General features: G+C 36.6%; 46 protein-coding genes (2 of these 46 only partly in view). 28 read left to right on the forward strand and 18 right to left on the reverse strand.

The genetic code is table 11. The features are described 5' to 3' along the window. Both GQR44_RS03420 and GQR44_RS03425 read left to right on the forward strand, forming a co-directional pair. Positions 1–832, forward strand: partial view of a sensor domain-containing diguanylate cyclase gene (locus GQR44_RS03420; protein ID WP_166369276.1) — the 3' portion only. The gene continues 350 nt to the left of window position 1, outside the view; only the last 832 of its 1,182 coding nucleotides appear in the window; its start codon lies beyond the left edge, outside the window; it ends in the stop codon at positions 830–832. A gap of 192 nt (positions 833–1,024) precedes the next feature. Further along, positions 1,025–1,624: a DVUA0089 family protein gene (locus GQR44_RS03425; protein ID WP_166369278.1), complete on the forward strand. Its 600-nt coding sequence runs from the start codon at positions 1,025–1,027 to the stop codon at positions 1,622–1,624. 107 nt (positions 1,625–1,731) lie between these two features. Here the strand turns inward: GQR44_RS03425 and GQR44_RS03430 are convergent, their stop codons facing one another. The 3 genes from GQR44_RS03430 to GQR44_RS03440 form a co-directional block, all read right to left on the reverse strand. After that, positions 1,732–2,487 (reverse strand): SDR family NAD(P)-dependent oxidoreductase, encoded by a 756-nt coding sequence (locus tag GQR44_RS03430; protein ID WP_166369280.1) that lies wholly within the window; start codon positions 2,485–2,487, stop codon positions 1,732–1,734. Between the two features lie 613 nt (positions 2,488–3,100). Beyond that, positions 3,101–4,108 (reverse strand): putative metalloprotease CJM1_0395 family protein, encoded by a 1,008-nt coding sequence (locus tag GQR44_RS03435; protein WP_166369282.1) that lies wholly within the window; start codon positions 4,106–4,108, stop codon positions 3,101–3,103. 175 nt (positions 4,109–4,283) lie between these two features. Continuing rightward, positions 4,284–4,556: a hypothetical protein gene (locus GQR44_RS03440; protein WP_166369284.1), complete on the reverse strand. Its 273-nt coding sequence runs from the start codon at positions 4,554–4,556 to the stop codon at positions 4,284–4,286. Positions 4,557–4,869: 313 nt separating this feature from the next. Here GQR44_RS03440 and GQR44_RS03445 point away from each other — a divergent pair, with 313 nt between their 5' ends. Beyond that, a complete protein-coding gene (locus GQR44_RS03445; protein ID WP_166369286.1) occupies positions 4,870–5,418 on the forward strand; it encodes an NUDIX domain-containing protein in 549 nt (182 codons plus the stop codon). A 136-nt stretch (positions 5,419–5,554) separates the two neighbouring features. Here GQR44_RS03445 and GQR44_RS03450 read toward each other — a convergent pair whose 3' ends face one another. Together GQR44_RS03450 and GQR44_RS03455 are read right to left on the reverse strand one after the other, a co-directional pair. After that, entirely contained in the window at positions 5,555–7,573 is a 2,019-nt protein-coding gene (locus tag GQR44_RS03450; protein WP_166369288.1) for a diguanylate cyclase, read from the reverse strand. Between the two features lie 217 nt (positions 7,574–7,790). Then, positions 7,791–8,435 (reverse strand): DUF2913 family protein, encoded by a 645-nt coding sequence (locus tag GQR44_RS03455; protein ID WP_166369290.1) that lies wholly within the window; start codon positions 8,433–8,435, stop codon positions 7,791–7,793. 301 nt (positions 8,436–8,736) lie between these two features. On the opposite strand from GQR44_RS03455, the gene GQR44_RS03460 reads away from it, so the two are divergent. The 12 genes from GQR44_RS03460 (at position 8,737) to putP (ending at position 25,144) form a co-directional block, all read left to right on the forward strand. Next, positions 8,737–9,666: a patatin-like phospholipase family protein gene (locus GQR44_RS03460; protein ID WP_166369292.1), complete on the forward strand. Its 930-nt coding sequence runs from the start codon at positions 8,737–8,739 to the stop codon at positions 9,664–9,666. A gap of 46 nt (positions 9,667–9,712) precedes the next feature. After that, on the forward strand, positions 9,713–10,255 hold the full coding sequence (locus GQR44_RS03465) for a DUF1415 domain-containing protein (protein WP_166369294.1): 543 nt from the start codon (positions 9,713–9,715) through the stop codon (positions 10,253–10,255). 268 nt (positions 10,256–10,523) lie between these two features. Beyond that, positions 10,524–14,375 (forward strand): ATP-binding protein, encoded by a 3,852-nt coding sequence (locus GQR44_RS03470; protein ID WP_166369296.1) that lies wholly within the window; start codon positions 10,524–10,526, stop codon positions 14,373–14,375. Further along, positions 14,368–14,991 (forward strand): hypothetical protein, encoded by a 624-nt coding sequence (locus tag GQR44_RS03475; RefSeq protein WP_166369298.1) that lies wholly within the window; start codon positions 14,368–14,370, stop codon positions 14,989–14,991. Before GQR44_RS03470 ends, GQR44_RS03475 begins: the two co-directional genes overlap by 8 nt. Next, a complete protein-coding gene (locus GQR44_RS03480) occupies positions 14,991–16,235 on the forward strand; it encodes a hypothetical protein (protein ID WP_166369300.1) in 1,245 nt (414 codons plus the stop codon). Before GQR44_RS03475 ends, GQR44_RS03480 begins: the two co-directional genes overlap by 1 nt. Positions 16,236–16,255: 20 nt before the next feature. Continuing rightward, complete coding sequence (locus GQR44_RS03485; RefSeq protein WP_166369302.1) at positions 16,256–17,140, forward strand: hypothetical protein; 885 nt, start codon at positions 16,256–16,258, stop codon at positions 17,138–17,140. A 178-nt stretch (positions 17,141–17,318) separates the two neighbouring features. Next, complete coding sequence (locus GQR44_RS03490; RefSeq protein ID WP_166369304.1) at positions 17,319–17,798, forward strand: peptidylprolyl isomerase; 480 nt, start codon at positions 17,319–17,321, stop codon at positions 17,796–17,798. Between the two features lie 176 nt (positions 17,799–17,974). Further along, positions 17,975–18,205 carry a glutaredoxin family protein gene (locus GQR44_RS03495; protein ID WP_166369306.1) on the forward strand — a complete coding sequence of 77 codons (231 nt, stop codon included), beginning with the start codon at positions 17,975–17,977 and terminating at the stop codon, positions 18,203–18,205. A 306-nt stretch (positions 18,206–18,511) separates the two neighbouring features. After that, the gene (locus tag GQR44_RS03500) at positions 18,512–19,276 is read left to right on the forward strand and encodes a helix-turn-helix domain-containing protein (RefSeq protein ID WP_166369308.1); all 765 of its coding nucleotides are present in this window, start codon (positions 18,512–18,514) and stop codon (positions 19,274–19,276) included. Positions 19,277–19,757: 481 nt separating this feature from the next. Continuing rightward, positions 19,758–22,892 (forward strand): bifunctional proline dehydrogenase/L-glutamate gamma-semialdehyde dehydrogenase PutA, encoded by a 3,135-nt coding sequence (gene putA, locus GQR44_RS03505; RefSeq protein WP_166369310.1) that lies wholly within the window; start codon positions 19,758–19,760, stop codon positions 22,890–22,892. A gap of 11 nt (positions 22,893–22,903) precedes the next feature. Beyond that, positions 22,904–23,617 carry a hypothetical protein gene (locus tag GQR44_RS03510; protein ID WP_166369312.1) on the forward strand — a complete coding sequence of 238 codons (714 nt, stop codon included), beginning with the start codon at positions 22,904–22,906 and terminating at the stop codon, positions 23,615–23,617. 30 nt (positions 23,618–23,647) lie between these two features. Continuing rightward, on the forward strand, positions 23,648–25,144 hold the full coding sequence (putP, locus tag GQR44_RS03515; RefSeq protein WP_166369314.1) for a sodium/proline symporter PutP: 1,497 nt from the start codon (positions 23,648–23,650) through the stop codon (positions 25,142–25,144). 333 nt (positions 25,145–25,477) lie between these two features. Here the strand turns inward: putP and GQR44_RS03520 are convergent, their stop codons facing one another. From GQR44_RS03520 to GQR44_RS03540, 5 genes are all read right to left on the reverse strand, one after another. Next, entirely contained in the window at positions 25,478–26,200 is a 723-nt protein-coding gene (locus GQR44_RS03520) for a YebC/PmpR family DNA-binding transcriptional regulator (RefSeq protein WP_166369316.1), read from the reverse strand. A gap of 189 nt (positions 26,201–26,389) precedes the next feature. Continuing rightward, positions 26,390–28,093: a FapA family protein gene (locus GQR44_RS03525; protein WP_166369318.1), complete on the reverse strand. Its 1,704-nt coding sequence runs from the start codon at positions 28,091–28,093 to the stop codon at positions 26,390–26,392. A 175-nt stretch (positions 28,094–28,268) separates the two neighbouring features. Continuing rightward, the gene (locus GQR44_RS03530) at positions 28,269–29,900 is read right to left on the reverse strand and encodes a protein adenylyltransferase SelO (protein WP_166369320.1); all 1,632 of its coding nucleotides are present in this window, start codon (positions 29,898–29,900) and stop codon (positions 28,269–28,271) included. Between the two features lie 136 nt (positions 29,901–30,036). Then, on the reverse strand, positions 30,037–30,387 hold the full coding sequence (locus GQR44_RS03535) for a RidA family protein (RefSeq protein WP_166369323.1): 351 nt from the start codon (positions 30,385–30,387) through the stop codon (positions 30,037–30,039). Between the two features lie 470 nt (positions 30,388–30,857). Beyond that, complete coding sequence (locus GQR44_RS03540; protein ID WP_166369325.1) at positions 30,858–31,634, reverse strand: 2OG-Fe(II) oxygenase; 777 nt, start codon at positions 31,632–31,634, stop codon at positions 30,858–30,860. A gap of 255 nt (positions 31,635–31,889) precedes the next feature. Here GQR44_RS03540 and GQR44_RS03545 point away from each other — a divergent pair, with 255 nt between their 5' ends. Continuing rightward, positions 31,890–32,594, forward strand: coding sequence for a LysR family transcriptional regulator (locus GQR44_RS03545; protein ID WP_166369327.1), 705 nt, complete (start codon positions 31,890–31,892; stop codon positions 32,592–32,594). Between the two features lie 293 nt (positions 32,595–32,887). On the opposite strand, the gene sbmA is transcribed toward GQR44_RS03545, so the two are convergent. Then, positions 32,888–34,123 (reverse strand): peptide antibiotic transporter SbmA, encoded by a 1,236-nt coding sequence (gene sbmA / locus GQR44_RS03550; RefSeq protein WP_166369329.1) that lies wholly within the window; start codon positions 34,121–34,123, stop codon positions 32,888–32,890. A 293-nt stretch (positions 34,124–34,416) separates the two neighbouring features. Here sbmA and GQR44_RS19715 point away from each other — a divergent pair, with 293 nt between their 5' ends. From GQR44_RS19715 to GQR44_RS03565, 4 genes are all read left to right on the forward strand, one after another. Then, the gene (locus GQR44_RS19715; RefSeq protein ID WP_240923543.1) at positions 34,417–34,656 is read left to right on the forward strand and encodes a hypothetical protein; all 240 of its coding nucleotides are present in this window, start codon (positions 34,417–34,419) and stop codon (positions 34,654–34,656) included. A gap of 33 nt (positions 34,657–34,689) precedes the next feature. Continuing rightward, positions 34,690–35,022, forward strand: coding sequence for an amidohydrolase family protein (locus GQR44_RS19720; protein ID WP_277344345.1), 333 nt, complete (start codon positions 34,690–34,692; stop codon positions 35,020–35,022). Positions 35,023–35,377: 355 nt separating this feature from the next. Beyond that, positions 35,378–36,394, forward strand: coding sequence for a GTP-binding protein (locus GQR44_RS03560; protein ID WP_166369331.1), 1,017 nt, complete (start codon positions 35,378–35,380; stop codon positions 36,392–36,394). 313 nt (positions 36,395–36,707) lie between these two features. After that, positions 36,708–37,232, forward strand: coding sequence for a M48 family metallopeptidase (locus tag GQR44_RS03565; protein WP_166369333.1), 525 nt, complete (start codon positions 36,708–36,710; stop codon positions 37,230–37,232). 104 nt (positions 37,233–37,336) lie between these two features. Here GQR44_RS03565 and oleD read toward each other — a convergent pair whose 3' ends face one another. The 5 genes from oleD to mnmC all read right to left on the reverse strand — a co-directional run bounded on the left by oleD (position 37,337) and on the right by mnmC (position 44,369). After that, on the reverse strand, positions 37,337–38,410 hold the full coding sequence (gene oleD / locus GQR44_RS03570; protein WP_166369335.1) for a 2-alkyl-3-oxoalkanoate reductase: 1,074 nt from the start codon (positions 38,408–38,410) through the stop codon (positions 37,337–37,339). A 48-nt stretch (positions 38,411–38,458) separates the two neighbouring features. Continuing rightward, positions 38,459–40,156, reverse strand: coding sequence for an olefin beta-lactone synthetase (gene oleC, locus GQR44_RS03575; protein WP_166369337.1), 1,698 nt, complete (start codon positions 40,154–40,156; stop codon positions 38,459–38,461). Continuing rightward, a complete protein-coding gene (locus GQR44_RS03580; RefSeq protein WP_166369339.1) occupies positions 40,157–41,038 on the reverse strand; it encodes an alpha/beta fold hydrolase in 882 nt (293 codons plus the stop codon). It lies immediately after the preceding gene. 1 nt (position 41,039) lies between these two features. Continuing rightward, complete coding sequence (locus GQR44_RS03585) at positions 41,040–42,089, reverse strand: 3-oxoacyl-ACP synthase III (RefSeq protein ID WP_166369341.1); 1,050 nt, start codon at positions 42,087–42,089, stop codon at positions 41,040–41,042. 153 nt (positions 42,090–42,242) lie between these two features. Then, positions 42,243–44,369, reverse strand: a complete 2,127-nt coding sequence (mnmC, locus tag GQR44_RS03590; RefSeq protein ID WP_166369343.1) for an FAD-dependent 5-carboxymethylaminomethyl-2-thiouridine(34) oxidoreductase MnmC — start codon at positions 44,367–44,369, stop codon at positions 42,243–42,245. Positions 44,370–44,482: 113 nt separating this feature from the next. On the opposite strand from mnmC, the gene fabB reads away from it, so the two are divergent. From fabB to GQR44_RS03625, 7 genes are all read left to right on the forward strand, one after another. After that, positions 44,483–45,697, forward strand: coding sequence for a beta-ketoacyl-ACP synthase I (fabB, locus tag GQR44_RS03595; RefSeq protein WP_166369345.1), 1,215 nt, complete (start codon positions 44,483–44,485; stop codon positions 45,695–45,697). Positions 45,698–45,954: 257 nt separating this feature from the next. Further along, a complete protein-coding gene (locus GQR44_RS03600) occupies positions 45,955–47,094 on the forward strand; it encodes a 4-phosphoerythronate dehydrogenase (RefSeq protein ID WP_166369347.1) in 1,140 nt (379 codons plus the stop codon). A gap of 9 nt (positions 47,095–47,103) precedes the next feature. Then, positions 47,104–48,117 (forward strand): aspartate-semialdehyde dehydrogenase, encoded by a 1,014-nt coding sequence (locus tag GQR44_RS03605; RefSeq protein WP_166369349.1) that lies wholly within the window; start codon positions 47,104–47,106, stop codon positions 48,115–48,117. Between the two features lie 132 nt (positions 48,118–48,249). Next, a complete protein-coding gene (locus GQR44_RS03610) occupies positions 48,250–50,988 on the forward strand; it encodes a FimV/HubP family polar landmark protein (RefSeq protein WP_166369351.1) in 2,739 nt (912 codons plus the stop codon). A gap of 164 nt (positions 50,989–51,152) precedes the next feature. Continuing rightward, positions 51,153–52,172 carry a beta-N-acetylhexosaminidase gene (gene nagZ / locus GQR44_RS03615; RefSeq protein ID WP_166369353.1) on the forward strand — a complete coding sequence of 340 codons (1,020 nt, stop codon included), beginning with the start codon at positions 51,153–51,155 and terminating at the stop codon, positions 52,170–52,172. Positions 52,173–52,435: 263 nt separating this feature from the next. Beyond that, positions 52,436–52,975, forward strand: a complete 540-nt coding sequence (gene ycfP / locus GQR44_RS03620; protein WP_166369355.1) for an alpha/beta hydrolase YcfP — start codon at positions 52,436–52,438, stop codon at positions 52,973–52,975. Positions 52,976–53,263: 288 nt separating this feature from the next. After that, complete coding sequence (locus GQR44_RS03625; RefSeq protein ID WP_205962951.1) at positions 53,264–54,550, forward strand: NAD(P)/FAD-dependent oxidoreductase; 1,287 nt, start codon at positions 53,264–53,266, stop codon at positions 54,548–54,550. Between the two features lie 111 nt (positions 54,551–54,661). Here GQR44_RS03625 and GQR44_RS03630 read toward each other — a convergent pair whose 3' ends face one another. After that, positions 54,662–55,123: a DUF2919 domain-containing protein gene (locus GQR44_RS03630; RefSeq protein ID WP_166369357.1), complete on the reverse strand. Its 462-nt coding sequence runs from the start codon at positions 55,121–55,123 to the stop codon at positions 54,662–54,664. 66 nt (positions 55,124–55,189) lie between these two features. Here GQR44_RS03630 and GQR44_RS03635 point away from each other — a divergent pair, with 66 nt between their 5' ends. Further along, entirely contained in the window at positions 55,190–56,155 is a 966-nt protein-coding gene (locus GQR44_RS03635) for a Gfo/Idh/MocA family oxidoreductase (protein ID WP_166369359.1), read from the forward strand. A gap of 99 nt (positions 56,156–56,254) precedes the next feature. Here the strand turns inward: GQR44_RS03635 and sppA are convergent, their stop codons facing one another. Then, positions 56,255–57,671: the 3' portion of a signal peptide peptidase SppA gene (gene sppA, locus GQR44_RS03640; protein WP_166369361.1), read on the reverse strand. Its footprint extends 446 nt past the window's final position; only the last 1,417 of its 1,863 coding nucleotides appear in the window; the start codon falls outside the window, past its right edge — the gene reads right to left on this strand; the stop codon is at positions 56,255–56,257.

Raw genomic sequence — 57,671 nt, forward strand, 5'->3', positions numbered from 1 at the left:
AATTACACATCAAACTGATTCATATTGTATCGATTATCGCTGCCGAAAATCCGATGGTAGTTACCTTTGGATCACAGATAGATCTAAAGCGGTTGAATACAACCCAGATGGATCCGTTGCTAGAATTATCGGGGCGCATCAAGATATTCATCAACAAAAAAAAGCACAACTTTCACTATTTAAACAAAATCAACAGTTAGAGTTAGGCAACACTACACTCGAGAAATTAATATCTATCAAAACAGAGCAATTAGAAGCAAAAAACAAACAGCTTGAAGAAAAAATCCTTGAAATAGAGCGCTTAGCTAATACCGATTCTTTAACTAACATTGCAAACCGTAAAAAATTCGAGGAAGCATTAAACAGCGAAATCTCGCGCGCGAACAGATATGAACACGCACTAAGCTTTGTCATTTTTGATATTGACCATTTTAAACTCATTAATGATTCATTTGGCCACAAAATTGGAGATCAGGTGTTACAAAATATGGCTTCAGTAGTGGTAAATAATATTAGAGATATAGATGTTTTTGCACGATGGGGCGGTGAGGAGTTTGTTTTAATATTACCTTGTATAACCATTGAAGCAGCATTAAATTTCAGCGAAAGACTTCGTCAATTAATTAGCCAGACAGAATTATCAAAGGGCGTCTATATAACCTGTAGCTTTGGTGTTAGCGAATATCATAATACAGACACGGTTGAAGACTTGTTTCATCGTGCGGATCAAGCACTTTATAGCGTTAAAAATAATGGCCGTAATAGTGTGCAATGCGAAAAAATAAATGCTGATCCTATCAGCACAAGCAACTGCACAACTAATCAATTATGATATTAAAAACATAATTTATGATTTAATCGCTAAAATAGTTAACCTACTGTTTTTTTATGTTTATTTCTTGTCATAAAATAATATTTTTCTTTTATCTTGGAGTGAATAGCCATTATTAGGTATTTGCTTTATGATATCAAAATTAAATTTGTATATTAGATATAACAGTTAATTTTAATGAAGGAAAATGCAATGAAAAAATTAATAATAGGTAGTCTATTTTATTTAATACTGCCTAATATTGCATATGCAGGGCTGATAACCGAGACTGGTACTGTGAAATATGGTGAAGTAGATTGGTATGATTTTTCTACCTTCGAGACAGGAAAGGTATCTTTATCTGCAGTAGAAACTAATAAAAATAATCATTGGTGGAATAGCAAATACAACAAATATAACCAATTCGATAGCTCTTTATATTTGTTTAAAGACGATGGGTATTTAAGTTGGGACGACCTTATTAAATACGATGATAATAGTGGATATGGTCTTGAGAGTTTTATGACTGTTAACCTTACTGCTGGTGATTACTCCGTTGCTATTACGTCTTCTTATGATAATAAGTATGGATATTACAAAAATTGGTATAGTTCTAATAATGAAACGGGTTATACGTTAAATATTAGTGGAAATTATGTTAGTACGGATGGGACTATTGCACCTATAAATGTAGCGGAACCGGTATCTATTATTTTATTAGCAATTGGTTTATTTGGCATTGCTTATTCTCGCCAAAGAAGATCTCCTCTAACACTACCTGCAGTATCTAATTTAGTTTGTTTGTCTAAATAAGTGAGCCCAGTTTCAGTATCTATATGAACATTAGCATTAAAAACCTTTGAGCCCTTTTAAAGGTATTTGAGGTTTTTAATGCTTTAAATAATGTTAATAAGCTAAGACTAAATACCTAAAGCTTGACCGCCGCCTATTTGGATTGTTTCTGCGGTGATAAACGCTGCGTCTTTACTGACTAAGAAAGAGATCACTCCAGATACATCTTCAGGTTGTCCTAGACGACCTAACATAATGTTATCTTTCCATGATGCAAATACTTCGGGTTTTGTATCTTTAATTTGTTGATGAAACGGTGTATCAATAGTTCCAGGAGAAACTGCATTCACACGAATGCCTGCTGGTGCTAATTCCTTAGCAAGTGCTCGAGTTAAGGTGTGAACCGCAGCTTTTGATGTACCGTAAATACCAGCACCAGGTCCACCTGCATTCCATGCTGCATTTGAAGTGTAGTTAATAATTGAACCACCTTCGGTTTTTTTCAGAAACGGAATGGCAGCACGAGATACAAAGAAAGCACTATCAAGGTTTAATGCCATTACAAAACGAAAGAATTCAGTGGTCATTTCTTCAATAGAACTTCGTCCGCCGAGGCCACCTGCATTATTGACTACAACATCAATTTGACCGTATTTGTTTCCAATAGCATTAACATTTTCTGTAACAGCTACATCATTAGTGACATCAAAACCGTAGTATTCCGCTTCGATTCCTTCAGTTTTAAGTTCTGCTACACGTGCTGCACCAACTTCATCTTCAATACCATTTAATACGACAGTATAACCATCTTGACCAAGGCGTTTAGCTACTTGGAAACCAATACCACCAGTTGCACCAGTGATTAAAGCAATTTTTTTAGACATATTATTTTCTCACTATTAGTTAAGTTCATGCTGCAATAAATATGAAGCATTATTAATTGATAAAATGTAATTTAAAGTTGATTGATAGTTAATTTATACTCAAAGTACCCATTTATACTAAAAAACCTATTTAACAATAGTTTTATTGTAATACAAGTAAATATTTTGTAAATAGTAACTATCAATCCTTATCTCTATATTTAAATACCTATTATTGAAATAAAGCATACTTTTATATTGCTCATAAAAATCATAATCAAATATTTAATAGGAGTTTTATTAATATTAATGCAATTATTATGCGAATATAGAAGTAATTAAACATAAGAAATAAAATGCTATCTAACTGTATATATTGGTTATTTTTATTTATGTTGGGTTGTTTGTTAATTAAGCATAGAGTGAGGTTGAAAAATTAATACGTTAGCCTTTTATTCGCCAAATGTTTAAAGGCTTAAAATAAATGCTAATTTATTAGTTTTATATTTGTGAGAGTACACGCAAAATTTACTGTTATTTATCATACAAAACTGGTGTGTTATTCCATGAGTTTTTTGTATGAATGTTTTTTCTAAGCTGTTTTATCTAAGAGTTTTCTATAAGTATTGTGTTTTTATACTTGTACATTGAAGCTAGAATAGGGCGTAGAACTAATGCTGCTACTTTGATATACATTATTAATATGTAAACTTCTTGCAATCATGTTATCCCTTATTATCTGAGGGTTTTTATCTCCACGTTTATCATTATTTATTGTTTGATTATTGGAAACTGTCGGTTCAATATTCTGTGAATCGGTAAAATTTTGTTGTGTGTCGGCGCTATCATCTGAAGAGCCTCTTGAAGAACCCGCTGACGAATGCTCGTTACTGGCATCACTAGAGGAATCAGGACGGTTTGCTGCTGAGATCTCACTGCGTGCTTGTGTCGCCATTTGATCTGCTTCAGCCGCAACTTTTATATCTTGAGCAGAAGGTTGTGCAGGCGCAAGTGCTGCCGCTTTGACCTGTTGTGCTTTTTTTAATGTTGCTTCAGGATCACCTTCAATAGCAGATGTATCGATAGAGACTTCGCCCGACACCGCATACTTTACGCCATCAGGCCCCGTTTGATAGCTATAACTTGGTGAACTTGCATATTGCCCACCTACAGCAGCATGAGCTTGCTCATGGATATTTACTTCATTATGACGTGTCTTTAAAGAGCTTATGACGGCTAACTCATCTTCGCTATACGTTTGATTTTTGCCCTTATCTGAGTTGCCATTTGAGTCGTCATTTGACTCTTTATTGGAGGCTTCTGTATTTGCTACTTGTTTGCTATTTTCAACTCCCTCAGCCTTTGCAGCTACTTCTGGATCAGAGTGTGATGATTCTTTATTCTGTTGAGGTGTAACGATTTGTTGAGCACTTTTAATACTGCCATCGATAGTTGCCCTTTGATAAGTTGATGCTTGAGTTGTTGATACTGAAGGGGAGAACCCTTCTATGTTTGGCCGCATCGGTGCTGATTCAGCGCTCTGAGTTTCAGACGAGATATTGGTAGATGAAACGACATTACTTGCCATTTTTGAGCTTGTTGTCATGCTGATAGGAAGTGGGGTAGCTGCTGATATGTTCATAAAATTTCTATTCCTATTCCAGTACCGATTTCAGTTTCAGTTCTATTTTTAATTCCTATGTAGATTTATTACTAAACTCTATCGCTGCCAAAACCTTATCATTACAAACTTCATCATTACAAACTTCACCATAATAAACTTCACCATAATAAACTTCGCCATCATAAACATGCATTTAAACTTTTATGTCGAATAAACTGCCTACCGGTTTATCATCTTGATGTTGATTATTTGTTGTAAGCGATTGGTACTCGGAAATTCTTGAACTGATCACATCTTCACTCGGTGCTTGAGCCTGTAATATTGGTTGTTGTGTTGTTACTTGGTCAACACTTTGTGTCTGTTTTTGAGTCTCGATCGCTAGGTATTTAAGGTCAGAGGTTTCAGGCGCATTTCTTAGGGCGGTAACTGGCTGGCTATGTAGGTTAATACTGCCGTTAATGTCCATATACCCCCTCCAATACCTAAAATTAAATATAAAATGATTCTGTGATTATGGTACAAATGAATGTTAAATACGAATTATTCGTTTGAATAAATGCATCATTATCTATTTTAGCCTCAATTTATTAAGCCGCGATGACACTCTATTTAGCATGTTATAAAGTTATTCGTGCGTTTATTATACGAATCTAAATATTTTTAAACGAATGATATAAATAATTAATCATTATATTGTTTTAGGTTGTTCATTTTTTTGGTTAATTAAACATTACTCATTAAAATAGGCGTCATTGAATTTAATATATTTAGAGAGTGTAATGCGTTTACTGCAACGAGTGGTCCATCCTTCGATTCAAATTGAAAACTTGTCCCCCTGTCATCATCAAAGTTTTACTCGCATCGCAACAAGAGCGATAGTGATCAGAGATAAAAAAATTTTATTAATGTTCACTAATCGCTATAACGACTATTCCTTACCAGGTGGAGGTGTCGATGAGGGCGAAGATTTATTAACGGGCTTCAAAAGAGAGCTTGCAGAAGAAACTGGAGCGGTTGGAATAAAGCGTGTGCAAGCTTTTGGATTATATGAAGAGTACCGGCCACATAAGAGTGATAAACATAACCCTGAATGTTCTATCATGCATATGCTCTCGTATTGCTACAGCTGCGAAATAGGAGAGCACCTTGGTGCGAATAAACTGGAAGACTATGAAGTTAATAATGGTATGCAAGTGTGCTGGGTTCACATTGACGATGCTATTCAACATAATATTAACACCATGCAAAATGACAAAAAGCAGGGGTTATCGATTCAAAGAGAAACCTATTTAATGCAACAAATAAAAGTACAATTTAGCTTAGATTGACGACTTCTTATGCGAATCTAGGTTATTGATTGAAGATAGGTTTATGAAAGTAGCTTGCTGAAGCTATATAACTGAAGGTATATAACTGAAATTAGTTTAATAACTTCAGTTATATAGGATTTTTTAGCTCTAAGTATTAGGCTTCGATTTCATCTGTTGATTGGACTGCTTTATTACGTCCCGTTGTTTTTGCGAAATACAGTGCAACGTCAGCGCGTTTAAGTAGATCATTTAAGTCTTCGTTGGCATTAATACGTTGAGTAGTTCCGATTGATAATGTTATTTCAACCGTGAGTTGATCATCTATTTTTATCTTGTTATTCGCTAATCGCTCACAAATGTTGTTTGCTAGTTCGAGTGTGTCTTTTTTATTTATTCTTGACGTCAGTATGGCAAACTCTTCACCGCCTATACGAGCCAAAATAGCTTCCTCAGGTAATGCTTTTTGTAGTGAAGCAGCAATGAATTTTAAGACTAAATCACCGACATCATGTCCGAAGTTGTCATTAATACTTTTAAAATGATCGGCATCTATCATTAATAAAGAAACATGGTCATTGGATTCTAACATTTGACTCGCTTGCTTGAAAAAGTGCCTGCGATTACTGATTTCCGTGAGCACATCGGTATTAGCAATATGGTCAAGACGCTTTTCCAGTTCAATACGTTCTGTAATATCAAATGCTGAGGTGCGGGCGATAGCAAAATAACCTTTTTCTAGAATTGAAGTGGCCGATGTAGAAACAAAAAAAGTATGTCCATCTTTGCATTGTACTTCTAATACAACACCTTCTATGGTTTCATCCAAGTGTAGATTTTTCAAAAACTGCTCAAATACAGGGACACTGCCTTTGGTTAAAAAATCAGTAAAAGACGATCCAACAACTTCATCGCGTGTGTAACCTAACCAACTTAACTCAGTCTGGTTCATTTTTATGACATAGCCATTTTTATCTAAACTGTGGTAACCACATGGAGCATTCTCATATAAATCGATTAATTCATTTTTAATGAATAAGTCGTAACGCAGTCGCCTACGTTTTTGTTCTGACATAATTAAAAGCAGTAACAAAATAGCAGCAGACCCGATGAATAATGAAGCGATGATCACACGGCCCACTGGTTTATAAAAAAACGAACTTTCATTCATTACATCATAGGGTAAGAAAATAATTAATTTCCAATTATTCTGTTGCCTAGATTGTTCACTAACAGAAAGGTTAATGGCTCGTTCTGCTTGATATTTACCGATGCTATCTAAACTAAAGGGATTGATCGATACGTAGCGAAATATTCCGTGATCTGATTGATAGATACCACTGTCATTTTTCTGAATTGTAGGCCACGCTTGAGGATATTTATCTTGAAATTTCTGAGAGACTGTATCAAGGCTTCCTCCCCACTCATTGCTTCTATCATGATTACTTATCCAGTAACCTTCTGGGTCTATCAACATACCTTGACCGTTGATACGTAGCCCCATTTGGTCTCTAAAGTTTTGTAATAATTCAGTGGCGAGGTAATTCATTACCATTAAACCAACCGTTTTACCCTCGCTATTGATAACCGGTGTTGCAAAGCGGATAACAGGTTTATAGGGAAATTCAATTTCACCACGCTCTACATTAAGTTCCATAGCAGAGACATAAACTTTACCTTGTGGTTGTTTAATACCTTCTTGAAAATAATGAGTATGTTTTTTACTTTGTAAGTTATTAGGTTTGACGATTTCTACAGAAGGGTTGATATAATTTATTCGAATACGCTCTTTACCTTCAATATCCAGTAGCCTTACTTGGTCGTAGCGGAAAAATGTGGATGCTAAATTAGAAAATAGGGACTCTAATCCTTTTTTGCTTGAAAGCGTGCCATTTTCAAGGAAATCAACTAATGCTTTGGAGCGAGTGACCATTTGCAATACCATTAATTGTATTTGCATCTCTTTTTGTAGTGCTTGAGTAGTAGAGGTTACAAATGCTTCTTCTTGCGCAAGCATTGTTTTTTCTAAGTTTTGAGTATATTGGAATTGAACGTATACCAAAGTTAGTGCTAAAGCTGTTGCTATTAATAAATAGATCCAGATAAAACGACGCAATACCGATGCTGTAAAAGAGTGAGATTCGATATCAGTATCGTTGGCAGTATTTTTTGTCATTATTATTGGTCTTATTTTTGTTGGTTAAGGATAAAATAGTGTTTATGTTGGTGATATTTTATAAGCAGATCAATAACGGATATTCAGACGCTAAATTAATCATATTGATGAATTTATAGGGTTATTATTTATGCATAAAAATGCATTTTTATTCAGCAGTTAAACAAAAGCTTATAAAGTGTTCGCACAGTGGTACCAAGCAAACACTTTAAAAGGACTAAGCCATCAATAATTCAGGTAAAAATTCACCTTCGTTATTGTTGTAAATAATATATTCACCATGATATTTAACTTTAGATTTATAATCAGTTACTTTGTAAAGTAATAATGATTGATCAAAGGCTGCTTGTAATGCTTCTGGTAAATCACCACGGATATATAAGCTAATAGGTTTAACTAATAAACCATCTTCAAAATTTTGTTCAAATTGTTGACTACAAATAATCATAGATGCTTGACCTGCACTATGGCGATTTAACTTTTCACCTACTTCAAGGTCAGTGTTAACCATCCATTGTAGTTCAGTTAATTTATCACACAAATTAATTATTTGTTGTTTATTAACAGGTTTTGCTTTTAAGTCTTGGTCAAAAACGTGCTCATAGTGCGCCTTAATGGCCTGAAAGGTTTCAACTAAAGCCGCATTTTTCCCTAAACTACGGGCTTTACGTTGCCAAATTTTTAACGTCGGCAATACATCACTTTCAAAACGTTTTTTCTTCATCGCATTGGTTGTCCATGCCGCTAGAAAATGCGTTTCACTGAGTGGGTTTTTAGGAATTTTACCTTTCAGTTGTGCTTCATGTAAATCCGCTAAAGCAGTCGTGACCACTTGATGAATTGATGTTGAGAAACTAGTCATGATTATCCTGATGATTAAAAAAATAGTAAGCTAAAAGTATGACAGGCTAAGTACCCAGGGACAAGCAAAGATAGGTAATTGTTGTTTGTTGTTGTCAAATAAGGCACTGAACACTTTATTTGCGGACTAAAACTTATTGCTATGAGGGATATTAAGTGTCTGAGATTCAAATAATGCGATGTTAATAGCTAACGTTAATAAAAGTAGAATGCTAAATAAATAAAAAACAACAAAGTAAATGGTTAATTAAACATTAAAAGGTGGTTAAAATGGCAAAGCTTACATCGACAGGAATTTTAATATGGTAACTGAAAATCATGTACTTGAAATCAGCCCCAAACAAAAAAAGTGCATATCACTGGTGCTAGGTAGTGGCGGTGCAAGGGGCTTGGCCCATATTGGCATTATTAAGTGGTTAGTAGAAAATAACTATCAAATAAAATCTATATCAGGTTGCTCAATTGGAGCCTTGATTGGCGGTGTATATGCTGCGGGAAAATTAGATGAATTTGAACAATGGGTTTGTGGGTTAAGTAAATTAGATATTATTTCCCTATTAGATATTTCCTGGAGTACGAGTGGGTTATTACGTGGCGATAAAATAATTGATACGCTATTCAAGCTATTAGGTGATCAAACCATCGAAGCCTTACCGCTGCAATTTACAGCCGTTGCGGCAGATATAAAAAATGAGAAAGAAGTGTGGATTAATTCAGGCTGTTTATTCGATGCGATTCGTGCATCTATTTCATTACCTTTATTTTTTACACCGGTTGAACGAAAAGGAGTGCAGCTGATTGATGGCGGTGTGTTAAACCCTGTGCCGATAGCACCAACGTTTAGTGATAATACTGATTTTACTGTTGCGGTTAATCTGGGTGGGGTTATTGATCTGGATAGAGTAGAACCAGATACGTTAATGGATGTGGTAGATAGTATTGAGGATTTACCATTGCAGCAAAAAATTGGGCATTACATCAAACAGTTTGGAGATAACTTAGCATTAACAAATAGCAAACCGCCGACATGGAAAGCTTATGATGTTGCGGACCAAGCCTTTGATGCTATGCAAAGTACCATTGCTCGCTTGAAATTGGCGGCTTACCCTGCCGATTATAATATAGTGATCCCCAGAAATGCCTGTGGCACTTTAGAGTTTGACCGTGCAAAAGAGATGATCGCCTTAGGTTATCAAAGCGCACAGAAAGCGTTACACTTAGATACTATTTAAGCATTAAGCACTCAAGTTAAGTGCAACATTGTAAAAAGGGAAACATGTGGACGTAATTAGTAGTACGCAATCTTGGGTTAACAACGTCATTGTTAAATATAATATTTGTCCATTTGCTAAAAGAGAGGTGGATCGTGGCAGTATTCGTTACTGTGAAGAAGCTAACACTGAAATTGAAGGTGTATTAGATAGACTAACAGTTGAATGCGAGTTTTTAGATACACATCCAGAAACTGAAACTACGTTATTAATTTTGAGTGAAGCCTGTAGTGATTTTGAGCACTTTTTAGATTTGGTATATCTATCCAACCATCTTCTACAAATGAGTCATTATGAAGGGGTTTATCAATTAGCTCATTTTCACCCTGATTATTGTTTTGCTGGCGATGATGAAAATGCAGCTTCTAATTATAGCAACCGTTCACCACATCCTACATTACATCTCATTCGAGAGAGCAGTATGGAAAAAGCTATCGCGGCTCATCCTGATGTGGAAGGGATCCCCGATAGGAATATTGCGTTTTTAAATAAAAAAGGTAGTCCTTTTTTTGCTGACCTTCTGGCGAGTTGTTTGTTAGTTAATAAGTAACTAGCACTTCAAATAAGAATATTTTTGAACACTTATGTTTTTAAGTGCTTTTTATAATTAGCTAACAGGCGAGATTATTAACCTAATAACAATCGTATTGGCTACATATTCTGCATTTACAGAGATTAATGCAAAGTGTTGTTTGAAACTGGTCGACAAACCTTATTAAGCAAGATAAGTTTCACTGTTTTTCGGTTGTATTTATTCCTTTAGATATGACTGCTTCATAAACAAACGTTTTTATAATCAAAGTTAACAAGGATTTTCCATGGCAGAACAGGCCTATCAATTATTACGCATTATTATTATCGATAGCTTTTGGAAAGGGCAGGTTAACGAATTAGACTTATCTGGTCATACGCAACTTGAAGGTACCAACGGCGCTGGTAAAACATCTTTGATGCGTTTACTGCCACTTTTTTATGGTATGAGACCCAGTGAAATAGTTAGTAAAGTGGATCAAGCTAAAAACTTTGCAGATTATTATTTGCCAAGAGACTCTAGTATGTTGGTTTATGAATACCAACGACCTAGTGGTCAAACATGTATGGCACTTGCCAGCTCCGATGGGAGAGGAGTGCAATTTAAATTTATTGATAGTGGTTTTGAAAGTGGATTATTTATTGGTGAAAATCATTTTCCGTTAACCGTCTCAGAAGTTGAAAGAGCTTATCGAAATTTAGGTGTGGAATGCTCTAACTATTTAGGCGTTGATAAATACCGACAAGTGATTCAAAACTTACGCAGTGGTCGTAAAGTTAAAGAGGTTCGTCAATTACAAAATCGTTTCTCATTCAGTGATTTAGCTACTCCTCACCTAGATAAAGTAGTGAATGGTACGATTGAAAAAAATCTAGATTTTGATGCGGTTAAACAAATGCTGGTGGCTATCGCTAGCGATCACATTGCGCGCAGCGTGGGTCAAGAAAAAGAACAAATTACCCTCAATAAACAAGATATTAGTTTATGGTTAGCTGATATACAAGCTAGTCGCTCGATTCAAAAAGTAAGTGATAAAATTGCGTTATGGCAAACAGATTTTACGCAGTTAGACAGTTTATTGATTAAGCTGCAGCATTTGCATGCGGAAATGTTAGCGCACCAGCAAAATATCACTGCATTGCAACAGCAACGTAGTGATCAAAAAGCCAGCTTTAGAGATGAAATAACGGTTCTAGATAAACAGTTAAAAGAACAAAGCCTTCTGCTTCAAACTGAAATAAGCCAAATAGCGGCTAAGATAGAAGCGGATCAAAGCCGAATTGATTTGTTAGATGACGATAAATTAAAGTTCGATGAAAATGACGCGGCGAGTTATCAACTACAAGCCGATAATGCACCTCGTTATCAACAAGCCTTAAACGATGTCAATGAAATTATTGAAGCGTTCGAAGGTAATTTAAATAAGGTTCAAGCTAAATTTGAGTCATTATTACAATCGTTAACCTTGCAAAAGGTACAGGATGAAGCGCGTAATAATGAGCAAGTCTCGCAGATCAAAGAACAATCTAATCTACAACTATCGGTCGTGTCCGAAAACTATCAAGGTCAGTTAAGTAAACTAAACGAACAACTTAACGAATCATTTTTAAAAATAAATATGGACCTGCAAACGCTACAAAACCAGTTAAAAATGGAAGAATTAGCGCAGAAAAATATTACTGTTGAAGCAAGCTTGCGAGCAGAGATTGAAGCAAATCAAGTCAGTATGTCAGAAGTTAAAGATAACCTAAGTGACTGCCTACAGGTCTTAAGCTCTGATAATGACCAGTTAAATACGCTAGAAAAACAACGTATTCAACTCTTAGAACAACATAAACAACACAACCGCCAGCTTGAAGATGTCAAAAAATCACGTCAGCAATTACAGTTACAACTCTTACCTGAAGTGAACTCACTGCAGCATTTTTTAAGCAATGAGCCAAATGCGTTAGGTTGGAAAAACAATATTGGACGAGTGTTATCAGCTCAACAGTTAGCACGTAAAGATCTTAATCCTCAATGGGTTTCACAGGGAGATAACGCAGAAACTTTATTTGGATTGAAAATAGATTTAGATCAGCTGCAAGATAATGATTTACAACTTAATGAAAACGAACTTAGAGAAAAACTAAGTGATGTAGAGCAAAAAATTGCAGCCTTGATTAAAAAGGTGACAGATCTAGAATCTCAACTTAATGAATTGACTAAACAGATTGTAAATCAACAGGTTTTAATCAGCGAACGTAAACAAAATTTACAAAAAGTAGAATTAAAACGCCAACAATTTAAAGCACAACAAGAAAATCTTGAGCTTAAAAAACAACACTATTTAAAACAAGCGGCATTAGCGTTTGAAGATAATATTAAAAAGCTCACCACACAAATTAAAAATCAACATACTAAGCTTGAAGAATTTAAAGCTTTACAGCAAGAGCAGCGCTTTGAGTTGAGCAATCAAATGCTGGATCAACGCATGGTGATTGAATCTGATCGAGATAGTCAATTAGAGCAATTAGCAGAGCAGTTAACATCTATTAAAGACAGCGCTAAAACACGACAAAAAGATTATAAGCAACAACGCGACCGAGCATTAGAAGAGCTAGATCCCGATGGCGAAGTTGATAAGCGCATTAAACAACGGGTTGAGTTAACTGAAAAACTAGAACAATGTGCTGTATGGGCTCGTAAAGCCCGTGAGTACCAACAGTTTATGAATGAACGTTATGTACACCGTGATCAATTAGTTGAAAAAAACCAAAACCGAGAAGTGCAAAAGCGTGGCTTAGAAAATAGCTTAGCGGATTTGAAAATTGAAAAAAATAATTTAATCGGTGAGAAACAAAAACAATTTAAGAAAGTATCACAACAATTAAATGACGATGCCGATCTGTTATTACAATTAGGGTTAGCGCAACGAGAGTGTGAGCAATACGGTATTGAAGCAACTTTAAGTGAATCTGAACCGCATAACAGTGCCGATTTAACAGTAACATTCTGTGGCGATTGGATAAAACAATTCAGAACTATAGATAAACGATTACAAAGTCAAATCACTCAGTTTAATACCGCCTTTGCTAAGCATAATGCAAACAGTGAATTATATGAAAACTGGGTTAAATTAGTGTCTGATAATGATATTTATGAAGGCGCTCGTAGTCTGTTTAAGTATCAGCATCCGATCGCTGACTTATTAAGTAGTGCCGCTCAAAAGCAAAAAAATACTTATCAACTAGTCACCGTCAATGCGAATATGATCAATGAGTTTTATCAGCACATAGAAAATTTTGCGCGTCGCATTAAAAGCATTGGTAAACAGTTATCAAGTAACGTCACTAAGCTCGCTCATTTCGAAGCATTAGCGGACATTAATGTTAATACTGTGATGAAACAAGAAGAGCTTGATTATTGGGGACCATTACAGCAATTTGCAAAATTGTTTGACAAATATCGTGATGATTTACGTGAAGGAGTGGGTGATATTCCCGATGACTTGATTGTTGCGATGCAAAAATTGTCGACTTATCTACCTAGTGATGGTTTTGCATTAGCGCATCATCAATTGTTTGATATAGAGTTTACTATCTCAGAAAAGGGGCAGTTAAAACACGCTCGTAATGCGCGACAGTTGAAAAAAATCAGTTCTACGGGCTTATCCTACTTAGCGATGCTTTCTTTATATGCGGGTATTTTGGGTATGTTACGAGGTGAAAGCGATGCTAAAACACAAATCATCCTACCAGTGGATGAATTAGGTGAACTGGCAGCAGAAAATATCGACCTGTTATTGACTATGTTTAACGATAATGCGATCACTATGCTATCGGCTTCACCTTCTACGGATAGGCATATTTTATCTTTATATCAACGTCATTATAAGATTAAAGATAATAAGATTTTCCATGCGCATATTCCAACTTCTCGCTTAGATGAATTACTGCTACAACGTAAAAAAGTAGCCGAGCAGCTCAAGAACCAAGTAAATGAACATACAAGTACTAATGTAAGTACTCATGCAAGTACGGACGTAAGCGCTATTGAGAACTCACAAGAAAAACGTGAGCAAAGCAATACAGAGAGTGAGCAGGCGTCATCAAGTACTGATACAGATATGATCTCAAAGGAGCCTCAAAATGTTTAAGCAAACTGTTCAGCAACTATTAACAGGAGCGGTAATTTGTGAAACAGGGTTTGCCGATGAATTCCTCTATTTGCAGGCTCAATCTAATCAGGATCGTGTCTCGGATTTTTTATCTAATTTAGACCGTGATTTAACGTACTTAGACAGTGCCGATGCCTATTATTGTACTTTTAACGAAGTAGACGCTAATAACAGTGCTGAACTGACCACTTTATTTACCGATATTAGAGGGATGTTTCGTCCGTTAGTAGAGTTCTTAGAGTTGATCCTCACTGCCAGTCAAACCGATTTACCTATCCATGCTAAATCAATTATTAATATCAATGAGCTATTTGATCCCTTTGAACATGATCAAACTTTACGTGAACAACTGCGCCATTTAACCGCGATACGTCCTTTTAAAACGAATAAATTAGAAAGCCGTGAGCAGCTGGTATTTGTTTTTCATAAACTTGAAGAGTTAGGATATTTTGTGCGTAAGAATGCTGGAAGTAGTCGCTATTTTGCGACGGCACGTTTCGATTTAATCTATTTATTGATTGAGTTTCTGAATGACTCAGAACGCATTGAGTTACCTGAAACTGAACAGCAACAACAAGAAGAGTTATTGTTTTAATGGCTGGCTACGATACCAAAGATGTTGCGGAGTTATTACGTCAACTTGGCTCAAATGACCAATTGCTTGCTGAAGCCTATGTATTTGGTTCGATACAGGGCGACGGTGGTGATGCACGTAAAATTGCTGCTTTGCATAAAAAAGCGTTATTAAGGCCCGACGATGAACCGGGTGATTATCGTGTAAGTGCTGAATTAAAACGCATGCTAAACCGGTTAATGCGTAAACAAAGTAGTTACCGTCAACTTACTGATATGGGTAAAGTAATTGATGTATTGGAAGATACTGTCAACGACTACCGTTTATCTGTGATTGGCGACCAGCAGGACGATGCAGAATACTATTTAGATCAACTTGATGATCTGCTTTATGAAGCAAAAGATAACTTAAATGTTAGCTTAGATAATATGCATTATGCCATTTCCAGTCAGTTTGGTTTTGTATCTACTATTAGTGCTAAGGTTCGTGAAAATGAACGTGCTTTAACCTATGCACAAAAGCTATTAACTGAGTTACAACAGATTGACCCTGAAACTTGTTATGAGTGGATGAATTGGGCTTGCCCGGTAGAACTGGCGCGTAAAATCAGTGGTTTCATCTATTGGTTTAATCAGACTCTTCCAAGGTTACGTTACATCATTGACAGTATGCGCCTAAGTTTATTTAAATTACGACGCGATGAAAAACAGGCAAGCCTATTACGCAATATGGCGCGGTATCTTCACAAACACCCTGAATTTGAAATTAATGAACAGGTGTTTGAAGACAAAACTTTACCGAAACCATTACGTTTTGCTGCGCCGATGCCGATTAAGTCGTATATCAATGTTAAAGAAACAGCGCATGAAATTGCATTAATTGAAATTGTACAATCACTGCGTAAATTAAGTTCAGTGGTTAAACCTAATGCGCGTGAAACATCGGAAGTGGAATTGATTGCTAATGTTGCTATGAGTTTCAGTTACGATTACTTCGAAGAGCAGACAGAACGTTTATTTGAACAAGCTATTACCACTGGAAACCCCGTTTCTGCTATTAAATATTGGCAACAAGCGTTACCAGAGTGGCATAGCGAACAACAGCATATCGACCCGACACCTTGGGTTGAGTTAGTGTTTAGTAGTTATTGTAAATTAACCAATATACAACAAGCATTGATAGATATTCGCCCTAAAGGCCAACAATTAAAGGGTATTTCCCATAATTGGTCGTACAGTGATATTGTCGTTAAAGTAAATAGTTAAGGTAAATAATTAAAATCAACATGAATCATTCCCGCTTTAATAAAATACAGTATGATTTTTTTGCAAGACATCTTCGTGCTGATCTCGGGGCTGTAAAAGCAACCCAAAGTTGTCGTTGGATGGTTGATACTCATCGTCTCGGACGTATTCATGATGGATTGTGGTTTTATACTGAACAAGATAGAGCAGCTATTATTGAATTAGTGCAACGAGAGTTACACATTAATTTACTTTTTGATCATTATCCGGATAAAAGTACTCGTGTAGATACCGCTCTTAGCCATAACAATGAAAAGTTTAATACCTTGTCCGTTAGCAATGACTTTGTATTGGTTAACGCAATGCAAACACTGCAACTTAATGGACAGCAGATAGAGGTAGGTGCGATTTCATCATTGGGGTTATATGTTGATGCATCTAAAATTAACAGTGTAGAGCATCAATATATTGTGTTGGTTGAAAACCTAGCGGTAATGGCTAATTTACAACATTTAGTATTAATGGATAATGCAGCACATTTAAAAAATGCCCTATGGCTGTATCGTGGTGATCAAAAATCAATACAAAGTACCCATCAAGCCTATGCGTTTTTTAGATCATTTAAAGCTTCACATCAGCTATTATGTTTTGCGGACGTAGACCCTAAAGGCTTAGAGATTGCTATAAGTAGCAGCGCAACTAAGATTTTAACTGTTGAAACAAGTATGGTTGAAACCTTTAACATTAGCGGTATTGAAAAAGATTTTTATAACCAAATTAATTCAGTTAATTATCTGAAAAATATAACGTTATCAGCAGAAAGCCAAAACTTGGTTGCTACAATCTGTGAGCATAAAAAAACTATTAAACAAGAGCATATTTTAGCACACCAAATGCCCGTAGCAGTGGTTGAATTATTTAATTAAGCCCATTAAGTGCTAGTAGGAGCAGAAACTATTCCTTAGTAAGATAGCTTAATAAAATACCTTAGTGGCAATTAGTCAGTAAAACGGCTTAGTAAAAACTAATCAGTAACAATAACTTAGTAAAATAACTTATTAACAATAATTTAATAACAATATAAAAGATTAACAAGGATATACAATGCAAATAGCTAAAAACAGTGTCGTTGAATTTCATTACCGCTTAACAGAAGGTAATGAGTTATTAGAAGACAGTAAAGATAATGAACCGCTTATTTATTTACACGGCGGCGGTGGTCTATTTGAAAAAATGGAGCAAGCCTTTGTCGATAAAACAGTGGGTGATAAATTTGAAGTAACATTATCTCCTGAAGAGTCTTATGGTGAACGTCGTGAAGGTGCGTTACAACGTATTCCGATTAAACATTTACAAGGTGCAAAGAAATGGACGGTTGGCATGACTGCAGTGGTTGAATCTAACCAAGGTAAGCAAGAAGTCACGATCGTCAAAGTAGGGCGTTTTAATGCAGATTGCGATTTGAATCATCCATTCGCGGGTAAAACATTAACGTTTGCTATTGAAGTAATAAGTGTTCGTGCGGCAACTGAAGATGAGTTATCGCATGGTCATGCCCATGCAAAAGGTGGTTGTGGTCATTAGACCATAAAGCGCAGTTAATTTTTACGTATATTTTACAGTGATTTTTTCGCGCTTTTACAAATATCGCCTGTGTATAGTGTTACTTTTCATATGTTTATATACATTCTTAAGTACGCTATCACAGGCCTATTAACCTCAAGTCATGAAGCAATTATTTAAACCGAAGGAATACAAAAATGAAACGTGTTTCATTATATACAATGGCGAATTGTCCTCATTGTAAAACAGCTAAACAATATCTTGAGCAACAAAAAATCACCTTCAGATTAGTTGATGTTAAAAGTGCTGCAGGCCAAAAAGAATTTGCGAAAACGGGATACCGTGGTGTACCTGTAGTGAAAATAGGCGATCAGTTCTTGAATGGTTTTAGTGTTAAAGGTTTCCTTAACTTATACAAGAACGAATAATTTCTGTGGGGAGTGATTAGGAGTTGTCTAATTCTACTAATTGATAAAACCTATTTTGTTAATCCTAGACTCTATCACTCGACATTCAATTTTATTTACAATGTCATGTTGCCGAACATCGAATTCGATTTTTCTTTTCATCAATAATCAATAATCATTTGTAAAATGCTTAACAACCGCTCACTTTATTACTAATAAATGACCACTTAATGACAGTCGTTCAAAAATATAATTTTTTTATTAGGTAATTTAACATTTCGCTTTTATATTTGGATTTTTAATATTATCTATTATAAGGAGTGAGTTATGAATTTAATTGAAGCTGTTTTAATGCGACCGGCTGAAGTCATAACTTTACCCAATGAAATACAGCACCATGACCACGATCATCATCAATTAGTGATTGCATTAAATGGTAACTCTGAATTTAGCATTGAAGGTATGCAGAATATTATTGTACCAGGCCAGGGCTGTGTGGTGACTGCTTCATCTGATCATGCTTTTAATGGTTTAGGTTTTGCCGAAATACTAACGCTAAATTTACCTACTGAGTCTCAATTAGATAATTACACTGCTCAACATATTCAACCTTTGATTCATTCTAATCAATATTTTAAATTAGATAACCAGTTTCAGATATTATTACAATTATTAGTTAAAGAGATGCGCCAAGCCCCTGATGATATATTGGTTGCAGAAGCATGCAAAAATACAATTATTGCTTTATTACAGCGTCATATTAAAACCGACCTAAGTAAAAAAAATCGCATTAATATAGAAGTGATTGATAATTTTATTATTCAACATATTACTACTAAAATCAGCGTCGCTCAGCTAGCAGGTTGTGTGTTCTTAGGCGAAAGTCAATTTCACTTATTGTTTAAACAACAAATGGGCATGACCCCGCATCAATACATAATGCAAGTACGACTGAATCTTGCAAAACAGTTATTAGAAGATCGCTCTTTGACATTAGCGATGATTGCCAGTGCTAGTGGCTTTGCTAATCAAAGTAGTTTTACTCACACCTTCACTAAATTTCAGGGAACTTCCCCTTCTAGATATCGTTAATAGTTCAATGCTCGAAGTTGCGTTGACAATGTTTCCTCCTCGAATTCATTAATGCCTCTGCATCAACTGAATCCTTTATTAGCCTACAAGTAGAGGTTTTACTATACCTCTCAACTATACCTCTCAACTATGCATCTCAACTATATCTCGCAGCTATGCCTTTCAACCCTCCCAATTAATCACTAAGCGTAAAGGTTACTGCGTTAGGCCTTATTTTATGTCCAGCCTAAGGGCGAATGACTGTATCAGAGTGCATAAGAGCTATTTACAGCCATTATTTATTCACTATTAATCATTTTTTTATAAAGCTGGATTGTAATTTTCCGTGACGTTAATCACAAAAAAAAATCGACCGTACTTTTTGACATATAAATCGTAGTTTTAGGTAAGAACTTAAACGTTTTTAGCAATACTATCCGTGCTTAGTTACATTTGCATAACATAACATTAACAGGTGTTATGATTTTTAGGAGAGTCGGGTATGTCATCATTTATTGCAACGGATGTGTTGCACAAAGATTTTATAAATACAGAGCTAGCAACGCTTTGGACACATATTTCACCATTGTATATGGCTGATGAGTCTGCTTGTTTAAAGCAACTAATACCACTTGCTACACCATCAAAAGATGAATCAAATACGATGGCTGATTATGCCACGGATTTGATCAAGCGCGTGCGTAAAGATAAAAATGCTGTGCAGATGATTGATGCATTATTACTGGAATACAGTTTAGATACCAAAGAAGGTATTTTATTAATGTGTTTAGCTGAAGCATTAATGCGTATTCCTGATTCAACAACGGCAGATGCTTTAATTAAAGATAAACTCAGCGTTGCTGACTGGAAATCACATCTTAAAAAATCAGATTCTATTTTTGTAAATGCCTCAACGTGGGGCCTTCTATTAACGGGTAAAATTGTTAATTTAAAAAAAACTAGAACCAATAGTACGACCAATGTTGTTAACAGCTTGGTTAATAAAATGTCTGAGCCTGTTATTCGTAAAGCAATGCATCAAGCGATGAAAATAATGGGGCACCAATTTGTATTGGGCCGCAATATCGATGAAGCACAAAAGAACGGTAAAGGGTTTACTAACAAAGGCTGTAGTTATTCCTTTGATATGCTTGGTGAATCAGCACTAACGGCCAGTGATGCAAAAAAATATTATGCGGCATATTTAACGGCGATTGAGTCAGTAGGCAGCAAGTCTATTAATAAAAATCAGGCAAATAATGCTGCGACGGTGTCGATTAAATTATCTGCGCTACATCCACGTTATGAACCTGCGAACAAACAACGTGTGATGACTGAAATGTTTGACTCGGTGTTGTCATTAATAGAAAGAGCGCGTGCTTTAAATGTTGGCTTAACTATTGATGCTGAGGAAGCGGATCGTCTTGAGCTTTCATTGGCATTATTTGAAAAATTATACCGAGATCCAAAAACACAAGGCTGGGGAAAGTTCGGTATTGTGGTACAAGCTTACAGCAAACGCGCTTTACCTGTTTTAGTTTGGTTGGCTGCATTAGCTAAATCTCAAGGTGATGTTATTCCTTTACGCTTAGTGAAAGGTGCTTACTGGGATAGTGAAATCAAATTATCTCAACAAAATGGTTACGCGGCTTATCCTGTTTATACGCGTAAAGAAGCAACTGATGTTTCTTATTTAGCCTGTGCACGTTTTCTTTTATGCGAACATGTTAAGGGGCTTATTTACCCACAATTTGCTAGCCATAATGCGCACACGATAGCCGCGATCAACTCAATGTCGACTCACAAAGAGTTTGAATTCCAAAGGTTACATGGCATGGGAGATGCGCTGTATAACCACGTAATGACCATGTCTAATAGTAATGTACGTATCTATGCTCCAGTAGGGAGCCACAAAGATCTATTACCTTATTTGGTGAGACGTTTATTAGAAAATGGCGCCAATAGCTCATTTGTACATCGTTTAGTTGATGCTGATTGCCCTATAGATGAATTAATTGAGCATCCTGTTGATACATTATTAAAGCGTCAATCATTACATAACAGTTTAATTGAATTACCACCTGCTATTTTCCCTGATCGCAAAAACTCGTTCAGTGTAAATATTGACATAGAAAGCGAAGCACTTCCTTTTGAGAAAAAAGTAGAAGTATTCACAGGCCATTTTTGGAAAATGGGGCCTATAGTTGACGGTACTCATTACAATGATGTTACTGAGAAAACAGAAGTTTACCAATGTACTGCTCCCTACGACCGTACTATTAGTGTTGGATCAGTGGTTTTTTCTGAAACACAGATGATTGAAAAAGCACTAAGTACTGCACATCAATATTTTCCTGAGTGGTCTAATACGGAAGTACAGGAGCGTGCTCAGTACTTGTATAAACTTGCTGATTTACTTGAATCAAATATGCCTGAGTTAATTGCTTTATGTCACCACGAAGCCGGCAAAACAATTCATGACTGTATTGATGAAGTGCGAGAAGCTGTAGATTTCTGTCGTTATTATGCACAACAGGCCGTTGATAACTTCTCTAACGCTGAAACAGATGTCAGCTTTGATGGAATAACGCAACAAATTCGCCATCAAGGTAAAGGCGTGTTTGTTTGTATCAGCCCATGGAACTTCCCATTAGCTATCTTCCTAGGTCAAATTGGTGCTGCGTTAGTGGCCGGTAATACGGTGATTGCGAAACCTGCGGAGCAAACTTCGTTAATTGCAGTACGCACTGTTTTATTAATGCTTGAAGCTGGATTCCCTAAACAATGTATTCAATTATTAACCGGTAATGGTGCTCAAATTGGTTCTGCGTTAACTGCTGACCACCGTATTGCTGGTGTTGTATTCACGGGCTCTACGGGGACCGCACAAGTGATTAACCGTAATCTAGCTAAACGACCATTATTACCCGCTACCTTTGTAGCAGAAACCGGTGGGCAAAATGCAATGATCGTTGATAGCACTGCATTACCAGAGCAAGTTGCTCGTGATGTTGTTCGTTCAGCTTTTGCTTCTGCAGGGCAACGTTGTTCAGCATTAAGGGTGTTATTTATTCAACAAGATGTTGCAGAGCGTGTTATTGAATTAATTAAGGGAGCAATGCAAGAACTTGCTGTTGGTTTACCTTATCTTCATAGCACCGATGTGGGACCTGTTATTGATAAAACAGCAAAAGATAAGCTTAACGCGCATCTTCAAAAGATGATTGCTGAACATAAACTGTTAGCACAAGTGGCTTTAAATGACAGTTGTGCAAAAGGTGACTTCATTTCACCTACAGCCATCGAAATTGATAATCTTGGACAATTAAGCGAAGAGCAGTTTGGTCCGATCTTACATGTGATCCGTTTTAAAGCGGCTGAATTAGATAACGTTATTGAACAGATCAATAATACTGGTTTTGGTCTAACGATGGGTGTGCATAGCCGCAATGAGAGGGCTTATACACATATCGCAGAAATGAGCCGAGTCGGTAACTGTTATATCAATCGCGATCAAGTAGGTGCCGTAGTAGGAGTACAACCTTTTGGTGGGCAAGGTTTATCTGGTACTGGCCCCAAAGCCGGTGGCCCACGTTATTTACATCGTTTTACTCAACAAATCGTAAGTTCATGTTAGGAGAAAGTATCATGTCAGAATCAATAACTGTAATGATCCAGCAAGCAAAAAAATCATGGTTAACATGGAATGAGATCAATATACATCAACGCATCGGGATCACTGCACAGTGGGGAGAGCGTTTAAAAGATAATCCTAATATTGGTGATATGCCGGCACACGTGATTGAATTTCATAATCGCCAAGCTATTTCGTTAATCGCAGAATCGCAAGTGATGCCTGGGCCAACGGGTGAGAGTAATATACTGAGCACCTCTGGTCGGGGTATATTTTTGATGATGATGGAAGAGGACTCCTCTATTCCAGCATTAGTGGGGCTATTAAACTGTGCATTAATTGCAGGCAATAGTGTTTTATTATTATCTAATTCTGTTAATAAGGAAATTGTCTCTAGTTTACAGCAAGCTTGTTCATTAACTGGTGTTGAAATGCCAGTGTTCATTGTTAAAGAGAAGGAAGCATTACAGGCTATCATTTCAGACCCTAGTATTGCCGGTGTTGGCTATGTAGGTAATGAGACACAGGCAATTAGTTTGAATCAAGCGTTAGCAGCTCGAACAGGACAAATTGCTCAATTAATTGCAGAAACAGATTTAGCACTGTTACCAACAGTACGAGATCAACATTTAGTATTACGCTTTATTACCGAAAAAACGCTGTCGACTAATGTCACTGCGGTAGGTGGTAACGCTACTTTATTAGCTTTAGGTTGCGGTGAGCAATAAGAGCATTAACGATCAAAAACGGAGTGATCTATGATAGAAAACAATTTTACTATAATAGCAACATTTATGGTGTACCTCGTCATGATGTTAGCTATTGGAATTTATGCTTATAAGCAAACCTCAGATGCTAAGGACTACTTCTTAGGTGGACGCCGCTTAGGGCCATGGCCAGCTGCATTATCTGCAGGTGCATCGGATATGAGTGGGTGGTTGTTGTTAGGGTTACCTGGTTATGCCTATGCTGCTGGTTTAGAATCATTATGGTTAGCAGGCGGTTTATTAGCAGGAACTTGGTTAAATTGGTTGATCGTCGCTAAGCGTTTACGTACTTATAGTATTACCGCTAACGATTCTTTAACTTTACCTGCGTTCTTATCACGTCGTTTTGCAGATAAAACAAAACTAGTGCAAAGTTTAGCGGCTTTCTTTATTCTTATGTTCTTCCTTTTCTATACCAGTTCAGGTTTAGTGGCTGGTGGTAAATTGTTTGAAACTGTATTCTCTATGGATTATACGGTCGCGGTAATTATTGGTACTGTCTGTGTTGTTTCATATACGTTGTTTGGTGGGTTTTTAGCGGTAGCATGGACCGACTTAGTACAAGGTTTATTAATGTCAGCCGCCTTGTTAATTGTACCGATTGCAGCGATGAACGGCGGCGTGGATCAATTATCTTCTGACTTGTATGCAATTAACCCAGAGCTGTTATCAATTTGGAATGGTGTTGATGGTGAGCCTTTATCTTGGATTGCAATTGTGTCGTTGCTTGCGTGGGGTTTAGGCTATTTTGGACAGCCTCATATATTAGCGCGTTTTAAAGCAACACGTAGTAATAAAGATTTAACCACTGCACGTCGAATTGCTGTGGTATGGACTGCATTATCAATGACAGGCGCGGTATTAGTCGGTTTAGTGGGTATGTTGTATATGAATGACTCATTAACTGGAGGTCTTGAAGATGGGGAAAAAATATTCATGGTACTAGTGAATACTATTTTCCATCCAGCGATAGCAGGTATTTTATTAGCGGCTATTCTAGCGGCAATTATGAGTACTGCTGATTCACAATTATTAGTTTCTTCGTCTGCTTTAGCTGAAGATTTCTATAAACAATTGATCAAACCTAATGCAACTTCTAGCGAAATTGTAATGGTAGGTCGTTTAGGTGTTGTGTTTATTTCTTTACTCGCTTTATATCTTGCAATGTCACCTGATAGTTCAGTATTAGGTCTTGTTTCTTATGCTTGGGCTGGATTTGGTGCTGCATTTGGACCGGTAATTATCTTAAGCTTATATTGGAAACGTATGAACCGAAGTGGAGCTATTGCAGGTATGTTAGTGGGTGGTATTACAATTGTGGTTTGGAAACAGTTATCAGGTGGTATATTCGATTTATATGAAATTGTACCAGGGGTAATTTTAGCGACTATCTCTATTGTCGCAGTGAGTTTATTCACTGATGAACCATCAGCTGAAGTAACAGCTCAGTTCGATAAATATGAAAGACAATTGAAAACACTTGATTAATAAATGGTTTAACCGCTAGTCCATTAAGAGATTATTAGTTATTTATAAAATGCCACTATTTATGAGTGGCATTTTTTTATGCAAAATAAAAATGAGCTCTACCTACTTCGCTTGTAGATGAAGTGTGCGATCCTCTAGGGCTCTTATTAGGTTATAGCAATGGCATTGAATGCTTGTTTCTTTTGCAAAATCTCTAATCTAAGAGTTTCGTATTTTAACTAACAAGAATAATCAGCTATTTAGCAGAATTGCTTAGATAACAGGGTATAAAAAAACCACACAGAGTGTGGTTTCATCACTTATATCAGTATCAGAGTCAGAAACTGTTAATAATTAGTCTGGTAAGACTGCATTATGATATACATTTTGTACATCGTCACAATCTTCTAACATTTCAATAAATTTCTCGAATTTTTCAACATGTTCTTCAGTTATCTCAGTATCCGTTTGCGGTACGTAAGTGATCTCTTCAACTTCAAGCTCTACATCTGGGTAACTAGCATGTAATGCAATTTTTGCGTTGTTAAACTCTGTGTGAGGACAAAACACTGAAATCTTTCCATCTTCACTAACTACGTCAACCACATCTACATCAGCCATCATAAGGTCTTCTAAAACGGCTTCATCGTCTTCACCTGAAAATACAAATACAGCTTGATGTTCAAACATATGTGCAACTGTGCCAGGTGAACCAATTTTAGCACCTGTTTTGTTAAAACAGTTACGTACATCAGTCCATGTACGGTTACCGTTATCGGTTAGACAGTCTACAATGACAGAGCAACCGCCGGGTCCAAAACCTTCATAACTCGCACGTTCATAATCTTCACCGCCACCACCTTTTGCTTTTTCAATTGCACGTTCAATAACGTGAGCAGGTACTTGGTCTTTTTTAGCGCTATCGATCAAACGACGAAGTGTTAAATTGCCCTCTGGATCAAAGCCGCCATTTTTAGCCGCTACATAAAGCTCTTTACCGTATTTAGAATAAACTTTAGTTTTAGCGCCTGCAGTTTTAGCCATAGACTCTTTTTTGTTTTGGTATGCTCTTCCCATCTGAATGCTCTCTTGTTTTCTTAAAATGATTGTCTGGAAAAATAATGGCAAGAATTTTAGCCTGTAATCGCTCATGGTGCTAGTGGGGGATAGCTAATATTGATGGTTTAAATCATGATATTGTTAGTTTTGCACGTTAATAGGCATACTATGTCGTAAACAAGTTATCTGATTGATAATAAATTATTCTTAATTGGGTTTATAAGGAGATACCTGCAGCGTTTTATTTAATAGAGAAATAGTACTCGGACCATATTCTTGATTACTAGACCAAGTTTGATGAGAGAATGACACAGTAGTATCACTAAATAGCTTTTTAGTCGCGTTAATAAAAGAAGAAGTGTAACTTGCCTCTATGTTGGCTTTAGTTATTGCCATTTCTACTTGGATTCGATCGCTCTCATCTCGATACTGCTGTTTTTCTAGCATAATATTGCGCTTCGCTTTTTTGCGTTCGGCGATGTTTAATATAGAGTCTGCTTTTTTATCTGCCTGTTTAAATTTATCTAAAATATTGTTTACTAGATGTAAATCATGTATCTGAATATTTTTCTTTTTTTCTAAATTAGAAACATCACCCTTTAAGTCAATAACCGTTTTTGTACCGCCACTGGTACCTATTATTGCCGTTATTATGCTGTTATTTACTTTAGTAACCCCACCAATGATCGACCCTTTTGTTAATGACTTATTATGTACTTTAATTGAGCCATTACACTCAGTATCACAATGTATTAATTGACTACTTAATAACAGATCTTTACCGATTTTGAGACGAGCATACTGCGCGATAGTGCCAGAAAAGTTACCTTGGCAATTAATTTCACAACTGAATTTTTCCTCTTCAGTTTTTTTATGTTGGCCAATAACTGCTTGCTGAACGGTTAAGTCCCCACCACATGTTATGTGTGCAGAATCAACCATTCCCATCACAGTTACGTCACCGCGAACATTAACCTTCATGCCTTTTTCTACATTGCCAGTGATCACTACGGTGCCGTTATATTCAACATGGCCTGTTTTGTTGGTGACTTCTTCTAGTAGCAGTACATCATCAATACTAATGAAGCCTTGCTTATCGATTGGCACGCCGTATTTAGTCGCGATTAACTGCAGTGGGTTACTAGGGTTAATTTGAACATTATCATTTACGATAAAAGGGTGATCTATGCCTTGTTGTTGCTGAATTGTTTCTGAGGTCACTGTTTTACCAGGCTCTCCTAAATAAACAGGTGTTTTTTGCATTAACACCGTTCCCATGTCAACTGTGATAAATTCACCAAGGTTAAGCATATCAACTTTGCCATTAGGAAGAGTAGAAGGAGCTGGTTTACGATGGTTACCGGTGCTGACTAATTGTTTAAACTGAGCATCGGTACCATCAATTGGGGCAACTCCTTTAGCTATCTTTAACGTATATATTCTGCCAGGGTAAGAGTGCCTACAAATATCTAACAGTTGAATTATATAAAGGGTAGATAGACCGAACTTAATGTCTAATTGCTGACAACGCTTTTTTATATCATCTAAGGTGATTGATTTACCCCCATAGGCGACCGTAATTCTGGCGTAAGCGTTCATTTTATCGTTATCTAAATCAATATGTAATATGGCATCTACTTTATTAGCTATCACAATAGGTGGGAAATCGATACTTTGTTCTTGCTCACCTTCACCTTCACCTAACCCTTCACGCAACATAGTAAAAGCGGCGATGGCTTTATTAACCCCATCAATATTGAGTTTATAGCGAGGCAGAGCAGGATTTTGTAATAGGCGAACAATATCTTTAACAGAGATCACTGATTCAGTTTGAAAAATCTTTAATGTTAACTGTGAACTATCAGCAGACAACATTATATGTTGTACAGATAAAGAGAGTGTCTCGGTCATCGTTTCGCTCATAAGTACCTATTTAGGGATGAATATTAAGTGCTGATATGATTCTTATATCAACTCTAGTGTCAAATATCAATAGATGTCAACTAAAAGTCTACTAATTTAAAGTAGCATGAATTTAAATATTGAGGTTTATATTTATGCTGATATTGTGAGTTTACCTAATAAACTATGAACTACATGAAAGGGCAGAACATCCAAATTTATTAGTCGCCCAATTCGGACGTTTTACTGAAAACTGTTGATACTGTTGCTGTTCTTGATAAGGTGTCTTTAATAATTCAGCCAAGGTTAATACCCTAGAATAATCCCCTTGCTCTGCTAGTTCTATCGCTTCCTGTACTTGAAAATTGCGTAAAATATAACAAGGATTCACTTTGTTCATGGCATCTTTGCGCTGCTCATCTGTATTTTTTTGTTTGCTTAATCGTGTTTTATATTTACCTAGCCATTTGGCAAGTTGTTCTAAATATTCAGGCGTAATCTCTTCTAACTGATAAAAACACGTCGTAAAATGAGAGAGTAAGACAGTGTGGTCGGTAATATTTGTTTGCTGAGAAAAAGTAGCAAGGTGGCGATAAAATAATGTCATATCCGTATTAACTAATGACATTACTTTTTCTAACTCTTTACACAATAATAAATCCGTTTCATCCATTGTGCTATCTTCGCGCTTAGCTTCTAGGCCTAGTTTTGCTTGCATCATGGTTAACCATTTTTTCTGGTATACATGGTTGTAATCGTTTAATAAAGCCTGCAAAGGCTCTGCTTCTTCAATTAATGGATAAATAGCATTGCCTAATTGGAACAAATTCCACTGTCCAATGTAAGCCTGTTGTCCAAAGCGATAACGTTTTTCTGCTGCATCGGATGTGTTTGGTGTCCAATTTAAATCAAAATTATCAATCCAGCCATAGGGGCCAAAATCAATAGTTTCACCAATTAAAGACATATTATCGGTGTTTAATACACCGTGTACAAAACCTACGCGCATCCATTCAACAATTAAATGAGCAGTGCGTTCACAGACTTCAGTGAACCATTGTAAATATACCGATTTATCAATCACCCCTGACTCAGGTATTAATGCAGGATAGTCATGAGTGATACTGTATTCAATTGTTTGTTTCAATAAACCTAAATCACCACGAGAAGAGGGTAATTGAATTGAACCAAAACGTAAAAATGAAGGTGAAACACGGGCGACGATAGCGCAGGGCTCATAGGCGGCTCTACCATCGTATAATTTGTCACGTACGACTTCTTCACCGGTTAAGGTTAAGCTTAATGCTCGAGTAGTGGGAATACCTAAATGGTACATAGCTTCTGAGCATAAATATTCACGGATAGATGAGCGGAGTACTGCCATGCCGTCAGCGCGACGAGAGTAGGGGGTTTGTCCAGCCCCTTTAAGTTGTAAAGTGGCGTATTCTTTTGTTTCTGTACCATTACTAGGCAACAAATATTGGCCTAAGTTGATCGCACGCCCATCACCTAACTGCCCAGCCCATTGGCCAAACTGATGTCCGCCGTAATTCATTGCATAGGGCTGCATTTTTGATAGTAAGTTATTACCACTGATTAATTCTGAAAATTCAGTTGATTGTAATGCCGCATTACTAAAGCCGAGTGTATAAGCAAGTTCATTATTGCAGCATATTATTTTAGAGAACTTAGTGGGTGTTGGGGGAACGTATGAGTAAGCAGCATGCTCCACACTACGGCAGGTATTACTTAACTCAGGATCTGCAGGTAATTGTGAAACAAATACAGGATGTAGTGTAGGCAATAAAGAACTCATTCTGTTTTCCTAACGGTAATAAAAGAGGGGAAACATATCGATGCTATTACAGCATACAAGTACTATTAGCATCGATATGGGTATTCAGTATTATTTTTAACCAAGTAACATGTTAAAATAACTGTTTAAACGATAGTTATTTAACTGCTGCAATCACAGAAATTTCAACTAACAATACATCTCTTGCCATGCTTGCTTCAACACAAGCACGGGCGGGCGCATGACCTTCAGGAACCCATGCATCCCACACTTCGTTCATGCCAGCAAAGTGTAACGCCATATCTTTAACGTAAATAGTGGCAGATAACATATGCTCACGTGAACTACCTGATTCTATTAATAGTTCATCTACTTTATCTAACATAGTCTGTGTTTGCTCTTTAATATCTTTAGTCGCATCGGCACAGACCTGACCGCATAGATAAACAGTCCCGTTATGTTTTACTACACGGCTCATGCGTTGTTTAGTTTGTTGACGTTCAATCATTGCTTCTCTCTCGTTGTTGTTATTTAAATATTAAATAATTGTAACGTGTCAGTATTAAAAGGCGAGTTTTTTAGGTTATTTATCCCCGTCACCATTAAAATTTCTTTAAAAAAATGGAGGAGTAAGGAGGTAGTCTAAAATTAGAAGCATAATATAAGAAACGTTAATACAAGTAGGTGTTCTTTGAAGTGTAATTGCCGGTTTAAATGCTATGTTTTTGAAGGAAGCGTAATGCTTTCTGCTCGATATTTTTAGATCTCCTTTTGTATTTTGCTGCATCTGGTTCCATTGCTTTCCTACCACTTGCGATTAAAGGGCTAGATTTGGTGGAAATTATACTGGCTCAATCTCCTGTAAAATTTGATGTTATCGCTGCTTAGCATCCACGATAAATGAAGATGCGTTGCAACGTTAGGTGATTTTGTTACTTGATATTGAGTAAGCGCTAAGACCCTAAATTATCGGGCTTATCAAATGCGCCCATAAAAAGTCATGCGTGCAGACTCAGATAAGGCAACATTAGGCTTTGAGTTGTAAGCTAATACCGTTAATATCCGAGTGGTCTCGCCTTCGGTAGGGGTCACACGATGAATGGCATTTCTTCCTCTAAATAATGTGAGCGTGCCTGCTTGTGCTATCAACGTTTTAACGGTTAATGCATTATCCAATACTTTTTCCACACCTTGATAATTCATTTCGCCTGCATCTGCATCGCGCATATTCTCAATATATTCAAAGGTTCCACCAGATTCTGGTGCTTGGATTAATAGGGTGACAGCAAACGAAGACTCATCGAAATGCCAACCTAGCTCTTGCCCTTGCTGCGCATAATGCAAGTTGATAGAAGATAGGTCATCTGCATAGTTATATAATCTAACTTCATTAAAAATAGTTGCTAGAAAGGTTCTAAATGCCGGATCATCATATAATGTTTTTAATGCTGAATTTTCTGGGATCTGGTCATCAGTTATACAACCTTTTGATGAGGTAATTTGTCTGTTTCTTGGATGTGCATCTGAATAAGTCGGGTCAGCTTCTCTTAGATAAACATTATGCTTTTTAGATGAATAGAAAGCGAGATGTTGATTAACTATTGCTTCCTGTGTGATTTCTTGGATCGCAATGTCAGATAAAAAGTCAACTAATACTAGCGCACCATCAGCATCTAGCTGATGTTTACATTGTTTTATAAACACCGGGTCAGTAATAGGAAATTTATCTAACTGTACAATTTGATTTAGCTTCATCTTAATTCCTTGATTATATTTAGTTTTATTTAAACCTTAAACTTCAAGCTATTTTGCTCAATCCAAGAAGTAATTATTGAGCTACTAAGTGACAATGAATAATGTCGACTTCTAACTTAACAAGAGAGCAACTTTTATTTAACATTAGAATAGTTAATGATAGCTACAGTTAAAAGTGATTATTTCTATCGTCAACCATAAGTAAAACTTAACACATGGTATTTAATCTGTATAAAATAATAATAAGGCAACATGATGAAGTCTCGTTTACCTCCCTTAGGCACATTATTAGCATTCGAGGCCGCAGCTGAACATAAAAGCTTTGCTAACGCCGCCAAATATTTATACGTCACTCCTGCTGCGATCAGTCAACAGATACAAACATTAGAATCGCATTTAGATCTTGCCTTGTTTCATCGTTCGAAAACAGGCGTAAAATTAACCAGAGCAGGTGAAAGTTACCTACTGTTTGTGCAAGCAGGATTACATGAGTTGAGGTTAGGGCAACAGCATTTAACTCAATTTCGTCATCTAGATGTATTGACCATTAGCGCATTACCTTCAGTGGCACAAAAGTGGATAATGCCACTTGTTTTAGAGTGGATGGAGAAACATCCCGATATTGAAATTCGTATTCAAGCCGGCCATACAAAAATAAACTTTAATCATAGCGCTTCTGACATGTGTGTGAGTTTTGGTCAGAGTGGATACACAGGAATGCATAAACAAAAGTTATTTACTGATACTGTCACCATGGTGGTTAGCCCTGAACTAACAAACGGGCTATTAAACGAACTATCAATTGGATCAGTAAGTAAGGAATTAAATGGCTCACTAAAGGAAAGCTCGAGTGTTGATGACTTACTAACCTTACCAATGATTCATATAGATTGGGGAGACGATAATAATAATTTACCACAATGGGACGAATGGCTGCGGCACCTAAGGTCAATAAGGTAAGGCCAATAAGTTTAGGGATGCTTAAATAGATGTGTAAAAAGTAATAATAACTTCTAAAAAGGCTATCAATATCAAATCCAATCTGAACTAATGCTATATATAATTGCACCGAACAAAGTGAAAATAGCGATTTTAAGCGACTATATTCAAGTCACTATGCTCAAGTGACTATGCTCAAGTGACTATGTTCAGTGACTATGTTCAGTGACTTGAGAATAGCAAGAAAAGCCCCAAACTAAACTTTTGTAGTTGTAATAACATCAATAAAATTTCGAGAGGGGCTGTAAAGACGTTTAGTCATTATCTAATGTTGATTCAAAAGCAGTGAGACGTTTTCGTACTGACAATAATTCAACGATGGTAGTCCAAGAATTTACTAAGTATTGGAATGAATTACTAACTTGACCAAAGGCCGTTAGGATCTGCTGAAGAATACCGAAGGTGATTGCACCGACAACAATTGTAGGCACTAACAAAATAAACACAAAGATATTATCTGCTTGTAAATACAACATGCGCGCTACGTTGAAGTACATATAATGGAAGTATAAACGGAAGTAATTCTTGCGTACATTTGAAAACAGTTCGTTTAATGTAATGGGCATGGCACGTTCAACGTTATCTTCTCCATACACTAACTCTTTACGAAATGCCGCTTCCACTTTTTGGTTATTAAACTCTAACCCTGGCAACTTAATACCAATTAATGCTAATAAACCAGTGCCAAAGATTGACCAAAATAATGCTGCATAGAAGAGGGGATGTGCAATTTCACCAACTACTGGTAACTCAGAGACGTATTCAGATAGACTCCATAGCACAGGTAGAAAAGCAAATAATGTCATTATCGCCTCCACTAATGCCACTCCAAGGTTTTCCATAATAGAGGCAAAACGCATCGTATCTTCTTGAATACGCTGCGATGCCCCTTCAACTTTCCTTAATTTAAGCCAATGTGCAGTGTAATAATCATTCATGGCCGTTCGCCAGCGAAAGATATAATGGCTGACCAAGAAACGCGTTGCAACGAAGATGAAAATAGCTAAAAAAGCGATTTCTCCAAATACAATTAACAAATCGAATAATTGTCCAGTTGCTGTACTAGTGGCTTGTGCATTAACAGCTTCTATCGGTGCATCACTGCCAACAGGTTTTAATAATGATTGAATTAAATCAAAGAAGGGACGGCGCCAATTATTAATCGCAACCGCCACTTGAACTGAGAAGTAAGTCGAAAACAATATGGTTGATGAGCCAATAATTGACCACCATTGCCACTTATGCGGAGACATCTTGAACCAAGCAACTGCAAACAACGCTGTACAGACAAAGTAATAACCGTAAAACAATATAAATGAATCTGTTACGAAATGTTTTAAGCCAATAACAGGTTCTGCGTCTGTTATATCAAGACCGAATAAAGCGGCCATCTGTTCATTGTACCCATACCAAACAGCGCAAGTAAGTCCGGAAAATATCAATACAGAGATGAAAAAAATCTTAGGATCGGGAAAAAAGGATTTAAACATAGGTGAGTAGGCTCTTATAATTTTGTAGTGATTGTATAGGGTTAGGTTTGGCATCATTGCATTTTCAATAAAAAAGATAAACAAGTTCTCACCACTAAAAAATTAATCGTGTTTTAAGAAATGATCAGTAATTCGAGTAATTCCATAGTGATATTTTCCATTGGTCGATTAGTTAAATAGCGATACTTTGTTCAACTTAAGGTCATCGACTTTTGTAACCAATCATTATGTCTATTAGTAAAATTTAATAAGGTAGGGGCAAGGTGCTAATCCATGTTAATCAATAAATCGCATTGCTTGACGCAGGGCCTATTCAAAATAAACATATCACCGCTGAAGCTTGTGTACATCATCTTTGGTTTAGCAATAAAGATTATGCGCAGCTTGGCAAACAAATAAAATGCAACCCTGCCATTAAATATGGAAGTGATCGTGAGATGTTGTTAAAGGCATTGAATACCGATCAAATCGATATTATTGCGACCGATCATGCTCCCCATACTTGGGATGAAAAACAAGTTCCTTATGCTTAAGCACCAGCAGGTTTACCTTTAGTTCAACATGCCTTGCTAAGTTTATTTGACCAAGTGAAAAAAGGGCACATGAGCATCGCTAAAATCGTTGAAAAAACCGCACATAATCCTGCTATTCGTTATCGGATTAAAGATCGTGGATTTATTCGAGAAGGTTTTTATGCCGACTTAGTCTTGGTAGATACAAAAACACCAACAGTGGTTAGCAATGAAAATAGTTTATATCACTGTGGTTGGTCGCCGTTTTCAGGGCACTCGTTTTCAGCACAAATCAAACATACCTGGGTCAATGGTGATTTGGTGTATGCAAATCAACAAGTGGACGGCAAAACTGCTTCAGGAATGAGGTTACAGTTCGACGTTTAGTAGGACTCACTCCATAATGTAGATATCATTAATCACCTATGTGTATAATTAAGCCTTCATGGACAACAGTTAATATATTTAGTACTAACAAACAATATCTATAAGTATCTGAGTAAAGTGCTTTCTGATACTAATGTTGTCATTCATTTAAAAACAGATTCCGCAGTTGTTATATGCGATCGATTTTCTATGATCATGGTTCTTCTATTAACACCGTTCTATTAACATAGTTCTATTACTCAAGGGTCGATAATTTTGAAAAATATCTCGGTAGAACGGCCCAAGTCTTCAACTTTTTCAGAGTTTGTTGTGTCTGCAAATAAATCATTTGTACAAAGTTATAGGGGAATTATTAATGAGCTTTGAAAATCAGCCGATTTTAGGGGTTCCAACTAATATTATTACAGGGTTTCTTGGCGTAGGGAAAACGTCGGCTATTTTGAATTTGCTTGCAAATAAACCTGATGACGAACGTTGGGCCGTATTAGTTAATGAGTTTGGTGAGATTGGTGTCGATGGTAGTTTAGTGAAAGGGCAAAAAATTGATAAACAGAAAGTATTCATCCGTGAAGTCGCGGGTGGTTGCATGTGCTGCGCTGCTGGTTTACCCATGAAAATTGCACTTAATCAGTTGCTATTGAAAGCAAATCCAGATCGTTTATTGATTGAGCCAACAGGACTAGGTCATCCAAAAGAGGTGATGGAAGTATTAACTTCAGCGCATTATCGTGACGTATTATCACTACACAAAAACATTACTTTAGTCGACGCACGTAATTTATCTGACGCACGATATACCAATCATGATACTTTCAACCAACAAATTGCCATTGCAGATACTGTTGTCGGTAACAAAGTGGATCTTTATCAAGCGGGAGATTTAGGCAAACTAACAGCTTATGTCGCAAGAGTGAGTCGCCCCAATACGAAAGTGATATTGGCAGAACACGGCGCCTTTTTGCTCGCGGAGCTTGAAGGCGATGCTATTATTCAGGAAAAATCTTCACATCATGAACACCATCACCACCATCATCATCATCTACATAGTAAACTACTTGCTTCAGAGGCGACTATTCCAGAGAGTGGCATGCTTAAAGCTATTAATGAAGGCGAAGGTTTTTATAGTATCGGCTGGCGTTTCTCATCTGATAAAGTATTTGAGTATCAGAAGCTAACCTTGTTATTAACAGAATTAAAAGTTGATCGTATGAAAGCCGTTATGATTACCGATAACGGCCTTTTGGGGTATAATTTCACTGCAGGTCAACTTACTGAAGTTGTATTAGATGAGTGTTCGGAAAGTCGAGTTGAATTGATCAATAATACTATTGATGAGTTGTTTGAAATACAATTATTAAAGTGTATTAAGTGATTCCACAAAAGGTCTTAACAGGCCTTTTTCACATATTTCGACTAATTAAACCTTCAAGGTCGTCCTTCACAGTTGTATATCATTAATAATTACGTAAATAGCTGTTCAACTGAGTTTTTAATTTTAGTGACAAAACTGTAATAGAAAGTGTAATGAGACTGTTGATCGCCAGATAAACATGAGTGATTATAAAAAAGAAAGAGTAAAACGTTATTTTATAGAAACTCTACTGCCTTAACTTACTATTAAACTTATCATTACATGATTAAAAATATGTAAGTTATAATTTCATTATTTACCTAAAGATTCGAATATGTCTAAACCATTAAATCAAGCTGCCACACTTAAATATCTTTCTGCGTACTCACCACAGGTGCAAACTCAAATACAGGCACTACTCGAGCAAGATAAATTAGGGGAGTTTTTATTAAAAAAATACCCTGAACAACATAATATTAATAATGATAAATTATTGCGTGATTATGTAATGGATATTAAAAATCGTTATTTACGCAAGTCATCGCCGCTGAGTAAAATTATCTATGATAAAAAAATCCATGTAGTGAACAACGCACTGGGTTTACATACTTTTGTTTCAAGAGTACAGGGTAGTAAATTAAAAAGTAAAAACGAAATTCGTGTGAGCGAAGTTTTTAAAGTGGCGCCTGAACCTTTTTTAGAGATGATTGTGGTTCATGAATTAAGTCATATTCGTGAGAAAAATCATGATAAAGCTTTCTACCAATTGTGTGAGCATATGTTGCCGGATTACCATCAATTAGAGTTTGAAATGCGCTTATATCTAACGCAGTTGGAGTTCAAAGGTAGGATTTACTAGTTTATCTTCAACACTATCATAGTGTTCCGATAACAGAAGGCTAACTTATTTAGTGAGTCAGATTCAACTAAATGAAGCTAAATGAAATGCTGCTAATTTACCGCTTAGTCACTCGTTCTCAAATGATCTTTTAATTGCGCCATCCCCTGATCTATTGTCACTAATGCTTGGTAGTTAAAGTCTTGTTTTGCCGCTCTTATATTAAAGTAATGGCTGGTGGAAAGTTGCTTTGCTACAAAACGAGTCATGATTGGTTCATTAGTATTGCCAGTGCGTAAGTACCACCATTCTAATAGTGTTCCAACTACATAGGCAAGGCGACTCGATACTCTGGCTGTGACTTTTGGTAAGTTAGCTGCTGATAATATATTATTAAGTATATCGGCCATTAAAATAGGCTCATCGTTACTTAAAAAATACGCTTTTCCAGCACACTGTGAGTTTTCTTTATTCAATTCTACTGCAGCAAGTAGATGGGCATAAACGGCATTATCAATATAAATAGTATCCACCAATTTATCTATTTTCCCCACTAGTTTTAATTTACCTGCCTTAGCACGCTCAATTACTCTAGGCACTAAATGTGGATCGCCAGGTCCCCATATAAGATGTGGCCTTAAGGCAACTGTTTTTAATTCCGCTGTATTTTGTTGCAGCACTTTCTGTTCAGCGACGGCTTTTGATAAACCATAAAAATTGAGAAATTGTTTTGCATAGGGCTGTGATTCATCAATATTCGCTTCATCTTCGCCATTAAAAGTGACACTAGGTGTACTGGTATAAATTAGTCGTTCAATGTTGTTTATTCGACATGCTTCAATAACATTGTCAGTGCCTATTACATTGGGTTTGAAGTAACTTTGTTTGTTTCCCCATACGCCGGCTTTTGAGGCAACATGGAATACAAGAGAGCAGCCTTGCATTGCATTGATCAATGATTGTTTATCCTGCAAGTCACCTTGAATTAATGTTACACCAAGTGCTTGTAAATGCGGGTATTGACCACGAGCAAACCCAACGACGTTAATATTTGCTGCGCGTAAGCAACGGCATAATGCTGTCCCTAAAAAACCACCTGCACCGGTAACGAGTACGCAATCAACCTGCTCGCTAAGCTCTGTTAGAACAAGTTGTAGCTTCGGGTGAAGCTCAGAAAAGAGAAGGGGAGTTATCGCCATAATTTATCTCATTGTCGCTAGTATTTGGCTAAGTGTGCCGTATTGAATCTACTCAATTTGTTGCTGTGCCCATAGCGCTAATTTTTCTCTGAATATTTTAGCATTATGGCGAATATCCATGGGAAATTTTTTATGGATATAAAACAACTCAATACCTTCTGTTTGTGTATGTTGTTTAGCTATCTCTTGTAATTCATGAAATAAACGAGCTGAATCATAAGTATTACTGTTTTCAACTTCGATGCAAACAGCCGGAGTGACTTTTTTATCTATAACTACAGCCACTAATGCACTTCGTTTAATGCTTTTATGTGTATTAAATATGCGCTCACAGGGAATTGAATAGTAAGGTTTATTACATTCACGGTGATTAGACAAAACTTGATGGGCTTTGCGACCACACATCCATAATTTACCTTGGTCGTCCAGATAACCTAAATCGCCCATACGGTGACGCACACTATTACCATCTTTAATTTTAGCCTGTGTTGTTGCTTGCTGACGATGGTAATAGGCTGAACTGACCTGTGGACCTTTTACTACAATCTCACCTATTTCAAAGGGGGCTAATATTAACTGATCGTACCATGTATTTATGTTTTGCTCAGTGTTCTTAATGATTTTTATATCAACATGTTCAATTGCATTACCCACACAAATTCCACCACCTTGTTCGGTAATATTAGTTGTGGTTAATAATTGTTGGCTACCGATTTTACTGATTGGTAATGATTCTGTCGCACCATATGAGTTAATCACTTCTGCATCATCACTTAACATGCGACTAAATAGATTAATTGCGTCTAAAGAAGCGGGAGCTCCAGCAGAAATAACACGCTTAATAGTAGGTAAATTGTGTTGTTGTTTCTGTCCTGCTTGGCCTAACACATCTAATAAAGCGGGGTTTGCAAATAGATTACTACATTGATATTTTTCGATAGCGGCAAAAATATAGTTTGGATTAGCTTTAATGGGTTGACTGGCATCCATCTCAGGTACTATCGATGTCATTCCTAACGCGGGGCCGAATAGTGAAAATAATGGAAAAGTCGCTAAATCTGCCTCACCCGGTTGAATTTGGTAATCATTTTTTAACACACTGATTTGCGCTTCAAACATGCTATGGCTATAAACTACACCTTTAGGCGTTCCTGTGCTACCACTAGTAAATAAAATAGCAGCTAACTGATGGGGCTTAAGTTGATGCATTGAGTAGGGTTTAGCACGAGGATACTTTTTTAATAAACTTGATAGTTGAATACCACCAAAAATGGCCGGACCATTAACATTAATAACGTGTTTAATGGTTTGCTTGCCCCATGAAAAAAGCAATCGTGCGAGATGTGCTTTTGGGATGCCGATAAAAGCATCGGGTTGCGACTCTTCAAAGCATTGCTTGAGATTCTTAACCCCCATTCCAGGGTCAACTAAGATGGGAATAATACCTGTTTTGAAGAGAGCAAAGGTAAGGTTAAAAAATGCGATACTTGGAGTAACCATTAATACCGCTTTGTCACCTGCTTTAAGCCCTAAGCCGTTTAGTGCATAAGCAATATCATCACTTTGTTGGTGTAACTCAGCAAAGCTTAGATGTTGATAAGTTAAGCCTTTTAATGTCTTTTTTTGTACGCTAACCGCAAGGTTTTCAGGAAACTCTTTCGAGGCTGTCACTAAGTGGCGGCACAAGTTTCCTTTGTTTTTTTGGTTTTTAGTGCTTTTTTTTAATGACTTACGTGCATTGTACATTTATGGGTTCTTATCCATAAATTTTTTCACTATATCGATCACTTCATGACTTGCGTCTTCAAGGATATAATGCCCGCAATCGGCGAACTCGTGTACCTGTGCGTGTGGCATTTTTTGTTTCCAAACACTTAAAAAATGTTTATCGAAAACAAAATCCTGCAGTCCCCAACAAATGACAGTCGGAATATTCTGAAATTGTTGTAAACCTGCATCAATACTTTCCACTAACTTATAGTTACGATGGTGTGGTAATAACGGAATATCTTGCACAAATCTTAGTGTTGAAATACGATTTTTCCATGAGTTGAAAGGAGCAACATAGGCTTGACGAATGTCATTAGGCATTTTATTACGTTTTACGCCTACGTATGAAGCGGCAGAGGAGAAGGCATTAAAGCCACGCACAAGTACCGTACCTAAATACGTATTTCTACAAATCCATAATGGGATAGGGAATTTTTTAGATTTTGGTAAATTAAACGCAGCTGTATTTAAAATAACTAAACGTTTAATTCGCTCTGGGTGACGTGCTGCATAACCCATTCCGATCATGCCTCCCCAATCATGTACGACTAGGGTGATATTTTTTTTTATATTAAGGCTATCCAATAAGGTTTCAAGGTCATCGATGCGTTGTACCAAGGTATAGTCATAGTCTTTATCCGATGGTTTGTCTGATAAACCACAACCGATATGATCCGGAACAATACATTGATATTGTGCACTTAACGCGCTCACTAAATTTCGGTAATAGAATGACCAACTAGGGTTACCATGTACCATCACAACCGGTTCGCCAGAACCTTCATTTAAGTAATGGTACTTTTGACCATTTAGATCTAGAAAATTGCGTTTGAAGGGCAATAAATTATCAAGACTCATGTTACCACTCCAATCCAAGCATCATACAATTCAAACCACTGCCTATTCCTAAGAAGCTGACATTGTCACCTTTTTTTAGGAATCCTTGTTCATCTGCTAATGCAGCAGTAACCGGCAGTGAGACGGTTCCCATGTTACCGAGGTATTGATAAGTCGGAAATTCTTTTTCCACGGGAATATTTAATGCAGCAAGTACCTGCTTTTGATTGGCAGAACCAACTTGGTGACAAATCACCTTATTGACGCTGTCTACTGTCCATTGTTGCTGTGTTAAAAAATGTTGCCAAGTATCAAGTGCTAAGGCGACACCTTCTTTCAGTAATGGGACTGCATTAGTACGCATAAATTCTCGGTGTAATTTAAGACCCACTTCTTGTAAGCCCCATTTACATAAATCATGATGTTGTGGCGCAGAGAGGTGGCTAGCACCTAATAGTTTATGTTGACGTTGGTTATCTAACTGCAATGAACCATCGGTCAGCAATACTGCTACCGCACCAGATCCGCCAGTTAAAGTGGCCAATGATTGTGAAAAGTTTTGAATGGTTGGGTTAGAAATCATGTTGTCGATAGTAATATCTACAATATGCCTTGCGGATTCGCACGAGACAACTAAACCGGCTTTTATCTGGCCTAATTCAATACGGTTTGCGATGTCCAAAATGCCCGATAACACACCTAAACATGCGTTACTAATATCGTAAATAGCGGTACTTTTATTAACACCAATTTCAGCAGCGATACGACAAGCTGTAGCAGGCTCATGTTGATCGCGACATACTCCCGTATAAACAACTGCTCCAATATCTTCTACATTAATGCCTGTTTCATTTAAAGATTTTTTTGCTGCTTCAATGGCTCCATCTGATAAGCGATGATCGCTAGGCCACCAACGTCTATCTTCAATGCCCGTTAACGCAGCGAGTTGACCAGCTGGTATACGTAATTTTTGATATAAAGGCGCAAGACGAGCTTCTAGATCTTTACTTGAAACGACTTCTGGGGCTAATTCATAAGCCATACTATTGATATAAACGCGGGAATATTTCATTAAGTTGTAATTTTTCTCATTAATGCTTCAAAAAGGACCAATTTAATCAACCCTTAAACCGGAGGCGTAGGTTACCGTATATTCTGAGTTTAACAAAGTCCAATCCTAAACTGACTTCTAAATACTGTTAATTTTGATGAAAATTAGCTAGTTTTAAGCTTTTAACGGTTTGTTTTTGCTTATATAACTTAACCATTGACGCGGAATTTTCATTTTTTCATCAATATAATTAGCAACAGGTAAGCTTTCTTTGTTTATTTTGCTTACTAAAATCTCTGCTAATAAAGGGGCACTGCATAAACCTCGAGAACCTAAACCTGTCAATAGGTAAGCATTAGGTAGCGATGCTATAGGGTAGGTGAGAGACTCATTCATCTCATAACTTTTTTTCAGGCTATCATAATCGCTTAATTCACCTACATAGGGGAAATGGTCTCGGGTTGTACAGCGGATAGCGGTATGGGCTTGATCATTTAACACAATATTATCTACCCATGTTTTGTCAGTAATACACTTTTTCAATTTTTGGTGATTATCGTTTTGCTCTGTTTCACGATAAGCCGTATCACTATCATGGCGCTTAAATGTCGCGCCCATACAATGTTGCGCCGCTATTTCAGGTGTTAAATAACCCTCATGGCAAAGGGTTCGTTTTAACGCTGTCAGTTCAGGTGTCGAGTCGATATGGCTGACTTGACCACGCGCAGCGGAAAGAGGAACGGCTCTACACTGTTGAAAATTAAGTGAATCAAAACCAGCCGCAATCACCAGAGTTTGATGTTTAAAGGTATCTGTATTTTCTGTTACGTTCTCTGTTTGGCTCTGCTCTGGGGTTGTCTGTAGTGATATATCTAAGGTATTTTCAGGTAGGGCATTTTTTGAAATACTAGTACGCTTTCTTTTTAATATCCATTGCTCATTATCATTTGCATGCTGGTTATAACTAATCTGTTCAATATGATGATTACAATGAATAGTGACATTGTCATATTCAGCTAATAACTGCGCTAACGAGTTTATTAACTGTCGAGGGCTCAACCATCCTGCTCGTGGATAATATAAAGCAGGGTGGTCAATTTCTAGACCTGCTAATTGGTTTGTTGAGTTTGTATCTATCCAATGCACTAATTGTTCAGGCAAACCTGCTTCTTTTATCTTTTGTAATTTTTTCGTCGAGCTTGAGTCGTATGCGAGCTGAATTAATCCATTAAATTGATGTGAAAAAGGATGATGTTGATTAACTTCATGATAAAAATTCAAAGCGAACTGATAGGCATTACTGAATAATTGTCCAAGTGCATCATGTTGTCCATTCAAAAGAGGATATAAGGCTCCTTGTAAATTACCAGACGCGCCTGTGCCTAATGTTGACTCCGCACAATAAACAGTTACTTTATGATCGCGTTTTGCTAATGCAAGGGCGGAGCATAATCCTGCAATACCACCCCCAATGATAGCGATGTCATCTGCTTGCTTGGGGGTTGCTCTAGTTGTTCCTGTTGAGAACGCTACATGGTTATCAATGGGATTCGCTTCAGGAATATACCCTACAAGCATTTCACGTTTTTTCCCGTAACCTTTTCGCTTTTGCATAATAAAACCGGACTCGTTCAACGCTCTTCTTACAAAACCTGCCGCAGTAAAAGTGGCTAATGTTGCTTGAGGGTTAGATAATGCTACCATTTTTTTAAATAATGCTAGATGCCACATATCAGGATTAGTGCTGGGATTAAAACCATCGAGATACCAAGCATCAGCAATACCATTGTGGGTATTACTTAGGTTGTCGATTTGTTCATTAATATCACCAAACCATAAATCCAAAATAATATTGCCACCATCAAAGAATAATCGATGACATCCGAGTAGTGGCATCGGATATTGCACCACAAGAGATTCAAGCAAGTTGCTAAATTGTGGCAATTTTTTAAGGCTTAACTGAATATCATTGCTAGTAAGTGGGTATTTTTCAAAGCTAATAAAATGTAAACGTTGCAGTGGTTTTTCTATATTGTTTTTTTTGAAATTGATGAATTGTTGCGCACTATTAAGAAAGTTGAGACCCGAACCAAAGCCAGTTTCTACAATACAGAACTGTTTTTGCTTAAAATTAACCCATCTGTGAGCTAAATGGTTGCCTTCAAAAAAAACATATTGAGATTCGCAGTGACCTTGATTATTATTAAAATAGATATCATCAAACATAGTCGAATATGGCTCTGACTGATCTGACCAGTTAAGTTGTGCATGCTTAATTATATTGTTTTTGGCTTGAGACAAGTTATATTCCTCTATATATGCGATCATATTTCATAACAGTCAGGTTGATTTAAGAAAATTGGTTTACTTTTGATGATCATATAATTAGTCCCTCAAGCAATAAAGGCTTAATAATGAAAAGAGCAGTAATTACAGGTATCGGTATTGTTTCTAGTATAGGTAACAATAAAGAAGAAGTATTAGCATCACTTAAAAGTGGCAAGTCAGGCATTACATTTTCTGAACAATTCAAAGAAGTTGGGATGCGTAGCCAAGTTTGGGGTGATTTAAAAATAAATCCTTCAGAGCATATTGATCGTAAAGTAATGCGTTTCATGGGTGATGCAGCTGCATACACTTATTTGTCAATGCAGCAAGCAGTTGCAGATGCTCAATTACCAGAAGACATGGTTTCTAATGTACGTACTGGTTTAGTGACAGGCTCAGGCGGAGGTTCTTCAAAAAACCAAGTTGATGCATGCCAAATTATGAAAGACAAAGGCGTTCGTCGTGTTGGTCCTTATATGGTACCGCGTACGATGGCGAGTACTACTTCGGCTTGTGTAGCGACACCATTTAAAATTAAAGGTATCAACTACTCAATGAGTTCTGCTTGTGCGACAAGTTCGCACTGTATTGGTCATGCCCTTGAACAGATCCAACTTGGCAAACAAGATATTGTTTTTGCCGGTGGTGGTGAAGAGTTAGATTGGACAATGGCTTGTGAGTTTGATGCAATGGGCGCTCTTTCAAGTAAATATAATGAAACACCAGATAAAGCATCTCGTACTTATGATACAAAACGCGATGGTTTTGTTATCTCTGGCGGCGGCGGTATGGTTGTTGTTGAAGAATTAGAGCATGCCCTTGCTCGTGGCGCTAAAATCTATGCTGAAATCGTAGGTTACGGCGCAACGTCAGATGGTTACGACATGGTCGCGCCATCTGGTGAAGGAGCAATACGTTGTATGCAACAAGCACTTGCCACAGTTGAAGGTAAAGTTGATTACTTAAATACTCATGGTACATCAACCCCTGTTGGTGATGTTAAAGAGTTAGAAGCAATTAATGCTGTATTTGGTAACGATGCTCCCAAAATTAGCTCAACTAAATCACAAACAGGACACTCATTAGGTGCTGCGGGTGTTCATGAAGCAATTTACAGTATATTAATGATGGAAAATGACTTTATTTCTCCTTCTTGTAATATTGAAGAAGTTGATGAGAAAGCGCTTAACTTGCCAATCGTTAAAAATAAATCAGAAGCTGCTAAATTAGATATCGTTATGTCTAATAGCTTTGGTTTCGGTGGAACTAACGCAACATTAATTTTTAAACGTCATCAATAAAGTTTAATATTGTAATTAAAAAAGGAGCCTAGGCTCCTTTTTTTGTTTTACTAGTTTGTTAAAGCACTTAAGCTCAGCGTAGTTTTTGCTTATAGGCCATTAAAATAACTTAATTTCACTTATTTTTACTTAACTTGGCTCAATGTAACCTGACGGCTAAGAGTGGTTGTAATAAATGATTTTTTAAAAAGCAAAAGCGAATACTGGTTACTTCAATTCAAGATATGATTTGTACAAATTAAATTGGTTAAATGAATATGAAAATTTATATTGACGAGAATATGCCGCATGGCAAAGATTTCTTTAACAGTTTTGGGGAAGTCATTACTTTCTCTGGTCGTAATGTAACAGCAGAACAGTTAAAAGATGCTGATATCTTATTAGTACGTTCAATCACTAAGGTCAATGAAGGCTTACTTGCTCTGAACGAACGTATTCAGTTTGTTGGGACTGCAACTATCGGCACAGATCATATTGACCAAGCGTATTTAAAGCAACGTAATATTACTTTTAGTAGTGCGCCAGGCTGTAACAAAATTTCGGTTGCGGAATATGTACTTAGTGCTCTGTTAATTTTAGCAGAGCGTAAACAGTTTGTATTAAATGATAAAACAGTGGCGATTGTTGGTGCTGGTAATACGGGTAGTGCGGTTTACGAGTGCTTAACGGCAGTTGGTGTGGCTTGTAAATTGTATGATCCACTACTACAAGCTGCTGGTGATCAAAGAGAGTTTTGTGAGTTTGATGATGTTCTCGCTGCTGATATTATCTCTTTGCATGTGCCAAAAACGATGGATGGCGAGTATAAAACATTTCATCTCTTTGACCAAGGTGTACTTCAGAAGTTGAACTGTGAACAAATATTAATCAATGCTTGTCGTGGTGAGGTAGTTGATAATCAATCTCTATTATCACTGGCACAACAAGAAAAGGCCCCCATATTAGTATTGGATGTGTGGGAAAATGAACCTAATATAGAAAAAGCATTATTACCTTATGTTGAACTTGCAACGCCACATATAGCCGGTTATAGCTTAGATGGTCGTGTACGCGGCACTGAAATGTTATACCAAGCACTTAACCAACATTTAAATGTATCGCCAACTTTAAATAGTCTTGATTTTAAAGATAAAGCAAATATTACCGAAATAACTATTTCGGCTAGCATTAGTGCAGAATTGTTAAAATCTTTAGTACATTTAATATATGATGTGCGCAGAGATGATGCGTTATTTAGAGCAAAAGTAAATGATCTGAATGGCTTTGATCAAATGCGGAAAAATTATCCTGAGCGTAGGGAATTATCTACATTAACACTTACTTTAATAGATACTATTAGTCCTAGTTCGAAAGCAATTGATTTAAACAGAATCGGTTTTACAGTAAATAAAAAATAAAAGGTCGACATGAACAAAGAATATAACATTGCACTCATTGGTGAAATTGATGGTTGTATAGAAGCAACACTGGAAGTACTTTTAAAACGTGACTTCCCAATTAATAACCTGTTCCCTCTCAGTATTGGTGAAAGCGATACAAACTCGGTGATGTATTCAGGCAAGCCTGTTGATGTTATTGAAATTGAATCTTTTGACTGGGAACAAGTGGATATTGCTTTATTTCTTTCTGGCCGTGATGTTGCAATGCAATGGATACCTGTAGCTAAAGAGCATTGTGTCGTGATCGATATCAGTGGTTATTATTTAGAAGATCCAGCTGTGCCATTAGTGCAAATGGGAATTAATGAAGATGATATTACTCGTTATAGCGAGTCAAATATTATTGCGATCCCAAGTCCTGAAACAGCACAATTAACGCTGGCTATTAAACAAATCCATCAAGAAGTAGGTATTAAACGTGTCACCGTTGCTGGATTTCAATCAGTTTCTTGTATTGGTAAAGATGGCGTCACAGCATTGGCGGGAGAAACGGCACGATTATTGAATGCTAAAGGAATAGAGCAGCATAAATTTAAGCAACAAATCGCTTTTAATGTTGTTCCACAAATTGATGAGTTTGATGAAGATGGTATTGCTTTTTCTGAGCTACGTTTAATGGCTGAAACAAGACGTTTACTAAATGACCCTGAAATGGTGGTGTCGACAACACAGGTTGTTGTACCTATGTTTTATGGTTGTTCGCAAGCGGTTCATGTTGTAACCCATTATCCTGTTGAGCTGAGCGAAGTTGCAAATGCGCTACACCATAGTGACAACATTGTATTATCAGAATCAGTTGGTGATTACGCTAATATGATTGATGATGTAGTCGGTAATGTTGAAGTTCACGTGGGGCGTTTACGTAAAGATACCTGTGATGCTGCTGGTATTAATATGTGGGTTTGTGCTGATAATGTTCATTACGGAATTGCAACTAATGCAGTGTTAGTAATGGAAAAACTAGCTTTCACCTATCTATAAAGTTGTAGTAATTACGTTAAAGTGGGCTAGATCTCAATTCTAGCCTTATTACTTGCTTTAAACATCTTCTATTACTTGTCCTAGTTTATTATATAGTCATTATTATTCAGCTTTTCCTCACAAGGAACGTTTATGAAGCGCATTTTGCTTAGTCTAATTTTCTGTTCTCCATTGTTATTCAATGTACCTCTTGTACAAAGTGTTGATTTAGTTGGTCCTAATGATCAAGACCAATTAACACAACCCGCTGAAACAATTCAAGTACCTTTGTCAAATACTACATCTACACCGGCCACTTCTCCGGTAATTTCAAAGTATGGACCTATCTCTTCTCGTGAAACTTTGTGGTCTATTGCGTCAAAATTGCGTCCCGATTCGAGTGTGTCTGTATTTCAGACTTTAGTGGCTATATACAAAGCAAATCCCAGTGCTTTTTATCAAAGTGACATTAATAGAATTATACCTAGATCGGTGATAACAATACCGAATAAAGCCTTTATAGCACAACAAACGAATAAAGAAGCAGAGCAGTTATTAAGACCACGTAAACCTGCACCAAAAGTAACAAAACCAGTTGTTAAAAAAGAGATAATTGAAACTGCACCCGTTGAACCGGTGATTACACAGACTGAAAAATTACAAACACAAGTCAACGAAGATGAAACTAATAAAATTGAGGCTGAATCAACCGAGGTCGTTGAACCTGAAATTATTGATCAGTTAAAAAAAGAGGCGTTAGATAAAGCTTCTGCTTTAGAAGCAAAAAATCAGTTGTTAGTCGATCAAGAAAAAGAGTTCCAATTATTGAGCGAACAACTAATAGTTGCCACAGAAGCCAATCAAAGTTTAAAACTAAAATTACAACCATTAACGGATCAAGTTAATAGCCTTGCACAACAAGTAGAGGAAGATATTGCCACTCAAGAAGAATTACAGGCAATAATTGACCAATACCGCCAACAAATAGAAGCTTTTGAAGAGCCTCCTTTTAGTGGCCCAGGTTTATTGAATGAAATATTACGGACCATGACTGCTTCTATTTCAAGCTTAATGCTAACAATTTTAGCCCCTTTATTATTCCTGATTGCTGTTTTCTTAATTTTCTTACGTTTAAAGTCTAAACGAGAGCTTGCATCAAGAGAGCAAGAGATTGCGGAGTCGACTTCTATTCTGATGGAAGAAGATGGTCAGTTTGATTCTTTATTAACAGATGATCTGGATGAAGATGAGGTAAACGAAGAAATCAGTAATGATATCGAGTTCACTGAAGATGTTGAGCTTGCAGCAGTTCCTCTCGAAGCTGAACCGCAGGAATCAACAGAAGATGAAAGTTCACTGATCGCAGAAAGTGATAGTGATTTCGATATAGTTGATAGCGAGACTATTAATGATAATGAAGTTGTTGATGAAAGTGAAGTTGTTGATGACAATGAAGTTATCGACCTTGCTAGCTCTGATGATACTGAAATAGAAAGTTCAGTAATTGAAAATAATGATGAATTTACGCAACCTGAAACTAATGAAGATGATCCTTTTGGTATAGCAGAGTTAATTGATAGCGAAGATTTTGACATCGATTCTCTAATTGAAGGTAAAGAAGAGGTTATCGAGTTATCTGAAGTTGACCTTTCATTAGATGCTGACATTAACCAAGAAGATTTAGATTTAGCAGCTGAATGGGAAACACAACTTGCCGAAGGCGCTGACACTGAAAAAGAAATAGAAGAAGATGTCGCTACCTCTATAGCTGATACTGATACTGAGCAAAATGAAGTCGATACAGAAGAAGTCAAACCAGAAGATGTAAGTGAAACCGTAGACAATATCGATTCTCAAATAGAACAAGAAGCAGAAGTTGAATCTGAAGCTAAAGAAGACATTGCCAGTGAAGCAGTAGATGATATTGATGCACTGCTTGAGCAAGAAGCCGCTACTGAAATTAAGCCAGGAGCTGTAAGTGAAACCGTTGATGATATTGATCCTATTATCAACCAAGAAGTTGAAGCGGCGAATGAGACTGTTGTTGAATCGGCTGAATTAGCCGAACCAACTGAATCAGTTAAACAAGAAGTTTCAAGTGAAACCGCTGATGATATCGATGAACTGATCAATCAAGAAGTTGAAGCGGCCAACGAGACTGTTGTTGAATCAACTGAATCAGGCGAACCAACTGAAGCAGTTAAACCAGAAACTTCAAGTGAAGCCGTTGATGATATCGACGAACTGATTAATCAAGAAGTTGAAGCTGCGAATGAGACTGTTGTTGAATCAACAGAATCAACAGAATCAACAGAATCAGACGAGTCAAGTGAAACAGTTAATACAGATGACATTATTGACGACGATTTAAGTGAATTTGAAAATGTCGATCTTTCGACTTTAAAAAGTGTTGACCAAAGCATTTCCGAGTTAGATGCAGCAGAAGAAGCTCAAACTGATGTAGAGCAATTAAGTGACCAATCAGATGATGAAGAATCAGATGATCAAGTCGGTGAAAGCGAAGAAAATTCTTTAGCAGAACAATTAAGTCAGGGTGCCTTTGATGAGGACGTTGAATTACCTACAATAGATAAAAGTAAAGACGATGAATTTATTGATATCGACACATTATTAACAAGTAGTGGAGGCGATGTTATAAACGAAGAAGACTTTAATCTAGAGTTTGGTCTTGATGAATTCCCGGATGTGGTTGAATCATTCACCGAGTTTGATAGCGATGATGATGGTATGGCTGCACAGTTAGATTTGGCACGCGCTTATTTAGAAATCGATGAAAAAGAAGGGGCCAAAGATATTTTAAACAAATTATTAACCACTGCGTCAGATGATAAATTAAAAGAGGTTCAAAAATTACTTGCAAGAATTAAATAATATTTTTAAATCAATCGATTAAACAGATAAACTAAGTATCTTAATTATCAGGAAAGCTAAATTGAGCAAATTTTTTTAAACATAGCTCACTAGTCTTTTAACCCGATATTTGTCTATCTAAAAAGCCAGCATTGCTGGTTTTTTTTTAAATTGGAATAAATAGTATGCGACCAATTATTTTGGATGTGGAAGGGGTCTCTTTAACACCTTCAGAACAAGAATATTTAGCTCATCCCTTAGTGGCGGGGGTGATTTTGTTTACCCGTAATTTTGACAACATTGTGCAATTAAAAGAACTAGTGCAGCAAATCCGCTTTTATGCAAAACGCCAGATTATCATTGCTGTAGACCATGAAGGTGGGCGAGTGCAACGTTTCCGAGAAGGGTTTACATCGTTACCTGCATGTGGAGACTTATTAACGCAATCTGATGATTTACAAGTAGCTGTGAAATTAGCAAAAGCCAGTGCTTTTGTGATGGCCAGTGAATTACTAGCCTGTGATATTGATTTAAGCTTTGCACCTGTGTTGGATATTAACGGAATTTCTGATGTTATTAGAGAACGTAGCTTTAGCCAACACCATGATCAAGTTAGTTTAATAGCAAGTGCTTATATTGATGGAATGAGAGAAGCGGGTATGGCGAGTACAGGTAAGCATTTTCCTGGCCATGGTAGTGTTAAAGCAGACTCTCATATTGCATTGCCCGTTGATAAACGCAGTGAGTCGGAAATATTTAACAATGATATGCAACCCTTCATCGAGTTGATTAAAGCCGGTCAGTTAGATGCGGTCATGCCTTCACATGTTGTCTATTCTCAATGCGATGATTTACCCTGTGGATTTTCTGAGTATTGGCTGCAGAAAATCCTTAAGCAGCAATTAGGCTTTAAAGGCGCAATAATTAGTGATGATATTTCAATGCATGGTGCTAGTTTTGTAGGTGATCACCTTTCAAGAGCTAAAAGTGCTATCAATGCTGGTTGCGATCTTATTTTAGCGTGTAATGACACACCTGCCGCGATGCAAATTTTAGACGGATTAACATTAACTGATGATAGAAATAATGAATCACTAATTCTGTCGCTACTTGCACAAAAAAACAAACTTAAATTGCCCTTACAAAAGAACCAAATTTGGTTGAAAAATAAGCGCTTACTACTTGAATTTTCTGATCAAAGTTAAATACTGCTAAGCGAGTCTAATTAGTATTAAGCAAGGCTTGCACTCTGAAACAATTTACTTAGACTAGATTAAGCTAGTTTGTGTGCCGGTTTTGAGAGCATTTTTTAATTTAGGCACTAGCAATGAGATTTAGTTATACTACTAATATCACAATAAGACTTGCTCACTAATTTTTAAAAAATAAAATAACGTTAGCAAGCTTTATAGACTCAAAAGACAGATCGCTAAATAACAGTTAAGAATAATAAAGGCGGAATTTAAAAATGATCATATATTTACACGGTTTTGATGCGACGAGCCCTGGTAATCACGAGAAAGTGATGCAATTAAAATTCATTGATCAAGATGTTCGTTTTGTTCATTACAGTACTATTCACCCTAAGCATGATATGAGCCACATCCTCAAAGAGGTACATCAACATGTGCAAGATAGTGATGACAAATCTCCACTGATTTGTGGTGTAGGCTTAGGTGGATATTGGAGTGAACGTATAGGCTTTTTATGTGGTATTAAACAAGTTATTTTTAATCCTAATTTGCACCCTGAAGATAATATGGTTGGTCGTATTGAATGGCCTGAAGAATATTTAGATATCGCAACTAAATGTGCTAGTGACTTTAGAGAGCAAAATAAACCTAATTGTTTATGCATTTTATCTGCAACGGATTTGGTCAGAAACACCCAAATTGGTGATTATGAGTTATCGAATTATTACCCTATTATTGTTGATGATAAACAAAGTCATAAATTTTCTGATATTGCAGCTCACCTTCAGACAATTAAAAAATTCAAAGATGATTGATATATAATCGGTATATGTAGATATTTTGCACAGGATTTATCTACTCAATAAGTATAACATTCGCAGGCGTTAATCACTTTTTACGGTAATAATTTTACTTTTCCCAGCTAAAATAGCTTTCAAGTAACATTATTGACAATCAAACTATAAAATAAGGTGACTTGAGTCGCCTTTTTTTATAACCTTAAATTCTTAATAATAAGATCTAGGTCAGTTTTTTTACAAAAGAATACTTTTTGTCACAAAATAAGTTGTTTTTCGTAAAAAAATTAAATTATTGAGGTGGTTATGAAGAAAATAGTAATAGTTGGTGGTGGTGCTGGCGGGTTAGAGTTAGCAACTAAATTAGGCAATAAATTAGGGCGTAAACAAAAAGCGCATATCACGCTAGTGGATAAAAATAGTACTCACCTGTGGAAACCTCTTTTACATGAAGTTGCAGCCGGATCATTAGATGACGGTATTGATGCGGTAAGTTACCGTGCTCACGCAACTAACCATCATTTTAACTTCAAACTTGGCGCAATGCGTAATCTTGACCGCGTTAAAAAAACTATTTCAATTGACCCTTTGATAGATGAAGAAGGCACTATGATATTACCAGCTAGTGAAGTTGAGTATGATATTTTAGTGATGGCGTTAGGTAGTGTCAGTAATGATTTTAATACTAAAGGAGTGCGTGAACATTGCATTTTCTTAGACAGTCCACAACAAGCCAAAAAATTCCATCATCGCATGTTAAACAAATACCTACAGTTAGGAGTTCAAGAAACAAAATCTGTAAATGTTTCAATTATCGGTGCTGGCGCAACGGGTGTAGAGCTATCTGCGGAACTATATAATTCACTTAAACAAGTTTCTAGCTATGGGTTCTCACATATTAAAAGTGCAGATTTACATGTTAGCTTAATAGAAGCGGGTGATAGTATTTTACCTGCCTTACCTAAACGTATTTCAGCATCAGCACATCAAGAGTTACTAAAACTAGGTGTAGATGTACGTATTAATACTATGGTTACTGAAGCAAACTCTGAAGGGTTGTTAACTAAATCTGGTGAGTTGATCAAAGCAGATCTGATCGTATGGGCGGCAGGCATTAAAGCACCTGATTACATGAAATCATTGGCAGGTTTAGAAACCAATAGAATTAACCAGTTAATAGTTAAACAAACATTGCAAACTACCTTAGATAAAGATATCTATGCGATTGGTGACTGTGCAAGTTGTGCATTACCAAGTGGTGGCTTTGTTCCTCCTCGTGCCCAATCTGCTCATCAAATGGCATCGTTAGTGGGTAAAAATATTTTAGCTACATTGAATAATAAACCATTAGTTGATTATAAATATACTGATTACGGTTCATTAGTTTCATTAAGTAACTACAGTACAGTGGGTAGTTTAATGGGGAATTTAATGAAAGGTTCTATGATGATAGAAGGGCGTTTAGCTCGTGTTGTCTATATTTCCTTATATCGTATGCACCAAGTTGCATTACATGGTTATATTCGAACTGGCTTAATGACTTTAGTTGAACGTATTAACCGTGTTTTACGTCCACGCTTAAAGTTACATTAAATCTAAACTCTTAAAGTTTCATTATTTATTGCTAATGCGACTTATTTATTTTTAACGCTTTCAAAATAATAAAATGCCTCACTTTGTTGAGGCATTTTTGTTCATGCCTTTTTAATTTGTAATGTTAAAGCAATCTCTTAGTTGTTTACTTTTGAACAGATATAAACAACTCCAGGTAACCAACACTATTTGTAAAGATGCAGTGACTGAATAGGTAAAATGCATCATATATAAATAATATAACTGCAATGCTAAATCACTGAAAGTGGTTAATAAAATAAGAAAGAAACACCAAGGCCAACAACGTATTGCCCATTTGTCCTGTGCGTGACGACGTCCTGAAATAACAAAAATAAGTACTGGGAGTACGCCGACTGATAAGCCTAAATAGAAATGACTTTTTTCAGGATAAAAAATTTGGAGTAGTGTATTACCTGTTTGTTGTGAAGCGACAGAGATAATTAATAATACCCATGTCCTAGAAAGGAATAACAAAATAAATAACAGTATGGGAGGCGCCTTTAAATCACCGGATTCTGTATAATGATGTAATGCATATAAACGTTTTTTCATAGCTGACTCAATAATTTTTATCTCATTATTATTGAAAGTGCTGGTGAATACTAATAGGAATTGTTAATGAGCGAAAATAATCTAATTAAAAAACGCATTGCGATGGTCGGGCTAGGTGATATTGCTCAAAAAGCATACTTGCCGATCATTGCGCATCATCCACTAATAACGCCCGTACTTTGTTCTAGAAATATTAACACATTGTCATTATTAGCAGATAAATATCGAATTGAAGAAGTGTTTGATGATTATCAGATGTTACTTAAAAGCAAACCTGATGCGATAATGATCCACGCCGCAACATCTGCTCATTATCATCTCGCAAAGCTTGCTATTGAGCATAATATTGCAGTCTATGTAGATAAACCTTTAAGCGATAACATTCAGCAAGTTAATTTATTAATACAATTAGCAGAGCAATATAATGTTTTAATCTTTGTGGGATTTAATCGTCGTTTCTCCCCACTGGTGCAGAAAATTAAATCATCATTAAGTGAAAATGTTACTGCAAATAAAGATATCACAGTACAAAAAAATAGATTTAATTTGTCTGCTGCAGCTGAAACTTTTATTTTTGACGACTTTATACATGTTATTGATACTGTGCGTTACTTAGAAGGTGAGTCTAATTTTCATCCCAAAAATATAAATGTAATGGCTCAATTTGAATCCGATTCATTAGCAAATCTACAAGTATCGTGGCAGAGCCAATTTTCAATTGTGAATGCCAATATGAACCGTATCGCTGGAATCAATCAAGAAAGAATATCGGCAACCATTAAAGATAGTAGTTGGCAGGTTGACAACTTGAATGAAGGTGAGGTTTATCAACAACAACAATTCAAACGTTTATCGTTTAATGATTGGGAGCAAACTTTATATAAGCGAGGTTTCGTTTCATTAATTGAAGATTGGTTACAGCAACTACAGATTGGTTTGTTTAATAAAAGTATTGCTGAGGACATTTTGATCACGCACCAAATTTGTGATCAAGTATTAAAGCTGGTAAGCAATTTATCGCTGCACAAATAAGCCTTAACAATTTTGACTGACTGTGGAGTTAAAAAGTTTGCCTCACCATTACTTCAATAAGTGGTGATGAGACAAGTTTAAGCATGTTTTATTTTACGTTTAATCTATATTACATTGGGTACAGTAAATAAAATGGTTCTTTGGATCATTTAAGCGTGTAATGAAGTTGCTTTGTTTCTCTAAACTAAGCAAAGCTTCAATTAAAGGCGAAGATTGCATGATCGCTGACGGTAAAAAGCTAATAGATTGCGATAGCAATTTATTGATGAATAGCTGCTTTGGTGATATTTCAGGTTGGATTGATACAATATCATATTCACTTAATGACGCTAATTGTGCTGCTGAGTTGATCGCAGTTTGTAAATTTCCCAATTCATCAACTAAACCCAGTTTCAATGCGTCAACGCCTGTCCATACTCGACCTTGAGCGACTTTATCTACTTCCTGCACTGTCATATCTCGTCCTTCAGCCACCACTTCTAAAAAGTTTTGATAGCCGTGCTCGATGCCTATCTGAAAAATTTCAGCAAGTTGAGGGTTAAGAGGTTGAGTTATACCAACGTTAGCTAATGGACTGGTCGATACACCATCTTGATGAATACCTATTTTATTTAAAGTTTTATCAATAGTGGCAAACATACCAAATATACCGATAGAGCCCGTTAAGGTGGTCGGGGAGGCAATTATTTTATCAGCCGCAGAGGCTATCCAATAACCACCTGAAGCGGTTACTGACCCCATTGATACAACAACACTTTTTCCCTGTTCTTTTAATGCCAGTATCTGCTGACGTATCAACTCTGAAGCGGTTGCACTGCCTCCGGGTGTGTCCAGTCGAATAACAACGGCCTTTATCTGTTTATTTAAGCGGGCTTGCTTCAATAATGCATTAAAGCTTTTATCTGCAATCGATGTTGCATCGCTATTGCCTGAAACTATTTCTCCAGAACCATGAATAACAGCAATCTGATTGCTGCTACCGGTAAATGTATAAACTGGAGGTAAGGTTGACGCGTAGCGGTTATAACTAATTCGATTTAGTGGTTTATTCTCCATATCTGCTTTAATCGGTAAATTAGCAATAAACTGCTCATGATAGGCAAGTTCATCTACTAAACCTACACTAATTGCGTACTGTGCGCCGTCGCCAGAGACTGCTTGTAATTGTTGTTTAAGCTGAAATAAAGTTGGGTTGATGGATTGTGTAGTTAAAGAGTCAATATTATTTCTTTGTACTAGCACATGGTCGATATAACCCTGCCACAATTGATCCAACCAATGTTTGTTTGCATCTTTACTGAATTGAGACATTTTTGTTTCAGTAAAAGGTTCAACAAAAGATTTATAAGTACCGACTTTGAAAATATGCGGTGTGATTAATAGTTCATCTAGTAAGTCTTTAAAATATAAACGATTAACGGCATAACCTTGTAAGATCACTAATCCATTGGGAGCAAGCGTTATATGGTCTGCATAGGCGGCAAGATAGTATTGCGTTTGGCTATAATTATCTGCA

It is taken from the genome of Psychromonas sp. SA13A, from assembly GCF_011378715.1.
Lineage (GTDB): Bacteria > Pseudomonadota > Gammaproteobacteria > Enterobacterales > Psychromonadaceae > Psychromonas.

Coding starts and splice junctions, on each gene's coding strand:
- GQR44_RS03425 (WP_166369278.1), top strand. CDS start 1,025: ATGAAAAAATTAATAATAGGTAGTCTATTTTATTTAATACTGCCTAAT.
- GQR44_RS03430 (WP_166369280.1), bottom strand. CDS start 2,487: ATGTCTAAAAAAATTGCTTTAATCACTGGTGCAACTGGTGGTATTGGT.
- GQR44_RS03435 (WP_166369282.1), bottom strand. CDS start 4,108: ATGAACATATCAGCAGCTACCCCACTTCCTATCAGCATGACAACAAGC.
- GQR44_RS03440 (WP_166369284.1), bottom strand. CDS start 4,556: ATGGACATTAACGGCAGTATTAACCTACATAGCCAGCCAGTTACCGCC.
- GQR44_RS03445 (WP_166369286.1), top strand. CDS start 4,870: ATGCGTTTACTGCAACGAGTGGTCCATCCTTCGATTCAAATTGAAAAC.
- GQR44_RS03450 (WP_166369288.1), bottom strand. CDS start 7,573: ATGACAAAAAATACTGCCAACGATACTGATATCGAATCTCACTCTTTT.
- GQR44_RS03455 (WP_166369290.1), bottom strand. CDS start 8,435: ATGACTAGTTTCTCAACATCAATTCATCAAGTGGTCACGACTGCTTTA.
- GQR44_RS03460 (WP_166369292.1), top strand. CDS start 8,737: ATGGTAACTGAAAATCATGTACTTGAAATCAGCCCCAAACAAAAAAAG.
- GQR44_RS03470 (WP_166369296.1), top strand. CDS start 10,524: ATGGCAGAACAGGCCTATCAATTATTACGCATTATTATTATCGATAGC.
- GQR44_RS03475 (WP_166369298.1), top strand. CDS start 14,368: ATGTTTAAGCAAACTGTTCAGCAACTATTAACAGGAGCGGTAATTTGT.
- GQR44_RS03480 (WP_166369300.1), top strand. CDS start 14,991: ATGGCTGGCTACGATACCAAAGATGTTGCGGAGTTATTACGTCAACTT.
- GQR44_RS03485 (WP_166369302.1), top strand. CDS start 16,256: ATGAATCATTCCCGCTTTAATAAAATACAGTATGATTTTTTTGCAAGA.
- GQR44_RS03490 (WP_166369304.1), top strand. CDS start 17,319: ATGCAAATAGCTAAAAACAGTGTCGTTGAATTTCATTACCGCTTAACA.
- GQR44_RS03495 (WP_166369306.1), top strand. CDS start 17,975: ATGAAACGTGTTTCATTATATACAATGGCGAATTGTCCTCATTGTAAA.
- GQR44_RS03500 (WP_166369308.1), top strand. CDS start 18,512: ATGAATTTAATTGAAGCTGTTTTAATGCGACCGGCTGAAGTCATAACT.
- putA (WP_166369310.1), top strand. CDS start 19,758: ATGTCATCATTTATTGCAACGGATGTGTTGCACAAAGATTTTATAAAT.
- GQR44_RS03510 (WP_166369312.1), top strand. CDS start 22,904: ATGTCAGAATCAATAACTGTAATGATCCAGCAAGCAAAAAAATCATGG.
- putP (WP_166369314.1), top strand. CDS start 23,648: ATGATAGAAAACAATTTTACTATAATAGCAACATTTATGGTGTACCTC.
- GQR44_RS03520 (WP_166369316.1), bottom strand. CDS start 26,200: ATGGGAAGAGCATACCAAAACAAAAAAGAGTCTATGGCTAAAACTGCA.
- GQR44_RS03525 (WP_166369318.1), bottom strand. CDS start 28,093: ATGACCGAGACACTCTCTTTATCTGTACAACATATAATGTTGTCTGCT.
- GQR44_RS03530 (WP_166369320.1), bottom strand. CDS start 29,900: ATGAGTTCTTTATTGCCTACACTACATCCTGTATTTGTTTCACAATTA.
- GQR44_RS03535 (WP_166369323.1), bottom strand. CDS start 30,387: ATGATTGAACGTCAACAAACTAAACAACGCATGAGCCGTGTAGTAAAA.
- GQR44_RS03540 (WP_166369325.1), bottom strand. CDS start 31,634: ATGAAGCTAAATCAAATTGTACAGTTAGATAAATTTCCTATTACTGAC.
- GQR44_RS03545 (WP_166369327.1), top strand. CDS start 31,890: ATGAAGTCTCGTTTACCTCCCTTAGGCACATTATTAGCATTCGAGGCC.
- sbmA (WP_166369329.1), bottom strand. CDS start 34,123: ATGTTTAAATCCTTTTTTCCCGATCCTAAGATTTTTTTCATCTCTGTA.
- GQR44_RS03560 (WP_166369331.1), top strand. CDS start 35,378: ATGAGCTTTGAAAATCAGCCGATTTTAGGGGTTCCAACTAATATTATT.
- GQR44_RS03565 (WP_166369333.1), top strand. CDS start 36,708: ATGTCTAAACCATTAAATCAAGCTGCCACACTTAAATATCTTTCTGCG.
- oleD (WP_166369335.1), bottom strand. CDS start 38,410: ATGGCGATAACTCCCCTTCTCTTTTCTGAGCTTCACCCGAAGCTACAA.
- oleC (WP_166369337.1), bottom strand. CDS start 40,156: ATGTACAATGCACGTAAGTCATTAAAAAAAAGCACTAAAAACCAAAAA.
- GQR44_RS03580 (WP_166369339.1), bottom strand. CDS start 41,038: ATGAGTCTTGATAATTTATTGCCCTTCAAACGCAATTTTCTAGATCTA.
- GQR44_RS03585 (WP_166369341.1), bottom strand. CDS start 42,089: ATGAAATATTCCCGCGTTTATATCAATAGTATGGCTTATGAATTAGCC.
- fabB (WP_166369345.1), top strand. CDS start 44,483: ATGAAAAGAGCAGTAATTACAGGTATCGGTATTGTTTCTAGTATAGGT.
- GQR44_RS03600 (WP_166369347.1), top strand. CDS start 45,955: ATGAAAATTTATATTGACGAGAATATGCCGCATGGCAAAGATTTCTTT.
- GQR44_RS03605 (WP_166369349.1), top strand. CDS start 47,104: ATGAACAAAGAATATAACATTGCACTCATTGGTGAAATTGATGGTTGT.
- GQR44_RS03610 (WP_166369351.1), top strand. CDS start 48,250: ATGAAGCGCATTTTGCTTAGTCTAATTTTCTGTTCTCCATTGTTATTC.
- nagZ (WP_166369353.1), top strand. CDS start 51,153: ATGCGACCAATTATTTTGGATGTGGAAGGGGTCTCTTTAACACCTTCA.
- ycfP (WP_166369355.1), top strand. CDS start 52,436: ATGATCATATATTTACACGGTTTTGATGCGACGAGCCCTGGTAATCAC.
- GQR44_RS03625 (WP_205962951.1), top strand. CDS start 53,264: ATGAAGAAAATAGTAATAGTTGGTGGTGGTGCTGGCGGGTTAGAGTTA.
- GQR44_RS03630 (WP_166369357.1), bottom strand. CDS start 55,123: ATGAAAAAACGTTTATATGCATTACATCATTATACAGAATCCGGTGAT.
- GQR44_RS03635 (WP_166369359.1), top strand. CDS start 55,190: ATGAGCGAAAATAATCTAATTAAAAAACGCATTGCGATGGTCGGGCTA.